Raw genomic sequence first — 57,671 nt, forward strand, 5'->3', positions numbered from 1 at the left:
AAAGCACTGTCCAGTGAATTGCTGGAGAAAGGCATCACACTGGTGACAAACGTGCGTAAGAATATGAAAGTAAAAGCGATGTCGTTGTGGGATAGAGCGATGCTGTCGAGACGTTTCATCATAGAAACCATCAACGACCAGTTAAAAAACATCTCTCAAATAGAGCACTCTAGACACCGCAGCGTACATGGTTTTATGCTCAACATGATTGCGGGACTCATCGCCTATCAATTGAAAGACAATAAGCCATAACTGAACATCACTAACGCAGAGTTTAATGCTATTACAGTTATGGCTTGTTAAACCGATCTCAGGTTGATTAACAAGGCACCAAAAGGAAAACCAAGCTAGTGGGCATTATCAGAAGTTTGACCGCGATGTATAAGTCGCATTTTTCGGGCATAGTAATGCCTCACTCAAAACGGAATCGATAACTGTAGTATGGGCATAGGCAATCTGGTTAAAAACATGAGCCGAAATCAATGGCTGTTAGGCGCTTTGTTGAGCACAGCCCTCTTCATGAGCGCCTGCCAGCCAGCATCAAACCCCAGTGAAATCACGGCTAGCCCAAATACCAGTGTCGCAGCAAAAGCCGCTGCAGAAGCAACAACGCTTCGAGCGCCACTTTCGCAGCAAGTCTATATCTGGCAGCGCCAATGGCGCCCCGCCAACCAAACGGCCTTAGTGCAAAGCCAAGACGCATTCCAAGGATTACGCATTTTAGCCCTGCAGGCACACCCCAAACCCAATGGTGCCGATATTTGGTTTGAGGTCGCCGTTAACCACACTTGGCTACAGGCCGATCCTAGACCCAAAATCGCTGTGGTTCGCTTAGATGGCCAACTTACTCGACTCAATGATGCTGAGATCATCAGTAAAATCAGCCAAGTACTTAACAGCTGGCAGGCTAAAGGCACTAAAATCGCTGGGGTGGAAATCGACCACGACAGTGCCAACAGTAAACTGCCAGCCTATCGGGATTTTCTTAAAAAGCTTAAAGCGCAGTTACCCGCAGAACTCAAACTCAGCATTACTGCACTGCCCGCTTGGCTCAGTAGCGCCGATTTTCCCGTGTTACTCACCAGTATTGATGAACTGGTGCTACAAATTCACAGCGTAAGCGATCCACGCCTCGGACTATTCGATGCGACTCAAGGTTGGCAGTGGGTGCAGCAACTCTCAAATATCAGCACTGTGCCTTACCTTATTGCGCTCCCCGCCTATGGTTCGGCGGTCATCAGTACAGCTTCAGGTTATAAAGTTGAAAGTGAAACACCGCTGCGCGATCAACTCAAATCAGCCAATGCAGTACAGGAACTGATGGCCGATCCTCTAGTATTACAAGCCTTTGTGCAAAAACTACACACTCAAAAAGATGCCAAACTCAGAGGCATTGTCTGGTTTCGGCTGCCGCTGGAAGGGGATAAAAGGGTTTGGCTACTCAACACCTTAATCGCCGTTGCACAGCAAGGTGAACTTGCCGCCAAGATTGAATTAGTGATCTCAAGCGATAACAAGGCCACAACCCAAACGACATTAGCCGCTGAAAATAAGCCAAAAAATCTGGAAATCCACAAGCCACAGCTATTCCAACTGAGCTTAATGAATCACGGTAATATTGCAGGTGAAATTCCTCCTCTTTTGTCGCTAGCGGGACAAGCTTGCAGCGGGTATGATGCGCAAAATGGCTATAGCGTAATACAAAAAGATGGGCTGTTAACGTGGCAATGGCGAGCTGAGAATACAGCAGCGTTGACACCAACCAAAACAGTTTCACGCACTGCAATCATGCCTATGCCGCAATCAAACAGAGACATTCAAACACACATGCTCAACCCTAGCGGCCAAAAAGTGATAGGCTGGGCACGTTGTGAGTCATTATATTTACAGGGAATTTATGCGCCATAAGCCAAAACTATCGTTTACCATGGCAACACCCAATCGGGCTTTTATGCTTAAAAAGACCACGCTCATTTGTTTAAGCTTATTTTCCCCTATGCTATTGGCCTGCGGCCCCGATTTTCCTTTGCAACTCACTCAGGATAGGCAGAGCAATCTCAGTTATTTACCGCAAACCTCTTTCAGCCAGCAGCTAACCGCCCTCGCCAAGCCTTTACCTTGGCAGTATCAAGATGCACCCGCTGCACAGGAATATCTCTGGGATGAAGTGCGTAGCCGTTATCTTTCACAAACTCGCGCCTTTGAAAACAGCGAGTTAAGTGATGCCCATTTGGCCTTAGTGAACACTTTGCGGGATGCAACGGGTCCCATTGAAGCCGAGCAAATGGCCGCTAAATTAGACAAAGATCTACCACAAGCGCTAACTTGGTACACCTTAGGTGCCGTAGCGTTTGAAGCAAAAGATTATGAGAGGGCGAGTAACTATTTCAGCAAAATCATTAAATTACCACAAAACGAACGCGCATCTCGTAGCCTGTGGGCACTCTATTCGCTGTCGCGTATTGAGCTTATCTTAAGCAAGACTTCGGCTGATCCTGAACATTTTAATCGTGCCAATACTTACCTAACACAATTACAAACCGAAGTCGCACAAGGCGTCGCCGATCCCCTGCGTTTGAGTTTAGCGAGCTTAGGTGAGCAAGCCTATATCCTGCTACACCAAGGCCAGCCGCTCCCGCAATTGACCAATCAAGGGGCAGGTGAAACTGAGTCAGAGCTGCAAATGACTCTCACCCCTGATGCACTGAATAAAGCTATTGAGCTCTATGCCACCCAATCGGTACAGGGCGATAGCGGCGGTTATGATTCCTTATTGATGTTAAGCCGCACTTTGATGGGTAAAGAGATTGCTGAACTTAAGCCGCTGCTGCAACAGGCGAGCGTGCAGCAGTTATTGATTGCCTATTGGCAAAGCAGCACTAATGAATTCGCCTACAATGGCCAGCTTTCAGAAATGGGATTAAAGGTTGCTGAGCTCCTTAAAGTATTTCCAACCGATGGCTTACAGCTCAACCATGGCGATAAATTAGCGGCGATTTATTACCAGTTAGGGGATTATGCCAGTGCTGAGCGCCTATTAACGCTAGCGAAACCGAGCGGCCTCACTTGGTGGCTCAACGCAAAATTAATGCTACAAAAGGGCGATCAAGCAGAAGCGGCCAAGGCCTATGCTCAGGCGGCGCGTCACTTCCCCAAACAATCCGATGAAGCATTGGCTACAGTTGATGCCGAAGAGACTCAGCAGCAAGCCATTAATGCCGATGAAGATAAAGCCACTTACTGCCGTATTCGCGCCGAGCAAGGGGTGTTATCCCTAGAGCGCGGCGAATATGTCGATGCGCTCAATCACTTACTCGCCAGCGGCGACGAATACTGGCAAGACATAGCCTATGTGGCGGAGCGCGTGCTCACCACGGCTGAACTTAAGTTATTTATCGACGAACATGTGCCATTTATCGCCTTCGAATACCCTAAAGATAGCGACTGGTACGATAATATAGAGCCGATTAACAATCGCTTACGCTACTTGCTAGGTCGCAGGCTATTACGCGAAGGCGCGATAGCTGAAGCGCCAGTTTACTTCCCTAATCCTAAACTGAATGCCAGCGCCCTTGCCTACGGCACAGAGTTGAATGCCGCGAAAAAAACAAAAGGCATTGATAGCGCGAAAGCCTATTGGGCTGTTGCCGAACTTGCCCGCCACCAAGGCATGGAACTCTTAGGGTTTGAATTAGCCCCAGATTACACTATTTACCAAGGTGTCTTCGATCTAAGTGATTGGAATGAACCGAGCAAACTGGCTGAGAAAGAACAGCTGCGGATCAGTGCCAGCCAAGCAATCCCCGATAAACGCTTCCATTATCGCTACACGGCAGCAGAACTAGCCAACAAGGCATCGGATCATGTACCCCACAACAGCCAAGCCTATGCAGCGCTACTCTGCCAAGCCACAGGTTGGGTCTTGTATCGAGATCAAGAACTTGCCCTACGTTACTACAAAAAATACGTCGCCAACGGCCCCTTTGTGCCTTGGGCCGAGAACTTTGGTTTGCAGTGTGAAGCGCCCGATTTTGACGGTGCAGTAAAACGAGCGCAGGCGAATGAAATGGCAGAATGGAACGCCCTGTACCACAAGCTGAAAAAGCCCGTCGTATTTGGCGTATTAGCCCTCACAGGCTTATTGGGTGTGTGGTGGATGCGTAGAAGAAAAACTCAATAATAAATAACCATTTACGTCTTTCTCTCTCAACATCGACATGATGAAAAGAGAGAAAGACGCATACCGCTTTACTTGTTCACGCAGTTAATCACTTCACCCTGTAAATAACCGTGCACATTCGCCACTGCGATATTGAGTAGACTTTGTCTTGCTTCCTTCGTCGCCCACGCATTATGCGGGCTGATGCTGATATTAGGCGCATGCAGTAAGGGATTATCTGCAGTGGGCGGCTCGGTCGATAACACATCCACGCCGGCAAATAACTTGCCTTGAGCCAGCGCAGCAGCAAGCGCGGCTTCATCAATTAATCCACCGCGCGCTGTATTAATCAGCAGCGCATTAGGCTTCATCAAGGCGAGGGTTTGTTGATTGATAAATTGCTCAGTTTCTGGTGTTAGCGGGCAATGGAGCGAAATAATATCTGATTCGCTAAGCACAGTATCACGTTGCGCCCACATCACGCCTTGGGGTAAATCCTTGATGATTGAACGAGTATTGACAAGAACTTTCATCCCGAATGCGAGGGCGAGCGTTCCCACCTGCTGACCGATATCGCCATAACCTATTAAGCCTAAAGTCTTGCCTTTTAAAGATTGCAACGGCATTAAAGTAAAACAAAAATCTTGGCAGTTCACCCACTGGCCATCGACCACAGCTTGATGATGGGCGGCCACGGCTTGGGTGTGATGCAGAATATGGGCAAACACCATTTGCGCAACGGCATCAGGCGCATAAGCGGGCACATTAGTGACCACTATACCTTGCGCTTTAGCTGCCGCGATATCGACAACGTTCGTGCCCGTGGCTAATACGCCTATGTATTTGAGACTAGGAAGTTGCGCTAGCGTCTTTGCATTCAAGGGCGTTTTATTGGTGAGAATGACTTCAGCACCTTGGGCTCGCGCGACAATATCAGCGCCACTTGTGCGGGGAAAACACGCAAACTCGCCTAATTCATTTAAGGATTGCCAGCTGAGATCGCCAGGATTTAAGGTTTCACCATCAAGTACGACTATTTTCATGCCACTAAATCTCCTTTTAAGACGATGCGTTAAATCTAAAAACTGACTTTGAGCCCAAGGTTAGCCTGAGCCTGCCACATCACATCCGACGTAATGTGCCATAGGCATTCATCTTCATTGCAAAACAGCGAAGTGTCACTGTTGATAAAAGTCGCATAACCCCGAATATCCGCAAACAGGCCAAAGTGTGGCGTCACTTGATACTCTACCCCGCCACCAATCCCCATGGAGAAACGCGTTTCGCTCGACCAACCGCTAGGCAGCATGCGGGTGATCCCCGCGCTGGCGGTGACATAGGGCTGGATATCGCCACGGGGGAAATATAAAGTGCCACCCAAGTGGATGTAATCTAAATCTAACGAGGTAAGAAAGTCTGGCGTAAACAAGCCGCCACTTTTCAGTTCAGAGGCTTGATGACTATATAAAAGATAAATATTACCGGGATCATTGGTGCCAATACCCACCATCAAACCGTAATGGCTCGACTCCTCGACCTTCACATCGGCCTTATCACCAGTTTGATCTGTGTTGACCTCATATTGATTCACATCAAATTGACCGCCCCCCAGACTATAACCACCAAAAGGAGCGATAAACACCTCGGCCTGTGTAGACATAGCCACAGGTAACAAACTCGCCAACAGCAACAAACGGTAAGTGTTTTTCATAATGAATTCCTTATCTTTTACAAAAACCAATTTTATCAAGGCTAACGCATACCGCGCTCAGACTTGACTCTGTCATAGGCTGCTTGAATATCCTGAGCCTTACGATTAGCGAGCTCCATCATTTCCGGTGGCAACCCTTTCGCCACTAACTTATCGGGATGATGTTCATTCATCAATTTACGGTAAGCCCGTTTAACTTCTTGGTCGCTAGCTTCGTTCGTAATGCCAAGTAAACTGTAGGCATCAGTAATCGATGTTTTATTGCCACTCGATGTTTGATGGAAACGAAACTCCGCCTGCCAGCGTTTAAGTAATTCATCTAACTGCGCTCGACCATAACCTAACTCTTGAGCAATCGTCATCAAGATAGCGTGCTCAGCGGGATCCAATTCACCATCAGACAGTGCTGTTTGGATCTGGATTTCGATGAACATCTGCACTAACTCTTTGCGTCCCATCGTAATAACACGGAAAGCTTGTAAGCTGCTGCGCAGATCAAAATCCGCCGATTTACCCTCACGAAATGCCTGTTGCGCCTCTTTACGGGCTTCCCCCGTTAAACGCATTTGATCCATTAATAAGGTCGCAATGCGAATATCGGTTTCGGTAACATGTCCTGATGCTTTCGCCACATGCCCCATTACTGCAAATGTGGTATTAAAGAAAATGGCTTGGCGATTCTTAGCCTGCCCTAGAATCTGTCGAAAACCCACGCCCGATGCTGCACGCTTATCGTAAAGATGACCGAGCCACAAACCTAGCAGTGCACCAAAAATACGGCCGAACATAAAGCCAATGACAAATCCAAAAAACTTACCCCAAAGCCGCATCTTATTTCCTGATTTCTATTATGTATTTGATGCACTAGCTTAATCCTATGGATATGCCAGCACCGAAATTTACTTGTTACTTTGTAACCTTAGTTCAAGCGCTTGCAATCGTGCAATGGTACCGACATCACACCAAAATCCATTAAACAAGGCACCACTAACTCTGTTTTGAGCCATTTGCGATCTCAACAACGGACCCAGTGCAAAGGCGCCCTGCGGCGTGTCATGAAATAGCGCAGGGTGATAAATGCCCATGCCCGAAAACGTGTACTTAACATCGCCACGCTCCTGCACTTGATGACCATTCAAAGCAAAATCGCCATTTGGATGCTGCTCAGGATTAGGCACTAACCATAAGTGAGCGAGCCTATCCGCTGCCAGTTGCGTGATTGGCGGTAAAGCATCAATAAACACATCACCATTAATCACTAAAAAAGGTTCGTCGCTTCCGTCCTCACACAATAAAAACAAAGCGCGTTTAATACCGCCGCCGGTTTCTAACGCACTCTCTTCAGCGCTATACCGAATGCGCACCCCAAAAGTGCTGCCATCGCCCAGAGCTTCGACTAACTTATGCCCTAGCCAAGCATGGTTGATGACGATATCGACTATGCCTATCGCGGCAAGTTTTTCAATATGATAAACAATCAGTGGCTTACCTAACACTGGCACCATAGGTTTAGGCAAACTGTCCGTTAACGGCCGTAACCTTTCCCCTCGTCCAGCGGCCAAGATCATGGCTTTCATTGCTTAACCTCAGATGAAGACTGACTCACAGTAAACGCAGGTAACACACGACGAGTTAACCAGTGTGCAAATGGCACGAGTTCGGGATACTGCAGCGAGATGTCGACAATATACGTTAATGTCAGTGGAATATCCGCCATATACGCAGGTTTACTATCGCGATAATTTAACCGTGCAAAAATCCCCACAGCCTTAATGTGGCGCTGTAAGCCCATGAGATCAAACCAAGTTTGATATTGCTCAAAAGGAGTCTGTGCGGGAATAAAACTAAGCGCTAATGCTTGCTGATAATGATACCGCATCAAGTCTGCGACTAAAGGCTGCGGCCAACGAATATAACAATCGCGTAGTAGTGATACCGCATCGTAAGTCACGGGACCAACGACAGCATCCTGAAAATCAATCACGCACAGCTTGTCCGCTTGCAGCATAAGATTACGGCTATGGAAATCCCTATGCATTCCCACACTAGGTTGAGATAGCGCATTGCCGACGAGGCGATCAAAAGTATCATTCAGCAATTGCAACTCAGCAGCGTCCAAAGACAAATTAAGATGTGTTCCTAACAGCCACTCAGTAAAGATGTGTAATTCACGGCGCACAAAGGCTTCATCGTAGTTAGGTAATGCCTGAACTAAACCGCTATCAAGATTCTTGCACTCAATCACAGCGGCCACTTGCGGTAATAAATCGAGCGCCTGACGGTAAAACCCTTCCACATTTTGTACCGTCAATACAGATAAGAGTTGGGTATCGCCCAAATCACTCATCAACATAAAACCCAAATCGGCATCGGCGTGGATTACTTTTGGAACTGTCAGTCCCACGGCTGAATAAGCATTCGACAGTGCAATAAAGGGGGCGATAGGCACTAACTGAGGCGGTGAATCGGCGGCGATAAAGGTGGCATCGGGCATCGAAATCCGAAAGTAACGCCTAAAACTTGCGTCTCCGGAAATCAACACAGGCATCACCTCACAGGAAAAATAAGCATTCAGCCACTGATTAAGGGAAAGAAATCTCGGATCGGATAAAGTCATTTCATGGCTCTTAAAGAAAAATTGCTTTATTATAGCTGGCATAGAATTTGGAAACAGCTAAGAAATTGAGAGATTTATTAAGCGATGTTGCGTTTGTCAATTGCAACTTTCCCCATCCATACTTGTCCAGAATAAGAAATCATAATTACTGACCTAAAGATGCAGATCCGATACCTTCTGGCCCTGAGCCTGTTACCGCAATTAGTCCTGGCAGACGACTCTCTAACCGCTTCGGCATCCCAATGCTTAATCGAACCGCCAGTACCCCGTATCGTATCTCAAACCCAAGGGATGAGTGCGGCTGAACTCAACAAAATTCGTATTGCGTCTGATAACACCAATGCCGAAATGGGGAAGCAGGCGATTTTCCGTGGCGATGTGGTTTTTAGCCAAGGCGATAGGCACATAGCAGCCGATGAGGCGATTTTAGATCAAGCTACTGAACAGTTTGATGCCAATGGTAATTTAGTCTTTCAAGACAGTAACTTCACCGTTACAGCCGAATCCTTACAAGCTCAAATGCGGACAAACCGTGCCACCCTTAAAGGCGCACAATATTGGATCCATGGCCAACAAGTTCACGGTGATGCCGAAAAACTGCAAATTACTATCAATAACAATTTAATTTTAACGAATACCAACTTCACTACTTGCCCTCCTGACAATGTGTCTTGGCTACTCGAGGCCGAAAAGATCAAGATCAACAGTGAAGAAGAATGGGGCGAAATTTGGAATGCCAAACTAAGAATTGGCGGTGTACCTGTATTCTATATTCCCTACATGACAGTCCCCGTTTCAGACAAACGTAAATCTGGCTTTCTCTACCCTAGTTTTAGCACTAGTACTACTGATGGTGTCGAAATTTCCGCACCCTATTATTGGAATATTGCCCCAGAGTACGATTTAACATTTACACCTAGCTATATGTCAAACCGTGGTTTATTCACTAAAACAGAGTTTGGTTATCTGGCGGGTGAGGCCCAAAATGGCCGAGTCAATTTAGAATATCTAGGCAATGACCAATTGATCGATGGTAGCCCGAATCGCTACTTATATAACTGGCAGCATCAAGGGGCGATCGACAAAAATTGGCGTGTATTAGCGAATTTTACCGATGTATCAGATAACAACTATTTCAATGACTTAAAGTCAGATGTTAACCGTGCAACCGATAACCAGTTATCACGCATAGGTGAAATCAGCTACTTCGAAAGTAACTGGGATCTAAGCACCCGAGTACAAGATATTAAAGTACTGGGTGAGGATGAAAAACCATATCAAGTCATGCCTCAGGTTAACTTTAACTATCGCGCTGCTGATTTTTGGAACAATTTAGATTTTGGTTTCAATTCGGAGCTAACGAATTTTGCCCATCAGGACAACAATGTTAATACGGCGACTCGTTTGTACATGTCACCAAGCGTAACTCTGCCAATACATGGGCCTTCAGGCTCGCTCACCAGTCAAGTTAAGTTGATGCAGACCAATTATTGGCAGCATAACGAAGATCCAGACATAGTTGTTGACGACACAGTGAATCGCACCATCCCGCAGGTACGGATTAATGGTCAAATCAACTTCGAACGTTTTACTGAGCTTTTCGATCAAAACTACCGCCAAACGCTCGAGCCACAATTTCAATATCTTTATGTCGGCTACGAAGATCAACGCAACATAGGCATTTATGATACGGCTCAATTACAGGACGACTACTTTGGTCTATTCCGTGATCGTCGCTTCTCGGGTCTGGATAGGATTTCCGATGCAAATCAAGTCACTCTAGGTGTTACTACACGCCTGTTTGATAGTCACAACCAAGAAGCCACTAAATTCAGTCTAGGACAAATTTTTTATCTGCAAGACAGTAAAGTCGGTTACGAAGACAGTATTTTTGAGTCAAATCAATCAACTTCAGTACTTGCTGCAGAGTTAGATACCCGCTTGTCCCATGATTGGTATATGGGGGCTGCGATTCAGTACGATACCAACACCAGTGACAATAAAAAATCTGAAGTCACCTTAGATTTCAGACCTGAAGCGAATAAATTGCTGCAATTTAGCTATCGCTATGTCCCAGATTTATTGAACTCAAATACCAATGATACAGTGAACATCTCCCAAGCGGGCGTTCGTGGCGCTTGGCCAATCAATGACGACCTCTACTTTGTTGGTAATTGGTATTATGACCTTAACGAAAGCCGCAGTATTGAAACTTACACAGGTATCCAGTACGAATCATGCTGTTACGCAGTAAGACTTAGTTATCATTACCGCATTAAAACCAACTATGACGACAACATAGGTTCTGCCACAATTGATCCTCGTGAGCAGTTTGATAGTGGTGTCTACCTGAACTTAATCATTAAGGGACTCGGTGGTTCTGGCCCATTAGGCGTATCCGATATGCTCAATGACGGCCTGTTTAACTACAGAAAACCGCTTTATCTGAGGAATTAGCAAAGAATTGTGATAGATTGCTGAACCTCAACAAGGACTCAGAGTCCAAACAGATTAATGAGTGCTTTACCGTTCACCTTTTGCTAAAGCGAATAAAAACGGATCTTAAGGTCTAACCTTGCACTCAAATGCGTCGCCAAAAAATTACATTAGGGCAACTCACTGTAATTTCGATATAAATGGTAAAGTTATTTCAATTAAGCCGTCGAACCTGACCTTAGAACGTGCCAAGGATTTTGTGGATGAAACCCAGTAAACATCTGATTTTTGCTTTATTTGCACTCGCGATCAGCCAACCTACATTGGCCGCCCCCCAGCCGCTAGACCGCGTTGCAGTCCAAATTAACGATGGCATAGTGCTCGAAAGTGAAATCACTAACATGATTGACACTGTTAAAGCGAATGCCAAAGCAGCAAACCAATCGTTACCTTCTGACAGTGCCCTGCGCACTCAGGTGATTGAGCGTTTAATCTTAACTCGCCTACAATTGCAAATGGCCAGTCGTATAGGGCTGAATATTGGAGACTTACAACTAGACCAAGCGATTGAAAACATCGCACGCGAACAAAAAATGTCTGTCGCACAGATGCAACAAAAAATTGAAAGCGAAGGTTTAAGTTTCAGCCAATACCGAGAACAATTGCGCGAAGAAATCACTCTAGGTGAAATTCAACGTATTCAAGTACAACGCCGCATTCAAGTATCACCACAGGAAATTACTAGCCTAGTCAAACTCATCCAAGAACAAGGGATGAAAGATGTGGAATACCAAATTGGCCATATCCTGATTGACGTGCCTAATAACCCCACCAGTGAACAACTCGAAGCATCAAGCAAACGCGCCAATATCGTATTAGAACGTTTGAAGAGTGGTGAGGATTTCCGTCGTACCGCTATCGCTTCTTCTTCAGGTCCTAAGGCACTCGAAGGCGGTATTTGGGATTATATGAACATCAACGAAATGCCAACTCTGTTCGCCGAAGTGATTAACGGTGCGAAAATGGGTGACATTATCGGCCCGATTAAGAGTGGTGCAGGTTTCCATATTATTAAGATCATGGATGCTCGCGGCCTACAAACCAAAGAAATTGAAGAAGTTAGAGCGCGCCACATTTTGCTCAAGCCATCGCCGATCCTGTCAGAAGACCGCGCTAAAGCCATGCTTGAGCAATTCCTGAAACAAATCCGCTCAGGTGAAGCTAAGTTTGAAGACCTAGCGCGTCAGTACTCAGAAGATCCTGGTTCGGCCACAAAAGGTGGTGAATTAGGTTGGGCAGAACCAAGCATTTACGTACCTGAGTTTGCTCAAACGCTCAATAGTTTGAAAAACGACCAAATTAGTGAGCCATTCCGTACGACTCACGGTTGGCATATCACTCAATTAGAAGAACGCAGAAAAACCGACGCCACAGATCAGTTCAATAGCAACCGTGCGCACCAGTTGATCTTCCGTCGCAAATTTAACGAAGAACTGCAAAACTGGCTAGACGAAATGCGTTCAGACGCATACATTGAAATCTTCCAGCCAGAGACCAATCGAGGTTAATTCTAATTGAGCACTAAACGTATTGCCGTTACCCCAGGCGAACCCGCAGGTATTGGCCCCGATTTAGTCGTACAACTCGCTCAGCAGGCTTGGCCTGCTGAGTTAGTCGTTTGTGCGGATCCAGAATTACTTGCGAGCCGCGCGAAACGACTCGGTTTGCAAGTGACTTTCCGCCCTTACCAGCCAAATCAAGCTCCTAAACCGCAAGAAGCGGGCACATTAACCATAGCGCCCTTTAAGTTAGTGAGCGAATCGATTTGTGGTCAGCTCGATGAGCAAAACAGCACTTATGTAGTTGAAACCTTGCGTTATGCGGGCGAAAAAAACATGAGCGGCGAGTTTGATGCTGTCGTGACAGGCCCCGTGCATAAAGGCATTATCAATCAAGCAGGTATTTCCTTTAGTGGCCATACTGAGTTTTTTGCCCATCAAGCAAATTGCCCCGATGTAGTGATGATGCTGGCAACGCCGGGTTTGCAAGTGGCACTCGTGACCACCCATATTCCTCTGGCCTATGTTGCAAAAGCCATAACACGCCAACGCTTACAGCATATTATCAAGATTCTACATGCCGATCTCATCAGCAAATTTGGCATAGTTTCACCGAAAATTTATGTCTGTGGTCTCAATCCACACGCAGGTGAAGACGGCCATTTAGGGCGTGAAGAAATCGACGTGATTATTCCTGCACTCAACGAGTTGCGAGAAGAGTTCCAGATGAATATTGTCGGCCCATTACCGGCCGATACTCTGTTCCAACCTAAATATTTACAGGACGCCGATGTCGTCTTGGCCATGTACCATGACCAAGGACTTCCCGTTCTCAAGTCACAAGGATTTGGCAAATCGGTAAACATCACCTTAGGTTTACCTTATATTCGTACCTCGGTTGACCACGGTACGGCGCTCGATCTCGCGGGTACAGGCAAGGCCGATATTGGCAGTTTTGTCTGTGCTCTGAATAAAGCCATTGAGTTATCCTCAAAGAACTAAACGATTACATTATTAATGAGCAACAAAGTACATTTAGGCCACACGGCCAGAAAGCGTTTCGGACAAAACTTCCTTACCGACGGCAATGTGATTGACCGCATTGTGGGTGCAATTGCACCCGATAATCACCATGTGATGGTCGAAATCGGCCCTGGCCTTGGTGCCTTAACTGAACCTGTAGCCGATGCTGTGGATAATCTGACTGTTGTCGAACTCGACCGCGATCTAGTTGAACGCTTACATCATCACCCAGTCCTTAAAGATAAACTGACCATTCACCAAGGTGATGCACTGCAGTTTGATTTTGGCCAACTGAGTGTGCCAGGCAAAAAGATGAAAGTGTTTGGTAACTTACCTTACAACATTTCAACGCCGCTGATGTTCCACCTGTTCGAATTTGCCGAACAGATTGAAACCATGCACTTTATGCTACAAAAAGAAGTAGTCCTGCGTCTATCGGCAAGCCCAGGCTGTAAAGCTTATGGCCGTTTAACGGTCATGGCACAATACTTCTGCCAAGTGGTTCCGGTTCTCGAAGTGCCGCCCCACAGCTTTACCCCTGCGCCTAAAGTAGACTCAGCAGTCGTACGCTTATTGCCATACGCCGTAAAGCCGTTCCCTTGTAAAGATGTGACCGTACTACGCCACCTTTGTACTACCGCATTCAACATGCGTCGTAAGACTCTGCGTAATAACTTAAAGCACATGTTATCTGACGATGAGTTCGAGCAGTTAGGGATTGACTCAAGTCAACGCCCAGAACAGATTAGCGTGCAGCAGTATGTTGCTATGGCTAACATGGTTTGCGATAAGAAAGCATAAATATGTCTGGGCACTTAGGTGCCCTTATACCAGAGCCTAGGAACAAGAATGAGCGCATTGGACACCTCCATTCGGGTCGAAGTCAAAACTGAGTATATAGAGCAGCAGTCCTCGCCCGAGGATGAAAAGTACCTCTTCAGTTACACCATCACTATCATCAATTTAGGTGAGCAAGCGGCTAAACTTGAAACTCGTCACTGGATAATCACTGATGCCAATGGCAACACCAGTGAAGTCCAAGGTGCCGGTGTTGTCGGTGAAACGCCAACCATTGCGCCGAATACTGCCTATCAATACACCAGTGGTACTGTGCTCGATACGCCACTTGGCATAATGCACGGCACTTATGGTATGGTCAGCGAATCGGGTGAGCGTTTCCAGGCGACAATCCGTCCCTTCCGTTTAGCGACCCCAGGCTTACTACATTAATATCGTTAGGAAAGGGGTACTGTGGCGCATTATTTTGTTGGTGATATTCAAGGCTGTTTCGCTGAGTTACAAAAATTACTCGCTAAGGTCGATTTTAATCCTTCCCGCGATGAACTCTGGGCTGTAGGTGATCTTGTTGCACGTGGACCTGACTCCTTAGCTACGCTACGTTTTTTTCGCTCCTTAGGTGATTCCGCTAAAACGGTTTTAGGTAACCACGATCTCCATCTAATGGCATTACACGGTAAGCTCAAGCGCGCTAAACCCAGCGATAATCTCACTGAAATTCTAGAATCCCCCGATATCTCAGCCTCAATTGACTGGCTGAGACAACAACCTCTTATGCGTGAATTACCTGAACACCAACTCATTATGAGTCATGCGGGTGTACCACCTCAGTGGTCGCTGGAGGTATTAAGAGAAGAATCCGCACTCGTCAGTCGCGCCCTCAAGCACGATGATTATCTTGAGACATTAATAAGCCAAATGTATTCAGATACCGCAGAGCAATGGGATCCAAGTGCAATTGGCATAGAACGCTTACGTTATTGCATCAATGCATTAACACGCATGCGCTATCTTTATGTCGATGGCCGACTTGATTTTGATTGCAAACAACCTCCTGAAAACTGTACTAATCCACAACTCAAACCTTGGTTTGAGTTTGCTTCGCCGCTGCGCCAGAGTCATACCTTAGTATTTGGCCATTGGGCTGCGTTGATGGGCAAGGTCGACGATACTAAATTAAAGGCTTTAGATACAGGCTGTTGCTGGGGTGAACACTTAACCTTATGGCATCTTGAAAAAGACCAAAAAATTACGCAAAAAAAGTTAAAAAAGAGTTAAACTAAAACAGCTTAAAGTCGATAACAGACTGAGCCGCCTAACCCTGAATATCACCCTGTTTTCATTTGGAAAAATATAATAAAAATCGGAGTATCCTATGAAATTTAATGTAGCCACCAGAGTGATTGGCGGATTTGGTATTGTCACACTTTTACTCGTGTTGCTAGGATTTACATCTTATTTAACCAACAATAGCCTAAAAGCCAGCTCTGCTATGATGCAAGAATTAAGCTTGCCCGCGCTAAAATCGACAAACCACCTTAGTGAAGCATTGAGTGAGCAACAAAGACAAATCCTGATTGCCTATAACACTCCTAGATCGGCAAATATCCCGAATATTCGTAAAGTGTTTGAAGACCACGGGACTCAGTTCAAAAACGAAATTGCCACCCTCACTCAGTTAGTCAAGAGCCAGCAGAATCTATCTTCTTTAATTGCCCAATTAAGCGGCAGCTTTGCTACCTTTGAGCGAGATAGTATTGCCATGATCGCCGAACGTGAGGCCTCATTGAGCAAGCAAGAACAGCTAGTTGAACTAAAGAAAAAGCTCGAAAATGCCGCCGATGATGCCTCATCAGAACTGCTCGATATTGTTGATTTAGAAAGCAGTCAGAATCCCGATGAGCAGAGTCTTGCTGCATCAGCCAGCGCTATTGATACTAGTCTCGGAAATATCATCACTACTATTGCAGATTTAGTAACGAATGACGAAGACAGTAAGCACGAACTGATCTCAAAGGAACTTGACTACATTATCAGCGAAACCAAGAACAAACTTGAATATGTGAATCGTCACGGTCAAGGTATTGTCGAAGCGGATACCTTAAGCTCGGTCACTAAAGATATCGAAAAAGTATTAGCGCTCGTCACCGGTCCGCAATCTATGTTGCTGCTAAAATCGAGTCAGCTCTCCCACTCCAAAGAAGCTGTGATAAAACTAGGCATTATCGAAAATGATGTGAAAGTCATCAATTCCAACATGAATGATGTCAGCGATAACATCGAACTTGTTGCCGCGAACATGAGCAATGACACTATAGCCAAGATTGACTCTGCCAGCATACAAACCATGATTGTCGTGTTAATAGCAATCGTTGTCGCTGTGATTGTGAGTTTTGCTGTGGTGAATCCGTTAAAACGCTCACTCAGCCAAGTGAACAATGCCCTGAACGTCTTAGCCTCAGGCAACCTTACCCATAAACTAGATGACTCTGGACACGATGAATTTGCCGAACTAGCAAAAAACTGTAATCGTCTAGTCGATAGCTTACGCAGTTTAATCATAGGTATTTTAGATAGGTCAAATCAACTTGCCGCGGCAGCCGAACAAACATCAGCAATCACAGCACAAACCACCTCAGGCATACAAGAACAAAAAAGCCAAGTTGACCAAGTGGCTACTGCAACAACTGAACTTAGCTCTAGTGCTCAGCAGGTGTCTTTAAGTGCCAATCAAGCCCTTGAGCAAATCAAACAGGCTGATCAAGAAACTCAGCATATGCGTGCCATTGCGCAAGAGAACAAACTGACTATTTTGGCTTTAGCCGATGAAGTGGCCAAAGCGGGTGTTGTGATCAATAAAGTGCAGTCGGACAGCGCCTCTATTGGCTCAATTTTGGATGTAATCCGTGGTATTGCAGAACAGACTAACCTACTCGCCCTTAACGCCGCTATTGAAGCCGCCCGTGCGGGTGAACAAGGTCGTGGTTTTGCGGTAGTTGCCGATGAAGTGCGTAGTTTAGCCTCACGCACTCAAGTGTCGACACGAGAGATCCAACAGATGATCGAAGTGTTGCAGCAAGGTGCAGAGCAAGCCGTTGCCGCCATGGATATGGGGCGTGCTCAAGCAAACGCCTGCGTTGAAAAAACGGAGCAAGCCAACATTGCCCTCGAGACCATCAGCCAATCTGTGCATAAAGCCTATGATTCTGGCACCCATATCGCCCATGCTGCGCAGGAACAGAATTTAGTAAGCCAGCAAGTTTCTGAAAAACTAGAGCATATTGCAGCAATTTCAGAAGAAACCGCTATTGGTGCAGATCAAACGGCTCAGTCTAGCCATCAAGTCGCCAAATTAGCCGAAGAACTCCAAGCTTCGGTCGGTGAATTTAGAGTCTAATGTTTATCACCACTAAAACCTAGGGTCGCTTAGCGGCCCTTTCTTTTGAGACGAATTCACTTGCCTATCTTACTGACGACTCGAACTGTCCGGCCTTTGCACAAATTAAGGCCATAAAAAATGCCAAACTTAAGTTTGGCATTTTTATCTAGCTTAATGCTAGATACTTGATATTAGACGCTTAATATAACGTAGCAGCAAATAGAGCTAAAGTGCCGCTAAGTTCAAATCCGCATTACTCTTCTTCACCGCCCGCAGCAGCGCCAAGACGCTCTTTCACTGCAGCGGTAATTGGGCTAGCACCATGACCGTTTGCTTCAGCCCAAGCTTGGATAGTCATCCCATCAGCTTCAGCAACACTCAATTCAGTCGCCGACAAACGCTTAGCCACAAACTCACCGGTATCGTTCGCACTCGCACCGTAAGCGGTGCGCAATAGACTTGCACCATCGCAACTGATACCACTGTAAATCTGACGTAACTTAACGCGGCTTTCTTTTAACTTTTTACGTAAGCGGTTTTTGTCGTTAGCTTTTACATAATCACAAAGACTCGCTACGAGTGGATCTTCCCCCGCAACAGCAGAGGTTGGTACAGCAATAGAACTAAATCCAATTAACGCAGCCAAGGCCACAGGCATAAGACGCATCCGATACTCCTTAATACTTTCTTATAGTTTTATTATCAATTCTGTATGGGCTGCATCTATTGTCTAAATGATATTGACCTCTTGGCTTTAGCTCTCGTTCGAAATCTAGGATAACGAAATAGGCTATCTCTTTCCGTGAAAACTAAATGTCCGATATGATGCAATACGTTAGATAAACTGACGCCCCATACACACAGGGTACACAACAGAAGCTGCAATTTAACATTTTTTTACCAAATTGATAAAGCGATATTCCAAACCAGCCGCATTTATACTCGCCAAAGATTCAGTTTCCTTCCAAGTCCCATCGTCCCAGTGGGGGAAAAATGTATCGCCTTCCACCTCAAGATTGATTTGCGTCAAATATAAGATATCGGCGCAGGGCAATAACTCGGCATAAAGCTGGCCACCACCTATAACCACTAACTCTTCACATTCACCAGCAGCTTGTTTGGCTGCATCAAATGAGGTCACACAGGTCACGCCCTCAATCACAAGATCCGTTTGGCGTGAAATCACTATGTTATGTCGACCAGGAAGAGGCCTACCGATTGACTCAAAGGTCTTACGCCCCATCACAACAGGCTTGCCTAGGGTCATCGCTTTAAAGTGACGTAGATCTTCTGGAAGATGCCATGGCATTTTATTATCTTTTCCGATGACTCGATTGTTTGCCATCGCGGCTATCATAGCAATGCGCATGCTCACTCCTGTTTTATAGAAATAGAATTATTGAATGACGGGGCGGGTCCTGAAATACAGCAAACTCGGCATGGCCAAACCCACAGCTAACGCCCCTAGAATAAAGACAGTTTTGAGGCCATTACTAATCACTTGCCCCGTCAGTTCAGGACTGACTTGAGATTGAGCGGTCAATTGCACTAAGGCAATCACAGTATTAAATGCATAAGTGCCTGGGATCATAGGAATAATCGCGGCGACAGCATACATTAAAGGTGGCGCTAAATGGCGCTTACCAAACCCTATGGTAATAATCCCTACTAATGCCGCTGCGGCGAAGGTTGCCCACTCGATTGGCAGACCAAACTGTAACATTAAAGTACGGGAACTATGGCCAATAGCTCCCGCTAAAGCGCAGTAAGGAAGAAATCGTTTAGGAACATTAAATACCATAGCAAATCCTACGGCGGGAATTGCTGAGAAAAAAGCATCGTGCAAAAGAGCTATCAATAATTCCATCATAGGAAAATTCCGCCGATCTGCATCGCAATCGTAATGCCAATCACAGAAGAAACGGTCAGCAAAGTAGCATGACCCCAGCGGGATATACCGACATTCATGTGCCCTTTTACCATGTCGGAAATCGCATTAATCATCGGAAAACCCGGCACTAACATCAGCACACTCGCGGCCATAGCAGCCTTAGGAGTTTCACTTAACTCAAACAAATAACCCGTTTGAGCCAGCATACTGGTGACGAAAGCAGTGATGGCAAAATTGACTAATAAATTAAAATGCCGCTTAGCAATTGCTAAACGAACCGACATACCCACTGCCGCGGCAAAAAAAGTAATCACGCATGCAGTGAGATCGCCATTAAATAAATGACAGAAGCTAGCGCACGACAGGCCAATCATGAATACCACTAAGCTAGGAGGATAGGTTTTAGGTTCAATCCGCGCCAAGCGTTTACGCACTTCATTTGGGCCATACAACCCCTTTTCAGCGAGTAAACAGATACGTTGTAATTCACAGACGACTGTCATGTTAATGCCATGCTCACGAATACGACGAGTAGTTGTGATACAGCGACCATGAACCAAACTGGTTAACACGAGGGAATTAGAGGAAATAGAGAGTTCTACGCTGGCAAGACCTAAAGCCTGACCTAGACGCTGGCTGATTTCTTCAACTAAATCAGATTCCGCGCCGTAGGCCAGTAGCAATTGTGCAGCACGCACAACTTGCCGAGTAATATCATTTTGAGTATCAGCGTACACAGAACTCTCAAAACTCAAAGATTACTATTATCTTTGGTAAATAACTTCTACGTCGTAGTCGTCATCATCAAAGTCGTCGTCATCATCTTCATCAACATAGTCTTCATTCAATGAATCAAGGTTTGCTTGATGATAATTATCCCACTTGAACTCAACTTCACTATCTGGGTCGACTTCATTGTCTTCAGGTGGAAGACTCGCAATGTAATCGAGGAGTTTTAATGCCAACTCACTGGTACCGTCGCGGTTATAGGCGGAGATAGTATAGACATCACCTTCCCAACCCATTTCTTTAACGATACGATCAACCTTCTCTTGCAGCTCTTCTTCAAGCAGCAGATCGGTTTTGTTAAAGACTAACCAACGTGGCTTACTCGCCAACTTTGGAGAGTATTTTTCAAGCTCACCTACGATAGCGCGCGCAGACTCAACCGGATCGGTTCCGTCAATCGGCTCAATATCTATGATGTGCAGCAGAATACGACAACGCTCAAGATGCTTTAAGAAGCGAATACCTAAACCCGCACCATCGGCAGCGCCTTCGATGAGACCAGGAATATCCGCAATCACAAAGCTTTGTCCAGGACGTGGATTAACCACACCTAAGTTAGGCACCAGTGTTGTAAACGGATAATCAGCCACTTTCGGCGTTGCACGGGAAACCGCACGAATGAATGTCGACTTACCCGCGTTAGGCATGCCAAGCAAACCAACGTCAGCCAGCAGTAACAACTCTAATTTAAGGCTACGAACTTCACCGGGTGTGCCTAACGTCTTTTGACGTGGGGCACGGTTAGTACTGCTCTTAAAACGAGTGTTACCTAAACCATGGAAACCACCTTTGGCAACCAATAGCTTTTGACCGTGGGTTGTTAAATCCCCAAGGACTTCTTCAGTATCATGATCGACCGCGCGAGTACCAACAGGAACTTTTAAGATCAGATCTTTACCGCTATGACCAGTACAATCACGGCCACGACCATTTTCGCCACGTTCAGCCATGTGAAAACGTTCAAAACGGAACTCGATCAAAGTGTTGAAGTTTTCGTCAGCTTGCAGGAAAACACTGCCACCGTCGCCACCATCACCACCATCAGGACCACCATCAGGTACATACTTTTCGCGCCTAAAGCTAACACAACCGCTACCGCCGTCGCCTGCTTCGACCCTAATTACTGCCTCATCGACAAACTTCATACTTACTCCTGGCACCACTGAATGAAGCAATTATACCGTCTAACTTCATTGGTCGCCAAAAAACTCGAGATACTTTGCTCCCAATCTTACCTGTCAATGCTCATTCTTGGTAATCATTTACCAACTCAAGCATCTACACGGCGTAAATAGAAGCACAAAAAACAGAAAGCCCCACCAATGGCGGGGCTTTAACAGTATAAGCTAGGTTCGAAAGTTAAGCTTCGATGCTAATAAACTTACGGTTATTAGCGCCTTTAACTTCGAATTTAACTTTACCGTCAGTCAGAGCAAACAGAGTATGGTCACGACCAATACCTACGTTTACACCAGCGTGGAATTTAGTACCACGTTGACGAACAATAATGTTACCAGCTAGAACTGATTCACCGCCAAAGCGCTTAACACCTAGACGTTTACTTTCTGAATCGCGGCCGTTACGAGTAGAACCGCCAGCTTTTTTATGTGCCATGAGTTAGACTCCTATTATGCGTTGATAGCAGTAATTTTAACTTCAGTGAACCACTGACGGTGGCCCATTTTCTTGTCGTGGTGCTTACGACGACGGAACTTAACGATAGTAACTTTATCGCCACGACCGTGACTTACAACTTCAGCAACGACTTTACCGCCAGCCACTAAAGGAGCACCAACATGCACTGTTTCGCCATCAGCGATCAAAAGAACTTGATCGAACTCGATAGTTTCGCCAGTTGCAACTTCTAACTTTTCTAAACGTACTGTGTGGCCTTCAGCTACACGGTGTTGTTTACCACCACTTTGAAAAACAGCGTACATAGCTATTTTACTCCAATTCCTAACACGCGGGCTCATTCTTGGATGAGGCAGGGTGCTACAAAAACTTTATTGACAATGGGCGCGGATTTTACGCGAAGAATCTAACTCTGGCAAGCCCTAATTAGGAAAGAATAAAAAAAGACCGGATTAACTCTCACATTAGTTGAGCTAGTGCTGTCATATGTCAGAATTTTAGGTAAAATTCATTTCATTATAACACGTGAGCCTAAACAGGGGCCGGGTACGTAATGACCCCACAACCAGAGTCTATTATGGATTTAAACGCTATTCGTCAACTGGCTGACACTGATATGCAAGCAGTCAATCAGCTGATATATAAACAGCTTGAATCAGATGTCGCCCTAATTAATCAATTAGGTTTTTACATTATTAATGGTGGTGGTAAACGTCTTCGTCCTCTGCTGTCGGTTTTAGCCGCACGTGCGGTGAGCTACGAAGGCGAAGCACATCTTAAGCTAGCGGCGATTATTGAGTTTATCCATACAGCCTCATTGCTCCATGATGATGTCGTTGATGAATCGACGTTACGCCGCGGACGAGAAACCGCCAATGCACTGTTTGGCAATAGTGCCAGTGTGCTAGTCGGGGATTTCCTTTATACCCGCTCATTCCAGATGATGACCGAACTTGACAACATGAAAGTGCTCAGAGTGTTAGCTGATACGACTAACGTGTTGGCCGAGGGTGAAGTCTTACAGCTGATGAATTGTAATGACCCAGACACCACTGAAGAAAGCTATATGCGGGTCATTTATTGCAAAACAGCCAAGTTATTTGAAGCCGCTACGCTACTTGCGGGCGTGCTAGCAGGTGCAACGCCTGAGCAAGAAACCGCCTTAGGCAACTATGGTAAATATCTCGGCACCGCCTTTCAGCTCACCGACGACTTACTCGACTATACCGCCGACAGTGACGAGCTAGGTAAGAATATTGGCGATGACCTTGCCGAAGGTAAACCGACTCTGCCACTCATCTATGCCATTGCCCATGGCACAGACGAAGAGAAACAGCTCATACGTCAAGCAATTGAGCAAGGTGATGGTACTCAGGCCATAGATAAAATCGTAGCAGCACTGCACCATTGCGGCGCGTTAAACTACACCCAACAAAAAGCAATTGAAGAATCAGAGAAAGCGATCGCGGCATTATCTGCTTTACCCGATAGCGACTATAAGCAAGCCTTAGTAACACTAGCTAAGATTTCGGTCGACAGAAACCACTGATTGCTAACTAATGTAGTTTCGCCCCAAAAATAAGGTCTTACTCAGTAAGACCTTTTTTATTGCTTTAACCGCAATCCTAAAATCAAACCTGCCAAAGGATCGGCGTTTCGCCTCGCTCAAGCAATAATTGATTAACTTGAGAGAAATGCCCACAACCAAAAAAACCGCGATAAGCCGATAAAGGTGAAGGATGCGGTCCTGTGAGCACTTGATGTTGCGGTGCGTTAATGACTTGACCCTTTTTAATGGCATGACTGCCCCAAAGCACGAAAATAATCGGCTGAGTCTGCCGATTTAATAATTCCAGCACCGCAGTCGTAAAGACTTCCCACCCGGCTTTGGCATGGGAATGCGCCTTGCCTTGCTCAACGGTCAGCACCGTATTGAGCATCAGTATCCCCTGCTCCGCCCATGCGGATAAATCACCATGGGATGGCACAACAAAACCTTCAATATCCGTCGCTAACTCTTTGTACATATTGGCTAAAGATGGCGGTGGTTTTATCCCGCGTTTAACCGAAAAACATAAACCATGGGCTTGATCTGGGCCGTGATAGGGATCTTGGCCAATCAAAACCACTTTGACTTGTTCAAGGGGCGTCATACTAAAAGCATTGAAAACATCAACTTCGGGGGGATAAACCACTTTCCCAGCCCTGCGTTCATTATCAACAAATGCGCTTAGTTGCTGAAAATAAGGCAAAGCTCTTTGCTCATCAATAAATGTTTGCCATGTCACCTGAGTCACTATTTTACTTCCTCAATTCTATAATCGGGTTAGCTTAAAAGTCCTGTAGTGGTATGGCAAGTTTGCAGACCTTACTTGCCGCTAAGTAATACCCCTAAACCCGCTAGGTCTCACGTTAAGACTTTCAATTTAAAACATTCGAAATTAAGTGATATAGTGCGCCCATTCTCGCACACTTTGATACGTAATGATGATCCAACATTCTGATAAATCAATTCAAAGACATCAAACGGGTTTCACCTTAATTGAACTTGTGGTGGTCATCATAGTGCTCGGTATTTTAGCCGTAGTGGCCCTGCCAAAATTTATCAATGTGCAACAAGATGCGCAAATTGCAACCGTTAAAGCGGCAGGCGGAGGCTTTAAATCAGCTATCAATCTGGCACGTTCCGTATGGGCTGTAAAAGTGGGCTCAGGTCCAAAAGAGGATTTACCCGTATTTGGTACGGCACAATCCGAACAAATAGATTTCAACGCCTTCGGTTGGCCAGCACAACACTATATCCATGGTAATGAGGCCTCTCCGGCACTCGATAATGTCGAAGACTGTATATCGGTATGGGAAGTATTATTTCAAAATGCCCAGCCAAGTGTCTCGCGCTTGAATATTGATGCGACTGAAACCGACTATAAAGCCAGTTATACCGATCCTGGCCAGTGCACTTATTTGTATCGAACAAACGATAAACTGTCGATTAATTATGACTCCCATACAGGAGTCGTCATTACCGACACAGATCCCAATAGTTAATGCCTGACGATTCCTTCTTACACCAATTAAGTTAGAATCGAACTTTAATTTGTTACTTTTTTAGAGTGAACGCCATGACCGACACGAGCAGCACCACCATTTACGAACTTGCCGATCAGTTTATTGCCTTAGCCAATCAGCTAAGCCAACAAGAAGCAGATGTAGGTAAAGTTGGCACAGCACTCCGTTTTGCCGCAGCACGTTTTAATGCCTTCGAAGCCGCGATTAAATCAGCGGATCTCGGTGCAGAAAAAGAGAGCGCATTAGAATGGTTTAGCAGTGAATTCAAAGAAATGCTGAGTGACAACTTAGACGACCACATTGCCAATCCACCCATTATCCAAGAAAGTGTGGCAGAAGAAGCTGATAATTCTGTGCAAATGTTTAAAGGCTAATCACGCCTTGATTTAAATGCATAGCCATAAACAAACACGCCATCGATTGATGGCGTGTTTGTTATTTAAAACCAATGATTTTAGATAGATCACTAAAGCGTGTACACCACACGGATCGCCAGCAATATCAATACTACGCCGGACAACTTATCAATTAACCCCGCTTTTTCTCTCAACTTAGGCAACACACTCGAGTGGGATAGCAATAAGGCTATCAAAGTGTACCAAAGACCATCGACTACTAACGGTGTAAAAACAATTAATGCTTTAGCCGTCATGCTGTCGGCGACCATCACAAATTGGCTGAATAACGCAAGAAAAAATAGCATTATCTTAGGGTTGAATAAAGAAATAGCAATACCATCACGGGCTGCGGTTAAGGTATCTGTCGCCTCCCCTGCAGCCAATTTAGCTTGCATACCGCCATTGGAACGCAGCGCTTGAACTCCCATCCAAGCAAGGTATAAGGCACCGAGAATCGCAATGCCATTAAAGACTAAGGGCGCCTTTTTAAGGACTACGGCTAAGCCCAGTAACGTCACCAGCGCATAGATCCCAATCCCTATCGAGTGTGCCCAAGCACAGACGATCCCCTTTCCCCGCCCACCACCTAAAGTATGACGTACTACCATAGTCAAACTTGGGCCCGGCGACATAGCCCCCAAACAACAAATAGCCAATAAACCTAACCAAGTACTCCAACTCATTGATGACACCTTTCGCCGAATAAAAATGCCCACTGCAGGGCCTTAAACTTGCTTGCCATTCTAGCATCGCGCCATCAAGGCGTTAACGCTAATAAATCCATTTTCAATAAATGAACAGTCATTTAAGAGAACCCAAAACGCGATAATCCCATAAATTCACACTGATTTAAGCCGTTAACCGCTAAGATTAGCGCTAACCTAAGTCTTTATAGCCAAACCTTAATACCTAAGCCTTCATCGCTATTATCACAAAGGCGATTCTCAATCAGGAAATTTTATGAACACTATAACGCTGACCAGTATTTTTATTCTTTGCCTATTAATAGGTGCGATCTTATTGCTGCTTTGGCAAAGACAAAAAGGTAAAACCATACCACTGACGGTGATTTTTGTGCTGGGATTTTTCGCCTTAGGACTCAGTGCTATTATTGGATTTGTGCACAAAAGCGAGGATTACCAAGCCTATCAAAAACTACAATGGCACACCTTAGCCCCAGAGAAAATCGCGCCTCTGGTTGCCCAAGGCTATACCGTCTTTGTCGATATTACCTCTGATTGGTGCACCATCTGCCAAACGAATAAAGCGGAAGTCACCCACAGGGAGCAAATTGTAAATGCCTTGATGGCCGACAATATCATTCTGATGCAAGGAAACTGGAGTGAGGCGAATAAAACGATTGAAACCTATATGCGCCACGAAGGAGTCCCCGGCACGCCCTACAATAAAATTTATGGTCCAAGCGCCCCCAATGGAATTCTCTTGCCGTCAAAACTCAGTATGAGTGATGTGTTAAATGGTTTAGTTGCCGCGCAAACGAATCGTAACTAAGCACTAAACCATATTTAGGACGAGTCAAATACGAATAAAAAAGGCTGCATTGCAGCCTTTTTGCTTACTTCACTTCTATTTATAAAAGCCAAATTTCTTGAAAGGTGGGTTAGAAATCGCTTCTATAAATTGGCTTACTCATTAAAAACGGTAATTCACTCGACCATAGTAGAAACCGCCGTTGTAATCGAATGGCCCACTTTCATAATAAACGCCACCGAGTTCACCCAAGGTCCCTTCTTTCAGCTTTTGCGCTTCTTGATCAAATAGATTATTAGCCCCCACCGCCAGCGTTAAACCATCAAGTAATTGATAGCTCATTTCAAGATCGACGGTCACCGCAGCATCAGCCATTTCAGAGCCCCAATCAGAGGTATCGTCAGCATGAGTCGCATAGTACTCGCCAAAATAGTTACCACGCAGTAACAGGGTTAACTTGTCCCATGACTGTGCCCAAGTTAAGGTGGCACGATGTGCGGGGATACCATCTTCTAAACGGCGAACCTTGCCTTCATCAGTGGTTTCGGGATCGTATTTATCAACGCTGGTATCGGTCCAACCATAAGCAAGACTGAACTTAGCATTACCCGATAGGATTTCCGCATCATAGGAAGCGACGATATCGATACCTTGAGTCGTAGTATCAAAGTCATTGGTGTAATAGCTCACGCCTTGGATCAACTCAGGGAACTCAACGCCAGCTGCACGTAGCGCATCATAATCTTTAGCTTCAACATCAATCTTACTCGACTGCGCAATACGGTCCTCTACGCCAATGTTGTAGTAATCGACAGTTAAGAAGAAGCTTTCGTACTCATATACAGCCCCAATCGCATAACTAATCGACTCTTCTGGCTTTAACACTTCACCACCGTAAAATGCCGCAAGCGGATCGGTTGGAGGGGCGATAAAGGTCTGGATCAATTCACCATCGATGATCGATGTCTGGGTATTCACCACGTTTTCTTGGCCAACCGTTGGCGCACGAAAGCCAGTGCTGTGTGAGGCGCGGAACGACAATTCATCCGTTGCAGAATACTGCAACGTCAATTTGTAATTTAACGTATCACCAAAGGTTGAGAAGTCTTCGTAACGCAGTGCTAAACCGAGTAACCAGTCATCACTTAAATAAGCTTCTAAATCCGTATAAATACCGATATTGTGGCGAGAGTTTTTACCCGCAGATTCTGGGCCAAAGCCTTTAAAACCGTGCGCACCAATGTTGAAACCTTGGTTAGCATAAGGGCCAGCAATCCACGAGGCTTCATCACCTTGAGAAATCTCAAACGACTCATTTCGCCATTCAAAACCAGAAGCAAAACTAATGTCTTCAATGCCTCCTAAGGTTATGAAGCGCGAGAAATCGAGGTTAACGGTAGTTTCAACTTGCTCATAAGCTCCCGTATCAAAATCCGTCGGGGTATCTAATCCCAGTGATGGATTCAACGAATTTTTAAGACCAAAACTGGCTTTGTTCGCCCCCGTACCAGCACTGAAATCATAATTCCATTCACCGATATCGCCTTTTACACCTGCGAAGAAGGACATATCTTCAATGGTGCCAGTGAACTGCGGCGTATAGCCACCTGGAAATATCTGGTTCATAGCAAAGCAATTTGGGTCGGCAACCATCGCCTTGTATGCATCAGTGTCGAGTACGTTGCCGTCACTTCCATCAGCATTTTTAGGGATAGGTACGAGTCCACATGTTGATGGATCACCATTTACAGCGCCCACAAGTAAATTCTGGCCACCATCATTGGAATACACGTTGCTACGATTTTGTGGGTAACGATAATAGAAGCCCCCCACGGCATCACGGGAAGACAGATTACCAAAGGCATAGGCGTGCATGTTGGCATTAATGTCTAAACCTGAGTTGATGAACACTGAATAGTCATCATTAATCTCAGGATTACCCCACACTTGTGCGGGGTCATTAATCGCGGTATTACCCTGCTCGGCTAAGTTAGCCGCATCAGGACGCTGCACACTACGGCTAGTGGAGTCAGCATTTTTATACTGGAAGCTCAAATTGACGAAGCCATTTTCAGTCACAGGTAAACCGACATCACCTTCGACCGTAGTTGTAGCACCATCACCCTCGTAATATTCTCCTTGGGTCACAGTGATGGAACCACCCTCGGAATTATCTTTTAAAACAAAGTTCATGACTCCGGCAATCGCATCCGATCCATACTGCGCAGCAGCACCGTCGCGCAACACTTCAACTTGCTTTAATGCAGAACCAGGAATAACTGAGATATCAGGACCTTGAGCGCCATCGTTAATACCACCACCTTGGAACGCAATCACAGATGCACGGTGACGACGCTTACCGTTGACTAGCACTAGCGTACTGTCTGATGGCAAACCCCGTAAATTAACGGGACGAACTAAGGTTGCTGCATCACTGATCGGTTGAGCGCGTGAGTTAAACGATGGCACCGAAGTCACTAACATATCAATCATGTCAGTCGAACCATTCTTTTTAAGGTCGTCACTACTAATAATATCAATAGGAACGGGGGAATCGCCGATTGAGCGTGGCGCAGCACGGGACCCTACAACTGCAATTTTTTCAACGTTCTCATTTTTAACAGCCGTCTCATCTTCTTCTGCTATTGCCTGCGGACTGATTAAACTACCAGACAAGGCTAGAGTAATCGCCAAACTCACTGCACTTAATCCAAACTTCTGCTTCTTTGAGGTCATCATATTCATCCCAACTGCTTATTATTTTTAGAATACCTGACCTGCTTTGTGCGATTCTCGTCCCTAAACCTTGCTACCACGGCCAACACAAATTACATTGCGCAAACATTTTTATAACATAAATTAAACAATATCCAATGTTAAATCAGACTTTTGAATGAATATTAGTCATTTATCTTTTATATCAATTTCTTAGATGAAAATATTTTTTAGAGTATGGCACCAAGTAAAATGTACTCGAACGGCAAAAAGTGTGAGCAGAAAAATCACCAAAGAAAAAATGCTTAAAGGGCATAATAAAAAACACGATATATCGCGTCACAGTACTTAAGGTATACTCAGAAAATACCGCCAAAACCAGAGTAAGACAGATGACCAATAAGATTTCAGTCAATAATGAAAAATCGATAGATAAGCATTTCTTACCGGAAAACCAGTTACTGCTCAACGCTGTCGGCGAAGGTATTTATGGATTTGATTTAAGCGGTAATGCGGTGTTTATCAATCCGGCAGCCGAACGCATGACGGGTTGGAAGAATGAAGAGCTACTCGGTAAAAACATCCATAACTGCCATCATCACAGTCATGCAGATGGCAGTCATTATCCCCAAGAGGATTGTCCAATTTACAACACCTTAAAGGATGGGATCACCCGAGAAATCACCCACGATGTATTTTGGCGTAAAGATGGCAGTAGCTTCCCCGTTCATTACAGTTCCACCCCTGTTTACCGTGACAATCAACTGATTGGCGTAGTCGCGATATTTCGCGACATTAGTATTCAAAAACAAACAGAGCAGTCATTACGCCAAGCACTAGCCCAAGTACAAGCGCTCTCGGAGCGACTCGCCTCTGAAAATCATTATCTACAGGCAGAGCTGGCAGATAAAACGGGTGATGTGGATATTTCGGGTGCTAGTACAGTGATCCGCCATATGATCCAGCAATTGCACATGGTGGCCAATACCGACAGTACTGTGCTCATTTGTGGTGAAAATGGCACAGGAAAAGAACTCGTTGCCCGTAACTTACATCAGCTCAGTCGCCGCAAAGATAAACCCATGATCAGTGTCAACTGTGCCGCCTTTTCGGCATCTTTACTAGAAAGTGAACTCTTTGGCCACGAGAAGGGGGCATTTACTGGCGCCACAAGCCGCCGTAAAGGTCGCTTCGAACTTGCTCATCAAGGCACACTGTTCCTCGACGAAGTCGCTGAACTCAGTTTAGAAGCCCAATCAAAACTACTGCGAGTCATCCAAGAACAATCCTTTGAACGTCTCGGTGGCAGCGAAACCATTCAAGTGGATATTCGCTTAGTCGCCGCCAGTCACCACGATTTACTCAAGCGAGTCGAACAGGGATTATTTAGGATGGATCTCTATTACCGTTTGAATGTATTCCCTATTCAAGTACCACCACTGCGCGCAAGAATCGAAGATATTCCCGAACTCGTCAGCCATATTCTGCACAACTTGAATCGTAAGCTAGGTAAAAAAATCCGTGGAGTGAGCCAAAAGGGGCTACAAAAACTCATGGCTTATACTTGGCCCGGCAATGTGCGCGAACTGCAAAATATCCTCGAACGCGAAGCCATTCTATCCCAAGGAGATATTCTGCAGATCCACGCTATGCCGAGCAATAATCCCTTAGCTCAAACCCAAGGGCAAACCTTAGCAGAAGCGGAAGCGCTGCATATAGAACAAACCCTTAAGCGCTTAAACTGGCGCATATCCGGCCCACTCGGCGCAGCGAATGTCCTCGGTGTGCCCGCAAGTACACTGAGATCGCGAATGAAAAAACTGGGGATCCAGCGTCAATCGAGTGAAATCTAATTCAAAACGAGCACACTAAAAACGCGATATATCGCCAATGTGTGATATATCGTGATCTTTATCTGGCTTTAATCACAAAATAACCATATATATCATAAGGTTGAATCATTCAAAACTTGGCCTAGCGCTTGCTATAGGGAGGCGAATCTTATTTAAGCCGTTAGGACCCTTTATGCCCAAGAGCGAAGTTACCCCAAATTCTCCAAGTGTAAATAAGAGTGTGGGCGCGAAACCTGCCTCAGTAGAGCTACACATTCCGGTTAAAAACCTCTCTACTGAAACCGCAGCAAAGAGTAGTCTCCCCTCTGGCAATATCCATTTCCGTGAGCAAAAAGGTGATTTTCAGCGCCTGCGAACCATGATGAATAGCCTATTGATCGTGATGTTTTTCGCCCTGCCGTTTATCTCTATTGATGGCCGCCAAGCAATACTGTTAGATATCAGCCAACAACAGTTTTTTTTCTTTGGTATCACGCTCTGGCCACAGGACTTTACCTTGCTGGCATGGATTTTTATCGCTGCCGCCTTCGGTCTGTTTTTCATTACCGTATTTTGGGGCCGTGTTTGGTGCGGTTACCTTTGCCCACAAACGGCGTGGACCTTTATCTATGTGTGGATAGAAACGCGCATCGAAGGCAGCAGTAATAAACGTAAGCAGCTCGATAAAGCCCCTTGGACTAGCAGTAAAATCGGTAAAAGAAGTGCAAAACACCTACTTTGGGGTCTAACAGCTCTGCTCACTGGCTGTGGTTTTATCGGTTATTTTATTCCCGCCCGTGAACTTTATGTGGACATCTTGACGGGTAATGCCAGCTTCTGGGTGACAAGCTGGGTGTGGTTTTTCGCCATTTGTACTTATCTCAATGCAGGCTGGATGCGCGAGCAAATGTGCTTACATTGCTGCCCCTATTCACGTTTCCAAGCTGTGATGTTCGATGCCAACACTAAAACCGTGACCTATGATGCACAGCGCGGTGAAGCCCGTGGCCCTCGCAAACGTAAACAAGAGAACAATCAAGATAACCATACTTTAGGTGACTGTGTTGACTGTAATTTATGTGTCGAAGTGTGCCCAACAGGGATAGATATTCGTAACGGCTTGCAATATGAGTGCATTAACTGTGGCGCCTGTGTCGATGCCTGTAATGAGACTATGTTGAAGTTCGATTACAAGCAGAATCTTATCGGTTATATGAGTGAAAATGATCTTAAGGGAGTAAATTACTCCTATTGGCGCTCGCCGCGTTTCTTAGGCTACGGTGCAGCGGTCATTATCATGTTTATCGTCATAGGGTTAGACTTAAATAGCCGCAGCGAGATCCAGCTTAACGTGATCCGTGATCGTCAAAGCTTGTACCGTGAAACCTCGGATAATAAAGTTGAAAATACCTATCAGTTGAAGATCCGCAACAAGACGCAAGATACTAAGCAGTATCAACTCGCCGTCGACAGTGAAATGCCCTTTAGCTTGATTGCCGATCCTATTATTACCTTGGCAGCGGGTGAACAAGTCGACTATCCCGTCACTGTATTAGCCGATAAGGATGCTATCCCCTCGGGGCGCAAAATGATCCAATTCTCGGTGACGGATGTTAAACAGCCAACACAACAAGTAAGCCAAGAAACCGGATTCTTCAGTCCTTAGCACTAAGCTTTTAGCGCTTAATATGAGTTACCGTAACATTGGTTATCATCAAATTAACTACCCAATCGGCGCTTGAGGAATCAACTCAAGCGCCGGTTAAAGGCAGAAATTCATCCCCAAATGACAACCTGATCTTTAACGTCTCATACATCGGAATCAAACCTTAAACACCTACAAAGCTGAAAATTTCCCCGTTAAACGGCGCATAGACAAAGCAAATTGAGCACATTCAATCTTAATCCTTAGAAACATAACGGTTACAAATTTTAAATTGTCTTTCCTTCAACTCTTATTTAGGTTTTGTGGTTCATTAGATAACTAAGCTTCTAAGATAACTAAGCTATAGTTAAGCACTCAGCTTTAGAGTAAAAATACTATTTGTTACATAAAGATACCGTTATTGGCATAAAGATGTTTTTCGCGATAAGCATTGACCTCTGGTGCTAACACCCTCTAATCTAAACACCTGTTTAACTCCAAAATAATAACAACTAATAAACATCATCTTTGAGGTAGTTCAGCATGGCATACGATCAAGACTCTCAACTCAAACTAAACTACTCATCACTGGTCGATCTGATCGAGAAAACCAGCTTGCGTTACGGTGATAAACCCGCCTATGCCTGTCTCGGTAAAACCAGCAGTTTTAACGAGATAGAACGCGATTCTCGTTACTTTGCCGCCTATTTACAAAATAAGACCACACTCAAACCTGGCGATCGCATCGCCATTCAATTGCCTAATATCACCCAATTTGTCATCGCGGCCTACGGCGCAATCAGGGCTGGGCTTATTTTAGTTAACACTAATCCCCTATATACCGAGCGTGAGCTCATCCATCAGTTCAATGATTCTGGTGCCAAAGCGATCGTGGTTTTATCCGATCTATTACCGACCTTAGCCAAAGTCATCGACAGCACCAAAATAGAATATGTCATTTCAACCCACCCATTAGATTTGATCGATCCGCACGTACAGCCTAAGACAGGCCTGAAGAATGTGGAGTTTTGCCAAATTTTAAAACAAGGCGCAGAACTCCCCTTTAGCCGATTTATCTCAAATCTCGACGACCTCTCGGCGTTGCAATATACGGGCGGCACCACTGGATTATCTAAAGGTGCCATGTTGACCCACGGCAATATGCTCGCTAATGCGGCGCAGGTAAAATCCCGCATCGCGAGCGTGATCACCGAAGGGGAAGATATCTTCGTTGCACCGCTACCGATTTACCATATTTATGCGTTTATGGTGAACTTAGTGCTGTATTTCGAGTGTGGCGGCTGCTCGGTATTAATTCCAAATCCACGGGATATTAGCGGCTTAATTAAGACACTCGCCAAATATCCCTTCACTGGATTTGCAGGACTCAATACTCTGTTTGTCGCCCTATGCCATCAACCTGAGTTTAAAGCACTCGACTTTAGCCATTTAAAAATCACTATCTCGGGCGGCACAGCACTGACGGCCGCGGCGGCCAACATTTGGCAACAGACGACAGGCAACATGATCAGTGAAGGTTATGGGCTATCTGAAACTTCGCCGGTGATTTCACTCAATGCACCCGGTTATCAAAAACTAGGCACAATTGGTAAACCTGTGATTGGCACTGAGGTTAAACTCTTAGATGAAAACGACATTGAAGTGCCCTTAGGTACGGCCGGAGAATTAGCCGCACGCGGCCCACAAGTCATGCGGGGATATTGGAATAATCCGCAGGAAACCGCCAATGCTATGACTCAAGATGGCTTCTTCAAAACTGGGGATATTGCCATAGCAACAGCGGAAGGTTTCCACCAAATAGTTGATCGTAAAAAAGATATGATCATAGTCTCAGGTTTTAATGTCTATCCCAACGAAGTGGAAAACGTCCTAGCGAGCCACCCTAATGTGATCGAATGCGCCGTGGTGGGAGTAAAAGATGAGCACTCGGGCGAAGCGGTTAAAGCCTTTATCGTGCTTAAGGATGATAGCCAAGATCATCAACAGGCTAAAGAGGCCATTCTAACCTATTGCCGCGAGCAGTTAACCGCCTATAAATTGCCAAAAGTGATTGAATTTATGGCGCAATTACCTAAAAGTACCGTAGGCAAAATTCTGCGCCGCGAGCTAAAAGATAAAGCTTAGAGACCGCACTTAAAGTGCCGTACTTAAAGACAAAGCTGAGTAACAGAGCTTAGCAACAAAAGCACAATAAAAGACCCAGTGACCGAGCTTAAGTGTTTAAGCTAGCAACTGGGTTTTATTTTACCTAAATGGTCTCATTCAAGGCGCTGGCATTGGCCTCTTCGGTTAACAATTGCAGACTGGCAAATTCACGATATAACGCATTGGATTGCATCAACTCTTGGTGGCGACCGCAGGCAACAATCTCACCCTTATCAAACACAAAAATCCTATCGGCATTGATTACTGTCGATAGACGGTGAGCAATAATCAAAGTCGTTTTACCCGCCATCAATACATCCAGCGCTTGCTTCACTTTCTGCTCGCTCACCGCATCTAAGGCACTGGTCGCTTCATCGAGTAGCAATATCGGTCTGTCGGCTAAAATCGCCCGCGCAATGGCAATACGTTGTTTTTGTCCACCAGAAAGCCGCACGCCACGCTCGCCTAAATAGGTTTGATAACCTTCAGTAAACTCGCTAATAAACTCGTGGGCACGTGCTGCAATACAGGCATCTATCACTTCTTGTTCGGTGGCATCGACTCGACCATAACGCACGTTTTCAAGTACGCTAGTCGCAAAAATCACCGAGTCCTGCGGCACTAGAGCAAACTGCGACCGCAACTCCTGTGGCAGAAGATTGGCAATATCAATACCTTCCAGTCGAATACTGCCAGCGCTAGGCACATAAAAGCGTTGCAACAACTGGAACAAGGTACTTTTACCTGCGCCACTTGGCCCCACTAAGGCGACCCGCTCACCCGCAGCAATGCTCATATTGAGCTGTTTTAGCACTAAGGCATCATGCTCTGGATAGGCAAAATTGAGCCCTTCAATCATTAACTCGCCACTGACCTTGGCGGGCAAACTCACAGGATGAGTTGCAACGGGAATATCCACTTGTGTTTCAGCCAGTTCGATTAAACGTTCGGCGGCGCCAGAAGCCCGCTGAATTTCGCCTATCACTTCGCTAATGGTCGCCACTGCGCCCGCAACCATCACAGCGTAAAACATAAAGGCAGATAACTCACCGCCCGTCATCTTACCCGCCATCACATCGTGGGCACCGACCCAAGTCACCATAGCAATTGCGGCGATACTTAAAAACATCACGGTTGAGATCAATAAGGCACGGTAACGGATCCGGCCACTGGCCGCAGACATGACATCTTCGACGCGGCGATTGAACAAGCTACGGTCTTTATCTTCATGCCCATAGGCTTGTACCGTATGAATTTCATGAAGTGTTTCATCAACATAAGCGCCGAGATCAGCAACCCTATCTTGGCTTTCCCGTGCTAACACACGTACTTTGCGACCAAAAAAGATCACCGGCCCTAACACTAAGGGCACCGCCAACAACACCAGCAATGTCATCTTAACGCTAGTGATACCCATCATGACTAAACCACCAAGAACAGTTACGCTAGAGCGCAGCGCCATGGAAAGACTTGAACCCACCACAGTTTGTAGCAAAGTAGAATCGGCGGTAAAACGGGAGATCACTTCGCCGGTGCGTACCTTAGCATAAAAGGCGGGAGAGAGTTTAAGCAGTTGATTGTAAACCGTTAGACGAATATCGGCGCTGACCCGCTCGCCAAGCCAAGTCATCAAATAGAAGCGGCAAAACACCGCTGTGCCACTGACGGCGGTAATTCCGAGCACTAACAGTATGATTTCATTCAGCCGCTGCGCATTATCCCTTACAAAGCCTTCATCGACCATCAAGCGCACACCTTGGCCCAATGATAACCAAGCGAGCGACCCTATCATCAAGCAGATAATCGCCGCGACAACTTTCAGTTTGTAGGGTTTAAGAAAACCCATAATCCAAGGCAATACCGATCTTTGCTGCGCCGAGGTCAGTTTGGCCTTTGATGTATCAGCGCTTGATGTGGGCGTGACTGGAATTAACTTTTCGGGCAATGGCTCAGCCCCCGCTTTAATGGGTTCAGATGATTTGGCTAGTTCGGCTGTCGGCTCGGTCACGGGTGGCATCCTTGAGGTAGGTAGGGCAATTCAAATATAACATCAGCATGAATGGGATCATCTGCAGCCGTTAACCGCGCAGCATGACTTAAAGCATATAAGTGAGATGCTAACTCTTGCAGTAGAATTCAAGGGCTGTGTGGTTTTACTCAAAAGAAAAGCATAAAAGAAACCCGCAGCGAGTGCGGGTTTGTTTTATTACAATAGCTTGACGCGGCTTAAGCGACTTGCTTGTTTTCCGGCGTTTTTGGCGTTCCGTGGTGGCCATCGCGCTTCCAATCCACATCTAACAACTCTGCGCCGCTCAGGCTAAATGCTTGGCCAAAACCTTTCACATAAAGACCCTGATGGGGCGCGAGCTTGTATAAGTTAAAATCGGTTAACGCCGCAAGGTTATCGGACATTTCGCCAAAACGTGCCGATAATACACTAACACCTTTGCTGAAGGCGGGCGTATCGCGGGGCACTGCCTCGGCAATCGCATCGAAGGTTAAACGCTTGCGGGCAAAAACCGATTTGGCCGCAGTTTCATCTTCAACTAACATCACAGAGACCTTAGATGAGTGCTTTAAATTATGACCGTGACGGGCTAAGTCACTTACCAAAATATAAAAACCATCATCTGCCAGTGCGAAGGGCGCATAGCTCGCATTCGGCTGGCCATCTGTACCAATGGTGGCTAGTTGTAAGGTCTCGCGCTGCTGTTTAAAGGCTTCGATTTCGGGTAAGAGTTTGTCTCTTAAACGTTGTTCTTGTTCGGTAATTTCAGGCTTCATTTGCTGTTTTCCTTAATACTTTTGTTAATGCTGCAATTCAGAGGTGTGATTGCACCGAGGCAAAGGCTGTCGCGAGCGCTTTAAATTGGCGAACTTGCTCAGGAAACAGTGATCTTTGTTTATCACGGCCTAAATACACTTTGAACACCACCTCACCTTCACTGCCGAAAAAGTTAATCGAATGGCTCTCGCTGCCTCTAAAAGGTCTGCTGATCAAGGCGATACCACTCATGTCATCTAATTTGAGATGACCATGCAAACCGTCCCCCTTGCTGTAGAGGTTGTAATAACCGTGGGCGTATTTTCCCTCGGGGAAATCCCCTTTAAATTCAAATACGCTGCCAGATAACATCACAATAGTGGTTAACTTTCCCCATTTGGGTAAGGCTTGCAGTAAGGTATCGAGCTGAGTTAACGGAACAAACACCACTTGTTCGGGCGGCAGCGCTGCAACCACTTCAAGCTCGGCAATGCCTAATTCACTGGCGAGCTGTGCTGGCATTAAATCAGCTTGTTGTTCAAATCGTTGTCGCAATTGCGCCTGTAGCTCACTTAGCTGACGTTGCTCAGAGCTTAAATCTGGCGCGACATCGAGCTCGGTATCGAGTGTCATCTTCATTTTACTGTCTCCAGCGGTAGTGACTATTGAGTGGCTTAGAACATATATCGCGCCGATAACTTCATATTACGACCCGGTTGATACAAGGTTTGCCACGCCTGTTGGTACTTCTCATCACCGATATTTTCGATTGCGAAATCCACTCTCACACCCGCCATCGCGCCCATAGTCGGCTCCCACGCAACATACACATCCCATAGGGTGTAATCGTCGTATTTCGCCACTTTAAAGCCGTCAGGTGTATTCGACTGAGTCGCCACATAAGTGACGCGAGTACCGAGTTTCATGTCGCCTTCCATAATGCCTTGGGATAAATCGACATTGAACTTATTGGCGGGTATATTTTCTATATCATCGCCCGTTTGACGATCTTCGCCATGGGTTTGGCCGTAATTCATCGCTAAACGAGTTTGGCCAATACGGTAACGACCGCTAATTTCAAAACCTGTTAAACGTGCATCTTCAACGTTATTCCATGAGGTCGTTTGCTCGAATCCAGGAATGCCACGCCAAGGATTAGACACTTGCTGCACGATAAAATCGTCCACATCGTTACGGAAAACGTTAAACGTTAGCGCCAGTTCATCATCACCCGCTAACTCACTGAAACGTAAGTCCGCTTTGATTTCTTTATTGCGCGCAGTCTCTGCTTTTAGATCCGAATTCACCGCGAAGGTGTTACATAAACCTTGGGGTAAAAATCCGGGGATTGGCGGGATGCAATAGTGGGTACCGCTGGAGAACATTTCCTCTACCGTAGGTGCGCGGAAGGCTTGATCGTAACGGGCGCTTAAGGTCAGCCAAGGCTGAGTCTGCCACACCAAGCCAAGCGATGGTGATAACTCATTGTCATCTGAGGATAAGTTGAGATTATGGCTGTCATTTTTAAAGCTGTCATAACGCAGACCCGCATCAAGATTTAACGTCTTAGTCAACTCAATATCTGCCCGCGTAAAAGCGCCCCATACTGTGGTTTCGCCATCGATATTCTCTGGACGCTGGCCCACTTGGCCTGAATCATCACGCGTCGTTTCTATGGTATCGCGAAAACCATCGACCCCGTAGGTCAACAGAGTATTGCCTAAACGCGAACTGTTATTAAGGTTAATCCCCACAGTGCGGAACTCAGTACTGTCTTGCTGACCTTTCGTAATACGGTCTTCATCGTAGTCGGTACTGTTCCAATACACTTGCATCTTAGTATCCAGATACGGGTTATTAGCAGGATTGAGACTGTAGTTTAGGGTGAGGTTTTTATCGTCAGTCTTGCGGCGCACCAAAGGCACTGAACTACTCACAGCAGCAGAAGGATTACTCGGTACTAATTCATTGTTTTTGCTGGCTCTTGCTGATAACTCTAACCGTGATGCCTCGTCGGCTTGCCAACCGAATTTAGCTAAACCACTGCTGCCTTGGGATGCACTGTTGTTTAGAGTTTCGTCATTACCGGTTTTTATATTGTTTGAATCGTAATAGGAACCATTGAGTAACCAATCGATGCTGTCTTGTTGACCATAAATAGCGCCACTAGTTTTAGTGCGGGAGCCATTGGTCTCATAACCTTGTTTGAAATAGCCACCAAAGGTCTCGTCTGGTGCTAAAAAATCTTGTGCCGACTTAGTATTCTGCGCTACGACGCCACCGAGGGCACCACTGCCCCACAAGCTACTGGCAGGGCCGCGCAGCACTTCGATGGATTTGAGCAACTCTGGGTCCATAAAGTAGGTACCTCTGTGACCAGAGCTGGTATTTTGTCTTGCGCCGTCAATTGTTTGCAACACACGATCGCCACTTAAACCACGTATTTCAACCCCTTGAGATGAAGCTCTTGGGCCATTGGTCAGCGTAATATTCGCCTCATTTTTAAGGGCATTGGCAACTGATGATGCTTGAGCGACCGTAAGTTGCTCTTCATCAACCACTGCCACGCTACGGCTGGTTTCGGAGGCTTTTTCACTGATGCGTGTTGCACTCACCAATACTTCATCAAATTCAGTCGTGACCAGTTTTTTATTCGCATCCTGTTGAACAACGGGCTTAACACTTTCCTCTGCCGCTAACGTAAAACTTAGGGCCGTACCACTCAGTGCTATCGCCATGGCGATCACTAACGGCTTTTTTTTCATCTCTTCATCCTCAAGTGATATTCAGCTGTTTCCGTACAATTTATTACTGAGCCTAGACTCTCTTTCCAGACGCCAATCCTTTCGAGATTGAGTCTGTTCCAGATCGAGCCCAAGGCAATCAGTACCCATAAAGTAGGATAAATCGTCGGTTTAGCTGCTTTTTTAAGCGCTCATTCGAGCTATTGCAGGCACTCTACCTGAGATAATAAAATAGATCAAATGCAAATCATTATCATTTGCGATCTTGTTTATATTGATATATCTTAATTAGGAAAATGGCTTTCATTGGAAAAAAAGAGGTTGCTGTGACACCAAAACGATATCTTGCCTTTGGCGCGTTAACGGTTGCCATCCAGACGGGTGTTATCGCCTCCCAACCCGCTATGACTATGCAGCCAAGCGCCCAAACATCGAGCGTAAATCAAACATCACTCACTCCCAGCGCGAATACTGTCACCCTTAATTTTTCTACCGCAACTAGCGCTACAAGCAACACGAGTGCAGAGCCCATCAAGCAAACAGACACCAAAGTAGCCACTGTGAGCAGTACAGTGCAAAAAAACAGTACAGCGCAAAAAGTATCAACTGTAGGATCTGTCGATAAGGTGGTTATCCCGAAAACTAAAGCTGATCAACGAATTGACAGCCAAATCGCCAAAAAATCTTCAGCAACAAAACCCACGGCTAACAATCATCCGAATACGGACCCTTTAGTGACGAACGCTTTAGAACCAATTGCTTTAAATCCAAGCGTTTTAGCACATAAGCGACTCGAACAAGTTGAACAACAAACAGAACCCAAAACTGCACAAATGGATTTAATCACTAACGCCGCCGAAGTTGATGCAAAAGCGACCCCAAATGTGGCCAGTGCAACAGCTGACAGTGCCCAAACTAACATAGTGGAATTAGCCAAACCGCTGTTCGCTGCAGCGCCACCGCAACCGACTTATCCAAAGATAGCGCGTAAAAAAGGGCTAGAAGGCACTGCAACCATAGAAGTGATGTTTAACGAACTTGGTGAGCAACTGGCACTGACGTTAGTAAAAAGCTCAGGGTTCAGTCTGTTAGATCAAGCCGCGTTAGATGCAGTTGAAAACTGGCAATTTGCGGCGCCAGCGCAAAGGCTAGCGAGTCATTATAAGGTCAGAGTGCCTATTCGCTTCGCGCTCAACTAACAGGCCCAATGTTGCCACTGAAAAGTTAGCTCGTGGGAAGTTAGCTCGTGGAATGTTAGCCACCGCACAACTAGCCTGATTTTTGTTTTACTAACTTACATATAAAACTACTTTTTTCAATAGATTGGAGAGGCTTAATGCCCGTAACTGATTTTTCAACCCTACAGACTCAGCTTGGCGTGCTGACTTGGCCCTTGTTGTTATGTGCTTTTTTAGCTTTGATGATCTGCCTTGAACGTAGCGCCTTGTTTTTGCATCAAACTTTGCTATCAATCTGGCCCAAAAAACAGGCCTGGGTAAAAGCATTGCGTCAATCAAGCTCAGCGGCAACCACTGAAAACGTCAGCGCGCTGCTAGCGCAAACCAGCGCACAGCAAGATTTACTCGCCCGTGGCGCGACCTTGTTACTCAAACAAGTCCACCAGCCAAAAGTGCTAAGGGAAGAATTACTCAGTCTGTGGCTCAATAAGCAACAACGCGACTTGCAAGCCGGACTCAAGGTTTTACAAGTGATTGGCATCATTAGTCCACTACTCGGTTTGCTCGGCACAGTATTGGGACTCATCGAAATGTTTGCCCAACTCGGGCAATCACAAGGCCCCGTCACTCCAGCACAACTCAGTGCTGGACTGGGCCTTGCGATGAACACCACTGCTGCCGGACTCATGATCGCCGTGCCAGCCATTACCGCCGCCCATCTTTTTGGGATCTGGGCTCAAGGCCAATGCCTGCGCGCTGGGCATGTGCTCAATCAACTCAATCTCTGGTTAGCGGGTATCGAAGATATTTCAATTGATGCCAATCATTACCATGCATTCACCCGAGTCAGTAAAACCAGCGTCGAGCAAAAATTGGCATCCAAGCCCCATTCTCAAATTGAGCCACAGACATGATAAGTGCAGATAAATCATTCTTATCGCAGGCTGGCATTGCTTCGCCTGAGCAACTTCCGAGCCTAGATTTAACCGCGTTAATCGACATTATTTTTATCGTGCTGGTGTTTTTACTACTGACGGCAAATAGCCAATTATTGAGTTTGCCGGTAGATGTGCCACAAAGCCCAAGCTCAGCTATCACGGCAATCGACAACAAACAAACAATTGCCATCAATATCATGGCAACAGCGCCTTATTGGGCTATTGATGGCAAAGAGTTTGATGACTTAGCCACTTTTACCACTGAATTTACTGCACATTTTCAGACTATGCCGAAGGCGACGGTTGTCATTGCCGCCGACAAAGCCGCGCCAGTGGAACCTTTGATGCAACTGCTTGCACTGTTGCAGACGCAGTCCATCAGTCAGACACAAATTTTGATGGAGCATTAGCGTATCCGAACCAGCCATTTAAATGAGAAAGCAAAAGTCTGATATCAAAAAACGGCATCTAAGCCTGTCGCGAACAAGTTGTATTAGGAGTTTAACCATGTTGTTTCAAGCAACTAAAATACCAGTAAAAAAAGGTTCCAGAGTTCAGCGTTATCAACATAAGCGCACATATAAGACATTAAAAAATTTGATGTTTTTCACATCAGCACTTACGGCCTTACTATCCTCAAGCGTTTTTAGCGCTGAACTGAGTGCCGAGCCAGAGATAAGACTCGTGAGTGCGGGTACAGGAGTCACAGAGCTCGTGCTCGCCCTCGACGCAGGCAATGAGCTAGTTGCCATCGACTCCACCAGCTATGTGCCTGAAAGTTTGAGCCATGTGGCTAAGCTTGGTTATCACAGAATGCTCTCCGCCGAAGGCATTATTGCCCTCTCCCCTACGCTGGTTGTCGGTTCAGATGTGATGGGACCTGAAACCACACTAAAGGTATTAAAACAGGCGAATATCCAAGTCGTGCAATTACCCGCAACAAATGATGAACCACAACTGATGAACAATGTGGATACCTTAGGTCACTTACTCAATCGCCAAGAACATGCGGTTAAATTAAAACAAGATTTACATCAACAACTGCAAAGCTTAGCGGGTAAAAAACAACAAGTGCGCGATGCGGGCTCTCTGCCAAAAATTCTCTTCATGCTATTACAAGAAGGCCGCGGTGCACGGGTTGGCGGTAAAGGCACAGCCGCTGATACTATTATCGAGCTGTCTGGGGCACAAAATATCGCCGAGTTTGATGGCTACAAAAGCATGTCTCAAGAAGGGATTCTGTCCTTGCAGCCCGACATTATTTTGCTGTCAAAGCGTAGCGATAAACCCACAGATCAAACTAATACACAAATTGCTCAAGAACTGTTGAAAGAGATGCCACTACTCGCCCATACCCCAGCAGGTGAAAACGGCCATATTCAAACACTAGCACCGCAAGCCCTTCTCGGTGGTTTAGGTATCAGTGCCATAGGCGCCGCGGATACGCTCGCCAGCACATTGCTCAAGCAAAACCATTCACAATGAGTACAGTTAGCACTAATTAACCTCATATAAAAATAGAAAGGATATTTGAGATGTTCCTCAACCGCTGGCTCTGGCCGAGTCTAGTCACACTGTTAGCCCTAAGCGGCTTACTATCGGTCAGCACTGGCCCCGTTAGCATCAGCTTTATCGACGCCCTAAATGCAGTGTTCAATTGGGCTACCCAGCAAAATATCGGCAATATTGCGCCCCACGAGCAACTGGTAATCAACAATGTGCGCTTACCACGGACATTACTGGCGTTAGCAGTAGGCGCTACGCTCGCACAGTGCGGCGCGGTAATGCAGGGGCTTTTTCGCAATCCCTTAGCGGATCCCGGTATTATCGGAGTGTCATCCGGCGCTGCACTTGGCGCAGCCATCTGTATCGTGCTGTTACCCAACGCGAATCCGTTGATGATCCCCATCAGTGCGTTTGCATCGGGATTAGTGACCACCCTTATCGTCTACCGACTCGCCAGCAGCCCAACAGGTACATCGGTCGTATTATTACTTTTGTCGGGTGTTGCCATAGCTGCGCTGGCAGGCGCAGGAATAGGTGTTCTCACGTATCTTGCCAACGACATGGCGCTACGTGACTTAACCCTATGGCAAATGGGATCGATTGCAGGTGCGCAGTGGCTATATGTCAGCCTTTGTCTTGTGACCTTAGCGCTACTGAGTTGGCGATTTCACCAAGATGCGGCGGCACTCAATGCCTTGCTGCTTGGCGAATCCGAAGCACGCCACTTAGGGATAGATGTCGATAGGCTCAAACTTAGGCTTATTTTGCTTTGCGCCTTAGGGGTTGGCGTAAGTGTAGCTGCAACAGGAATTATCGGCTTTATCGGCCTCGTCGTACCGCATTTAGTACGCATGATGTTAGGGCCAGATCATCGCCAACTGCTGCCCATCAGCGCACTTTTAGGTGCAGCCCTATTGGCATTGGCCGATATCGGCGCGCGCGCTTTTTTACCGCCTGCCGAGTTACCCGTTGGACTCGTCACCGCGCTCATCGGTGCGCCTTTCTTCATCTTTTTACTACTGCAACAGCGCAGTAAGCTAATCTAAGCGAGTTTTTATGGCTGCAACATCCTTTGCAAATCAACCATCACAATCGACAACTTATTCAGCTAAGGCGCAATTTGATCGCACCGAGCTCAGTATTTGTCAGCTCGATGTCAGCATCGGCCCAAAAACCGTGCTCAGTGATATTAATGTACAGTTTCAATCGGGTGCAGTAACCGCCCTACTCGGCCCAAATGGTGCGGGTAAATCCACCTTGCTTAAAGCCCTTTGCCAAGAAATCAGCACACCAAGGCAAAGTATACGGCTAGGCCATAGCCAGCTGGCGGATTGGCCTAGGAGCGAGCTGGCAAAATCCTTAGCCGTACTGCCGCAACACGCCAGCCTCACCTTTCCCTTCACTGTGTCAGAAGTCGTAGCAATGGGTTTATATCCCTTAACCATCAGTAAGATAGAAGGTGATGCGTTAGTTGCCGAGCAACTGGCGCAAGTGGGCTTAACCCATCTGGCTAAGCGCAGCTATCCAACCCTCTCTGGCGGCGAGAAACAGCGAGTCCAACTCGCCAGAGTCTTAACTCAACTCAGGCAATCGCCGTTTCCGCCCGTACTATTACTGGATGAACCAACATCGGCGTTGGATCTTGCCCAGCAGCACAGAGTACTTGAGTTAGCCCAAAACTTAGCTCACCAACAAGGCTACACTGTAATAGTAGTACTGCATGACTTGAACCAAGCCGCGCGCTATAGCGATCAATTAATTGTGTTAAAACAAGGGCGAATCGTCAGTGAAGGCACGCCATCCGATGCTCTGTCGGTTGATACCATTAGGGAAGTATGGGACTACGAGCCCGTATATATCCCCTCCCCTCAGAGTGGACACCCACTGATTTTTTAATGGAAAGAAGGTATTCATCTTACGTTTTTGAGGTCTAATGTGGGTATAATCGCTGCGTTTACACTTTAGCTATCACCTTTTAGCCACAGCCGCATTAATTTAGGCAGAGCCCAGATGAAACCCACTATCTCGACAGAAACTCAACAAGAAGCACTGGTCGCAGCCAAAGCCACCCAAAAGCCGGGCCAAACCAAAGAGCAAACTAAACTCATTGCCCAAGGGATAGAAAAAGGCATAGCTGAATATAAAAAGCTGCAAAAAGCCAAAGCTCGCGAACGGGATAAAGCACGTAAACAACAGTTGAGAGCAAAATCTCGCACAGTTAATGACACTGATGAACTAGAGGATTCAGACGAGTTATTCGAATCTCAACGTCAGTTCACCACCGCGACTTGGATTGCCATAACGCTTTTACTACTAAGTTGGGTAGGGTTTGCCGCATATATCTTTGCAGATTAAAGGCTATGATTTATATATAAAAATTAAGAAATCCATATATCACTTGTTAGGCAATATCCTCTAATACCTTACACACATCATTAATTGAAAAAATATTACCGTTAAGGCTTGCTCGGTCTTTTGATATATTCAGAACGAGCCTAAATACGTTGTTCGCATCAGGATAACGGACAAGCTTTAAAATGATGTCATCACCACTTTCTTCTGCAGACCGAAAATCCCAGCCCTTCCCTGATAAATCAAAAATCACTTCCGCCGTTTCAGTATTGATTAACACTGGCGCATAAACCCAATGCGACATTCGCATCTCACTGGGGTTGATATCCAGTGCTAACTTACCATTTTGAAAAAACAGCTTAGTGTCCATAAACAGTCCCTGAGTAACAAGTTTCACAAGCGATAGGCCGATAGCTTGTATATTGAACCCCATATCCATTTGTTGTCCATACCGCATCACTTCTAAAACGAACCGTTTACGCTCATTGCCATCAGGCAAAACCGTTAAATTCTTAAGCGAAAAAAAGACAAAAAAAAGCCTGCTCAATGAGCAGGCAAAGACATATTTCAAGCGTCCCTTTCGGGGAAGTACATTACCGCGCTAGCGGGAAAAACCTGGCATATCCATGCAAAAACATCAATATGCTACTTGAGTCTAAACACGCCAAAAAAGGCGATACAAAGGTTGATGGATGATGGAAACTCAAACTTTAAGGAGGGTTAGGCCTTAAAGCTCATGGCGAATAAACCGCCACGCAAAACATCAGTTTTAAACCAAGTGTTTTGCCAATAAATATGGTTGTTGCCTGTATAAGACATAGTCAATACTCCTAAATTAGTTGTGATTAAGTACTCTAGTGAAGCTTGGCTCGGTTCCTTGGAACTAGAGATTCTCATATCCGTTGAGACGACTTGTCACTCAGGTCCTTGGAGAAAAATATCCATCCTGGATAGACTAGAGAGGAAAGGCGTAGTGCCTAATCCACGAAAGCAATTATATGGATTTGTAGTTTTATTACAACCTTTATTTGTATTTTTTTTGATTAAGGCTTTTTAATGTAATTAAATTACACAATTATAGTGAGGTTAATGGCGACCTGCTTCACAGAAAAACAGAAATAACCCTGTAATTATCTAATAAATAAGATATTACAGAATTATTTCTATTTGTTACTAGGGCGTGTTGACGTTTCGAGATTAAATTTTGTTCGCTCTGGCAAGCTCGTGATCGCGAAACGAGGAGTGACGTGTAGTTACTCTACTCAAATGACGAGTGACAAAGAGCAAGTGCTTGCCAGACGAACCCTTCGGGCAGCGTTTGGCTGGCATTTCTGCTGCGTTATCGCCCGTTTATGTAGAATAACTACACCGCACGGGCTTTACCTTGCATAAAAGCCAGCCAACTCGCTGCAAAAATAACCCTGAAACGTCAACACGCCCTACCCGTTAGCGATTGATCAGATATTGATACAAGCCCACCAGCGGACTCGCTGTAGGTTTGCCGTAGAGCGGATCACCTTCTGTTGCACTGCCTGCAATATCTAAGTGTGTGTAAGCCAAGGGAATAGGGGCATTAACCCCATGGTCAAATAGCCCCGATGCTTTCAGTAAAAATGCCGCGGGATATTGATGTCCACGGGCGGTAATCGATGATGGTGCATTATTGGAAGATAATATTTCAGCAGCGCCTGACACATCGCGGATCTTAGCGAAGTCTTCAGGGCGTAATGTAGACACTTCAAAGGGTTCGCCCCATTGAGTCGCCTGCTGCTGTAAAGTGACAGCGCATTGCTGTGAACTCGCTACTGAGTTTTCCACCGCCGCAGGATAACTGCCATAACAACGCACGACATGACCTGTGAGTGTTGCTACCGAAAACATCTCAGGCTTCACCGCCGACACGGCTTTGATACGTAAATGGCTCAGTAAATCCGCCAGCACTAAGCGCCCTTCGGCATCCGTATTACCAATTCGTACCCGCACACCCGCATGGCTCGTAATAATTTCATCGGTCACGTAGGCTTCACTGCCTATGCTGTTACGCACTAAACCTAACTCGGCAATCACTCGAATACCTTTAGGCTTTAGCATTGACAGAGTTTTAAATAGCCCCGCCACGGCAGAAGCGCCGCCTTTATCACGACTCATACCCGCCATAGCGCCGCCGACTTTCAGATCGGCGCCGCCGGTATCGTAAATTACGCCCTTACCCGCAAACAGGAAAGTGCGAGTCACTTGACCCTCTGGCAGATACTCTAGTTTCACCACGCGAGGCTGATGACGACCGACGGCAAAAGAAGAACGCGCCACGGCGCTGAGTAGCGGATAATCACGCTCTAAAATATCTCTGTCTTCTACCACTGCGGTTTTGATCACGCTGCCCGCTAAGGATTGTAAACAATAGTCCGCAAAGGCTTTAGCCGACATACGCTCGGGTTCAGTACCACATAAATCCCGCGCTAATACGCGGCCCGCTTCTAAGGCATTGAGCAAATTGCTGTTATGGGTTGATGAAGATAATATCCCTATGGACTCAAATGCAGGCGTTAAGCCAGTCGCTTCACGCAACTCTAAGGTTTGCCACAGTTCTTGACCGCAAGCTAATGCTGCGACTTCAGAGGCAAAACTAAAACGTGAGTCCTTCGATGGCACTACATATAACAACGGACGTTTTGCGCCTGCGTCTTTTGCAATGGCAATCGCCGCCCTTGCAGCATTGGCATAGACTCGCACGTCCACATACTCGTCATTCACTTGGGTGACAGGGGCAATGATCAAACGCCCTCCCGCAAGCCCTGGCGCAAACAGTAATGTTGGGCTCTTACCCACGCGCTTATCCACGTGGGCACCGTGCTGAGCCAATAAACCTATCTCATCAAAACCGATAGAATCCAGATCGGGCGTCACCACCACAACCGCATCCCAACCTTCACCATCAAAAATGGCATTTTCTGCTTTTACATCAACGAAGTTAACTTGAAACATGACCCATCCTTTTTCATTATTGTGCCTGCATTATTCCCGCTCTATCGCTTAATTACCAATCTAAAAGTGCTACCGACACTCCCAGAAAAAATCGAACTGGAAACTTTGGCTGCCAGCTCACCAAAAGCCTGTGACGCTGAGATTATTTGGCTGCACAGAATGTGGTAGAATGGCCGCAAATTTGCCCTATACCCACAAGACCTTATGAGGGACACTCAAGTGACAGCCTTAAGTCAGTTATACCCGCAGCCATTATGGCAATGGTTCGAACAAATTTGCGCGATTCCCCATCCATCTAAACATGAGCAAGCCTTAAGCCAGCACATTCAAGCGTGGGCTAAAAGCAAACAACTTGCCGTCGTTGAGGATGCCGTTGGCAACGTGATCATCCGTAAACCTGCGACGCCGGGTATGGAAGATCGTAAAATCGTGGTTATTCAAGCCCATATCGATATGGTGCCACAAAAAAATGCCGATAAAGTGCATGATTTTACTAAAGATCCTATCGAAGCTTATGTCGATGGCGATTGGGTTAAAGCCAAGGGCACAACCTTAGGTTCAGATAACGGTATTGGCATGGCATCGGCTTTAGCCATTTTAGGCTCTGATGATATCAAGCACGGCCCATTAGAAGTGCTGCTGACGATAGATGAAGAAGCGGGCATGACAGGTGCTTTTGGTTTACAGGCGGGCATGTTAGACGCTGACATTCTGATCAATACCGACTCAGAGCAAGAAGGTGAAATCTACATGGGCTGCGCCGGCGGCGTCGATGCTCAAATCACCCTGCCTATGGTGTGGCAAGCCTCTGAGCAAAGTTACTCAGCCTTTAGCCTGCACTTATCTGGCTTAAAAGGGGGTCACTCTGGGGTGAACATTCACTTAGGTCGTGGCAATGCCAACAAGCTATTGGCGCGTTTCCTCTTTGAAAACGCAGATGATTTAGCGTTAGAGCTGACCCAATTTAGCGGCGGTTCACTGCGTAATGCGATCCCACGTGAAGCCAACATCAGCTTTATGTTGCCAGAAGAAAACGTCAGCGCCTTAAACGAAAAAGTCGCTGAGTTTGAAGCGCTTATCCGCACCGAACTCGCCATTGCCGATCCCGATATGCGTTTAGTGTTAAACACTATCCCCACGCCAAAACGTGTGATGAGCGAAAACAGCCAAAATACCCTGATCGATTTGCTGCATGTGTGCCCGAACGGCGTGATCCGCATGAGTGATGAAGTCGAAGGTGTGACTGAAACCTCGCTCAACGTTGGCGTTATCAGCACTAACGATGAAGAAGTCACTATCCTGTGCCTTATCCGCTCGCTGATCGATTCTGGCCGTACTCAAGTCGAAGGCATGTTAACTGCGCTGACCAACTTAGCCGGAGCCGATATCGATTTAAGCGGTGCTTACCCAGGCTGGAAGCCAGATAACAGCTCACCTGTAATGGCGATAGTGCGCGAAACCTATCAAGACATTTACCACAAAGAGCCAGTGATCATGGTGATCCATGCGGGTCTCGAGTGCGGCCTATTCAAGAAACCCTATCCAGACATGGACATGGTCTCGATTGGTCCCACCATTCGCTATCCACACGGTCCAGACGAAATGGTAAACATCACCACAGTCGGCCAATATTGGACATTATTATTAGCCGTACTCGAGCGCATTCCAGTCAAGGCTTAATGTTCTAACCTTACCCTAGCTCACTCAATTCAAGGCCATATCTGCTCAAGTCAGATGTGGCCTTATTTTTTACCGCGGATTCTATTTGTGTAGAAATGCCATCGATAAAATTTTTATGAAAGAACTGAATAACTTGAATTTTCTACTATAGTTGTTCTGTCTTACCCTAACGTATTTTTGCTTATCGCGCTTTAGAGATAACCGCTTTCCCCTTCAATACTGTGACCTTAAGGAATAGAGATCATGAAATTTGGTAAAATCTTGTCTGCCGCCGCACTACTGCTCAGCAGTAACCTCAGTTTCGCCGAAGAAGTCCCCAAAGCCGTTATCGACCTAGCCGATTCACTGATGCCATTAGGCAGAGAAGTGGTACTGGTGAATGCTGTTAAAGCGCAAAACGCCCAAGGCAAAAGCTTAGATTCAATCAAAACATTAGATGAAAAATGGATTGCCACCGCAGGTATTGATGACTTTATGTCATCCCTGATGAACAACGAAGCGGCTAAGTTTCTCACGACCTTCGAAGCCAGCAAACCTTACTACCAAGAAATTTTCCTCATGGACAATCAAGGCGCGAACGTCGCCATGATCAGTAAAACTTCAGATTATTGGCAGGGTGATGAAGATAAATGGCAAAAATCCTTCGCCAATGGCAAAGGCGATAAACACATAGGTCCGGTCAAATTTGACGAGAGCTCCCAAGCCTATCTAGTACAAATTTCTATTCCAGTGATGGATGGCGATGCTGCAATTGGTGCAATCACGATTGGGATCAACCTAGATCAATTTGGACTCTAATTACCAGAGAACGCCAGTGATGGGCTGCATCCTCTTACCACAGAGGTTATTGCGGCTCTCACCTTTTCAGTGCATCAATCAAGGAGGGCGTGACTATGGAATGGTATAAAGATCTATCCGTTAATCAGAAACTGACTTATCCGAGTCTGCTACTCGCTGGCGTAGTCATCTTCGCCTCTTCAACTGGTATTTTAGGACTCAAAGCCTTAAATCACAGCGCGAATACACTCGCGCTTGAATACTTACCTAGCCAATCTGAACTCCTACAGGCCGATAAAGAGCTTTATCAAGCTCAAGTGGCCGAGCGCAGCCTGATGTTTGTTAACGTGGGCACAGACTCTTACAACGACCTTTTAAAGCAGCACACTAATAGTATCTCTCTGGTTAAAGAACATATTGATAAGTTTGCCGATGTGACCACAAGTCCCCTCGCTAAAGATAAGCTCAATGAATTGAATCACAGTTTCGATACTTGGCGAGCGACAACCACAGAAATCAGTAATCAACGCACCCAAAATGGCCGTAACGGTAGAACGACGGCGATTGATCTTAGTTTCGGTCAAGCAGCAACGCAATTCGAGCAACTACACCAGAACATTAATCATTTAATCAATGATTTAAATAGTAATACTACCGCAGCGATAGCCCAAGTAGATGATGATGCCAATCATGGACAACAGATGCAGTTAATTGCCTTAGCCATCAGTCTCTTGATCTGTATACTCTTTATCGTTGCACTGCCTAAACTCATCAGCAAACCGCTGGCGGTTTTACTCGCAAAAATCCACGACATTACCGATGGTGATGGCGATTTGACCGAACGAGTCCACTTAACCTCTAAGGACGAGCTTGGTGATCTCGCCAAGGCATTCAATCATTTTCTCGATAACTTACATGGCATTATCTCGCAATTTAAACAGTCTACATCAGAGCTCAACACCGCTGCCGAAGGTCTAGCCAAAACCAGCGCATCAGCAAAACATACCTTGATGGATCAACAAGCTGCCACCCACAGAATCGCCGATGCCAGCGATCATATTGCCGCATCCGTGCAAGAAGTATCAGTCAGTGCCAGTCATGCCGCCGATGCCGCTAAACAAGCCGACGTATTTACCGCCGACGGTCAGGCAAGAGTGAAAAAAACCATCAATGTGATTCGTGAACTTGCGGGAGATGTAGGCACGGCAGAAATGCAGATCAATAAACTCGAACAGGAAGGCCAACATATCGGCCGCGTGCTTGAGGTGATTCAAGCCATTGCCGAACAGACGAATCTATTAGCTCTTAACGCCGCAATTGAAGCGGCGCGAGCAGGCGAACAAGGACGCGGGTTTGCAGTGGTTGCCGATGAAGTGCGATCCCTTGCCTCTAAGACTCACCAATCAACCGAAGAAATTAAATTGATGATCGCCAATGTGCAAAATGGCACTCAAAGCGCTGTGGCAGCGATTAATATCGGTAATGAAAAGGCTATCTCAAGCGTAGAAGCCGCCAGTAATGCCGGTGAAGCCTTAGCGCATATTGCAGAAATGGTCAGCCAAATTAGTGAGATGAACAATCAAATCGCCCTCGCGGCTAAAGCGCAAACCACTATGGCCAACGAGAGTCATCAAAATATTCAACACATTGCCGAACAGTCGGAGGAAAGTCTACGAACCACTGATGAAATCTACGCAGCAAGCGTACAACTCTCGTCAATGGCGAGTAATCTCACGGCGCTGGTCAGCCGCTTTAAACTGTAATTTTTGAGGGTGAAAGCTTTTATATAAGTTACCTTTTGTAAATCAGTGATGTTTGAAAAGTCCCCTCTAACGAATAAGGGAGCATAAACCTGTCGCAGTGATTATCTGAATTCAGGTACTCCCTTATATTTAAACAGCAAAGCTAGCACTGATTAGCAGCGCTTAACCACTAAGCCTCTTGCCGCGCGTAAGTTGACTAACATAGGTAACATCAACGCAAGGATCACTATCAGCATCCCTACCAATTGAATTTCCGTCACCGCCTGCCCCATGGCTAACGCCGTTAATGCTGCAAAAACGGGCACGAGATTAAAAAAAATCGATGCCTTAGCGGGGCCAAGCGCCTTAACACCGTTAATCCAAAACAGATAACCGAGCACAGTGGCGAACAAACCTATGTAGAGCACGCTAGAAAAAGCCGTTGCCGACAGTTCCATCAACTCCAGCCAAGGGTGAAACTCACCTCGGCCAAGCCCAACCACGGACATAGACACACTGGCAGCTATCATACTCAGCAAGGTAAATGGCAATACAGGCAACCAATGGCCGACCCGTTGCGAACAAATGGTATAACCACTCCACGCCAACATGCCGGCGGCAATCATCACATCACCTTGGTTAAAACTAAAATTGAGCAACTGCTGCACACTGCCGTTAGTGATCACTAACAGTACGCCCGCCAAACCGCCCACTAAGCTGAACACTTGTTGTCTGCTGAGCCATTCACGCTGTAATAGCGCGTTGACGATTGAAGTCACCAGCGGACTGAGCGCCATAATCAAGGCGCCATTGGCGGCAGAGGTGTGCTGCAGGCCATTAAATAACGCCAAATTTAAGCCGCCAACACCAATCACGCCTACTAGCGCTATGACAGCGTATTGCGCCAAACTCAATTTAGGCCAAGCCTGACGAGTAAAAACGATATATAACGCTAGAGTTACAGCCGCAATGGTAAAACGCCAGAATACGAGAGATTCCCCTGACATCTCCTCCAGCACTCGCTTAGCAATCGGAAACACACTGCCCCAGCTAAAAACGCAAATAAGTAGACAAACGAATGTCATGTAAGGTGTATGGGATTTCATATCGTCCTCTAGGGAGGTAATTGGGATTGAGCTTAGTTTATAAGTTTCATATATTATTAAAACTAACAAGATTGAGAGTTTAAATTCCAAATATGAAACTTAATTATTCCTTAGACGATATGCGCTTATTTTGGGTGGTGGCACAGCAAGGGAGTTTTAAGCTCGCGGCGCAGCATTTAGGCATTCCACCTTCAACCTTAAGCCGTCGAATCAATCTGTTAGAACAATCCTTAGGTCTGCGTTTACTGCACAGAGACGCCCATAGAGTCAATCTGACCGCCACAGGTCAGCGGTATCTCGAACGCTGCGGTCCGCTATTTATCGAGTTAAACCAGGTATCTGGTGAGTTGCATGCGGATAAACATCAAGCGGTTGGCAAATTGCGGATCTCGGCACCCATCAATACAACCTATCGCTGGCTAGGTGAATCACTCAACGCCTTCCAACGGCATTATCCCAATATTGATATCGATTTAAGTCTGTCGAACATGAATATCGATGTCAGTGAAAACGCCATCGATATCGCCTTTCGAGTGGGCGAACCTAAAGATCCCGATTGGATTGCAAGGCCACTTACCACAATTAGCTTTGTACTTTGCGCCAGCACATCGGCAACGCAGTGGCATGCGCTGCAATCCATTGAAGAGCTGGATCAGCATCCGGTTATCATCGCCAAGCCCACAAAAACGTGGCGTTTACAGCACAACAGCACAGGGCAAAATGTCGAGTTTGAACCAAGGGGGAATATCAAATTAGCCGTCGATGATATGGCGATTGCCTGTCAGGCCGTGGTGGCGGGGCTTGGGATTGGACTCATACCCATCAGCATGGCGAGTGAACAGATACGAAGTGGCAAACTCATTCAAATACTGCCCGAGTGGCAAGGTATTCCGCGCACCGCCTACTTAATGTATCGCGATCGAGACAACCTGCCCTTACGGGTCAGACTGTTAATTGATTTTATGTTGGCGAATCCACCCGAGGCTTATTGAGCCAATGCAGGCATGAGTCTGCGGCTTATCGACTCAATAAACGGCTAGAGTGCTAAATCCAGCTGAGTCTGGCCGTTTAAGCTTGTGGCGACGACAAGAGTAGAATCGGTAAGGCCTACTGAAATCCCTAATAGACGAATGCCACGGCCTTCTTGCCTTTCCATAGCCTGCGCGAGTAGCTCATAGAACATTACAATCGAGACTTCATCGCTGCGGTGCTCAATTGTAGTCTGCTTGAAATCGTTAAACTTAAGTTTGACCACCTGTTTATGTATTTTGCGTTCCTTAGCACTACGACTTAAACGCAACGACAGTTCTTGAATCAAACTCGGCATCACCTGCTGGCACTGCTCTAAGCTATAAATATCCTTTGCTAACGTGGTTTCAACACCCACTGATTTGCGCTCTCTGTCGGCAGAAATACCCCGTTCATCTATGCCTTGGGAACGCTCAATCAACACGCCACCAAACTTACCGAATCGCGCTAAGAGCTCAGGTTTAGAATAAGCTTGCACATCACCACAGGTATTGAGCCCGAGCGAAGAGAGCTTTTCGGCGGTGACTTTACCAACACCGGGAATTTTACGCAGCGATAAGGTCTTAACAAACTCAGAAAGCGTCTCTGGTGTAATGACATATTGGCCGTTTGGCTTGTTCAGATCCGAGGCGACCTTAGCTAAAAATTTTACTGGCGCGATACCAGCCGATGCGGTTAAACCCGTTTCGGCTAAGATATCGCGACGAATCGCTTGGGCAATCAAGGTCGCAGAGCCCTTATATTGTTGGCACTCACTCACATCCAAATAAGCTTCATCTAAGGAAAGCGGCTCAATTAATTGGGTATAGCGGGAAAATATTTCACGAATTTGTAGCGACACTTCTTTGTAAACCTGCATCCGACCCGGAACTAAAATCAGCTCAGGGCACAACTTAAAGGCATAAGCCGTTGCCATTGCTGAACGTACACCGAATTTACGTGCCTCGTAACTGCAAGTACTGATAACACCGCGACGGTCGCTACTGCCGCCTACGGCTAAAGGCTTGCCACGGTACTCAGGAAAGTCGCGCATTTCCACTGCAGCAAAATAGCAGTCCATATCGATATGAATAATTTTTCGCACGTTGAATTCCTCCAACGCCAAAATACTGTATATAAAAACAGTAATCAAGTATTCCTGATAGATTTGGGCCAATAAGATGTGGCCTAGCGCTGGAAAAGAGAACAAGACAAGTGTGAGGAACAACAGACATGCTTAATAACTGAGTTTCCTAGGCCATTACACTCAGTGGCCTAGGTATTTACTCAACCTAAGGCTCACATCTTAGTTTGCAGGTAGTTTTGCAGCCCAACACGGTCGATAAGCCCAAGTTGTTTTTCGAGCCAATACATATGGTCAGACTCTGTATCGTCGAGTAATACTTCAAGGATTTCGCGGGTCTGGTAATCTTGCTTCTGCTCACACAGTGCAATCACTTTGCGCAAATCGTCCGCGACCTTGTATTCGTAGGCGAGATCATTACGTAGCATCTCTTCTACATCTTTACCTATGTTCAATGCCTCACGGGCGGCAACATTGGGTGTACCTTCGAGGAA

At 46.1% G+C, this 57,671-nt stretch carries 52 protein-coding genes (1 of these 52 running past the window's edge); 28 read left to right on the top strand and 24 right to left on the bottom strand.

Going from position 1 to position 57,671, the window contains the following annotated elements; all coding sequences use genetic code 11:
* The 3 genes from L5M17_RS14955 to L5M17_RS14965 form a co-directional block, all read left to right on the top strand.
* Positions 1 to 252: transposase (locus tag L5M17_RS14955; protein ID WP_263148328.1), on the top strand; the 252-nt coding region annotated here is incomplete at its 5' end.
* Positions 253 to 441: 189 nt separating this feature from the next.
* Complete coding sequence (locus L5M17_RS14960) at positions 442 to 1,908, top strand: DUF3142 domain-containing protein (RefSeq protein WP_263148329.1); 1,467 nt, start codon at positions 442 to 444, stop codon at positions 1,906 to 1,908.
* Positions 1,898 to 4,180, top strand: coding sequence for a hypothetical protein (locus L5M17_RS14965; RefSeq protein ID WP_263148331.1), 2,283 nt, complete (start codon positions 1,898 to 1,900; stop codon positions 4,178 to 4,180). Before L5M17_RS14960 ends, L5M17_RS14965 begins: the two co-directional genes overlap by 11 nt.
* A 68-nt stretch (positions 4,181 to 4,248) precedes the next feature.
* Here the strand turns inward: L5M17_RS14965 and L5M17_RS14970 are convergent, their stop codons facing one another.
* The 5 genes from L5M17_RS14970 to L5M17_RS14990 form a co-directional block, all read right to left on the bottom strand.
* Positions 4,249 to 5,202, bottom strand: coding sequence for a D-2-hydroxyacid dehydrogenase (locus L5M17_RS14970; RefSeq protein ID WP_263148333.1), 954 nt, complete (start codon positions 5,200 to 5,202; stop codon positions 4,249 to 4,251).
* A gap of 35 nt (positions 5,203 to 5,237) precedes the next feature.
* Positions 5,238 to 5,870: an outer membrane beta-barrel protein gene (locus tag L5M17_RS14975; protein ID WP_028761520.1), complete on the bottom strand. Its 633-nt coding sequence runs from the start codon at positions 5,868 to 5,870 to the stop codon at positions 5,238 to 5,240.
* Positions 5,871 to 5,911: 41 nt separating this feature from the next.
* Positions 5,912 to 6,700: a co-chaperone DjlA gene (gene djlA / locus L5M17_RS14980; protein WP_113939902.1), complete on the bottom strand. Its 789-nt coding sequence runs from the start codon at positions 6,698 to 6,700 to the stop codon at positions 5,912 to 5,914.
* A gap of 69 nt (positions 6,701 to 6,769) precedes the next feature.
* Positions 6,770 to 7,447, bottom strand: coding sequence for an N-acetylmuramate alpha-1-phosphate uridylyltransferase MurU (gene murU / locus L5M17_RS14985; RefSeq protein ID WP_263148335.1), 678 nt, complete (start codon positions 7,445 to 7,447; stop codon positions 6,770 to 6,772).
* Complete coding sequence (locus tag L5M17_RS14990) at positions 7,444 to 8,487, bottom strand: aminoglycoside phosphotransferase family protein (protein ID WP_263148336.1); 1,044 nt, start codon at positions 8,485 to 8,487, stop codon at positions 7,444 to 7,446. The genes murU and L5M17_RS14990 overlap by 4 nt, the downstream gene beginning before the upstream one ends.
* A 159-nt stretch (positions 8,488 to 8,646) precedes the next feature.
* On the opposite strand from L5M17_RS14990, the gene lptD reads away from it, so the two are divergent.
* The 7 genes from lptD to L5M17_RS15025 all read left to right on the top strand — a co-directional run bounded on the left by lptD (position 8,647) and on the right by L5M17_RS15025 (position 17,700).
* Entirely contained in the window at positions 8,647 to 10,944 is a 2,298-nt protein-coding gene (gene lptD, locus L5M17_RS14995) for an LPS assembly protein LptD (protein WP_263148337.1), read from the top strand.
* A 242-nt stretch (positions 10,945 to 11,186) separates the two neighbouring features.
* Positions 11,187 to 12,491 carry a peptidylprolyl isomerase SurA gene (gene surA / locus L5M17_RS15000; protein ID WP_105249993.1) on the top strand — a complete coding sequence of 435 codons (1,305 nt, stop codon included), beginning with the start codon at positions 11,187 to 11,189 and terminating at the stop codon, positions 12,489 to 12,491.
* 6 nt (positions 12,492 to 12,497) lie between these two features.
* Positions 12,498 to 13,484 carry a 4-hydroxythreonine-4-phosphate dehydrogenase PdxA gene (gene pdxA / locus L5M17_RS15005; protein WP_105249994.1) on the top strand — a complete coding sequence of 329 codons (987 nt, stop codon included), beginning with the start codon at positions 12,498 to 12,500 and terminating at the stop codon, positions 13,482 to 13,484.
* Between the two features lie 15 nt (positions 13,485 to 13,499).
* Entirely contained in the window at positions 13,500 to 14,306 is an 807-nt protein-coding gene (gene rsmA / locus L5M17_RS15010; RefSeq protein ID WP_263148338.1) for a 16S rRNA (adenine(1518)-N(6)/adenine(1519)-N(6))-dimethyltransferase RsmA, read from the top strand.
* A 48-nt stretch (positions 14,307 to 14,354) separates the two neighbouring features.
* Positions 14,355 to 14,735 carry a Co2+/Mg2+ efflux protein ApaG gene (gene apaG, locus L5M17_RS15015; protein WP_028761528.1) on the top strand — a complete coding sequence of 127 codons (381 nt, stop codon included), beginning with the start codon at positions 14,355 to 14,357 and terminating at the stop codon, positions 14,733 to 14,735.
* A gap of 21 nt (positions 14,736 to 14,756) precedes the next feature.
* A complete protein-coding gene (locus tag L5M17_RS15020) occupies positions 14,757 to 15,581 on the top strand; it encodes a symmetrical bis(5'-nucleosyl)-tetraphosphatase (RefSeq protein WP_113939897.1) in 825 nt (274 codons plus the stop codon).
* 97 nt (positions 15,582 to 15,678) lie between these two features.
* A complete protein-coding gene (locus L5M17_RS15025; RefSeq protein ID WP_198572988.1) occupies positions 15,679 to 17,700 on the top strand; it encodes a methyl-accepting chemotaxis protein in 2,022 nt (673 codons plus the stop codon).
* A 235-nt stretch (positions 17,701 to 17,935) separates the two neighbouring features.
* On the opposite strand, the gene L5M17_RS15030 is transcribed toward L5M17_RS15025, so the two are convergent.
* The 7 genes from L5M17_RS15030 to rplU all read right to left on the bottom strand — a co-directional run bounded on the left by L5M17_RS15030 (position 17,936) and on the right by rplU (position 22,302).
* Positions 17,936 to 18,349, bottom strand: a complete 414-nt coding sequence (locus L5M17_RS15030) for a DUF3718 domain-containing protein (protein ID WP_105249997.1) — start codon at positions 18,347 to 18,349, stop codon at positions 17,936 to 17,938.
* Between the two features lie 219 nt (positions 18,350 to 18,568).
* Positions 18,569 to 19,051, bottom strand: coding sequence for a type 3 dihydrofolate reductase (gene folA / locus L5M17_RS15035; protein WP_028761532.1), 483 nt, complete (start codon positions 19,049 to 19,051; stop codon positions 18,569 to 18,571).
* A 27-nt stretch (positions 19,052 to 19,078) separates the two neighbouring features.
* Positions 19,079 to 19,552, bottom strand: coding sequence for a threonine/serine exporter family protein (locus L5M17_RS15040; protein ID WP_028761533.1), 474 nt, complete (start codon positions 19,550 to 19,552; stop codon positions 19,079 to 19,081).
* Positions 19,549 to 20,310, bottom strand: coding sequence for a threonine/serine exporter family protein (locus tag L5M17_RS15045; protein ID WP_113939893.1), 762 nt, complete (start codon positions 20,308 to 20,310; stop codon positions 19,549 to 19,551). Before L5M17_RS15045 ends, L5M17_RS15040 begins: the two co-directional genes overlap by 4 nt.
* Before the next feature lie 27 nt (positions 20,311 to 20,337).
* Positions 20,338 to 21,507, bottom strand: coding sequence for an Obg family GTPase CgtA (gene cgtA, locus L5M17_RS15050; RefSeq protein ID WP_105250000.1), 1,170 nt, complete (start codon positions 21,505 to 21,507; stop codon positions 20,338 to 20,340).
* 214 nt (positions 21,508 to 21,721) lie between these two features.
* A complete protein-coding gene (gene rpmA, locus L5M17_RS15055) occupies positions 21,722 to 21,976 on the bottom strand; it encodes a 50S ribosomal protein L27 (protein ID WP_006080527.1) in 255 nt (84 codons plus the stop codon).
* Positions 21,977 to 21,990: 14 nt separating this feature from the next.
* Positions 21,991 to 22,302 carry a 50S ribosomal protein L21 gene (rplU, locus tag L5M17_RS15060; protein ID WP_006080526.1) on the bottom strand — a complete coding sequence of 104 codons (312 nt, stop codon included), beginning with the start codon at positions 22,300 to 22,302 and terminating at the stop codon, positions 21,991 to 21,993.
* Between the two features lie 272 nt (positions 22,303 to 22,574).
* On the opposite strand from rplU, the gene ispB reads away from it, so the two are divergent.
* On the top strand, positions 22,575 to 23,546 hold the full coding sequence (gene ispB, locus L5M17_RS15065; RefSeq protein ID WP_049821790.1) for an octaprenyl diphosphate synthase: 972 nt from the start codon (positions 22,575 to 22,577) through the stop codon (positions 23,544 to 23,546).
* 82 nt (positions 23,547 to 23,628) lie between these two features.
* Here ispB and ung read toward each other — a convergent pair whose 3' ends face one another.
* Positions 23,629 to 24,294 (bottom strand): uracil-DNA glycosylase, encoded by a 666-nt coding sequence (gene ung, locus L5M17_RS15070; protein ID WP_181800850.1) that lies wholly within the window; start codon positions 24,292 to 24,294, stop codon positions 23,629 to 23,631.
* A 187-nt stretch (positions 24,295 to 24,481) separates the two neighbouring features.
* Here ung and L5M17_RS15075 point away from each other — a divergent pair, with 187 nt between their 5' ends.
* Together L5M17_RS15075 and L5M17_RS15080 are read left to right on the top strand one after the other, a co-directional pair.
* Positions 24,482 to 25,045, top strand: coding sequence for a Tfp pilus assembly protein FimT/FimU (locus L5M17_RS15075; RefSeq protein WP_028761538.1), 564 nt, complete (start codon positions 24,482 to 24,484; stop codon positions 25,043 to 25,045).
* A gap of 74 nt (positions 25,046 to 25,119) precedes the next feature.
* A complete protein-coding gene (locus L5M17_RS15080) occupies positions 25,120 to 25,440 on the top strand; it encodes a DUF3144 domain-containing protein (RefSeq protein WP_105250001.1) in 321 nt (106 codons plus the stop codon).
* A 92-nt stretch (positions 25,441 to 25,532) separates the two neighbouring features.
* On the opposite strand, the gene L5M17_RS15085 is transcribed toward L5M17_RS15080, so the two are convergent.
* Complete coding sequence (locus L5M17_RS15085; protein ID WP_105250002.1) at positions 25,533 to 26,147, bottom strand: LysE family translocator; 615 nt, start codon at positions 26,145 to 26,147, stop codon at positions 25,533 to 25,535.
* A 277-nt stretch (positions 26,148 to 26,424) separates the two neighbouring features.
* Between L5M17_RS15085 and L5M17_RS15090 the strand changes: the two genes are divergently transcribed.
* A complete protein-coding gene (locus tag L5M17_RS15090) occupies positions 26,425 to 26,976 on the top strand; it encodes a thioredoxin family protein (protein WP_219255264.1) in 552 nt (183 codons plus the stop codon).
* A 141-nt stretch (positions 26,977 to 27,117) separates the two neighbouring features.
* On the opposite strand, the gene L5M17_RS15095 is transcribed toward L5M17_RS15090, so the two are convergent.
* Positions 27,118 to 29,694, bottom strand: coding sequence for a TonB-dependent receptor plug domain-containing protein (locus L5M17_RS15095; RefSeq protein WP_263148391.1), 2,577 nt, complete (start codon positions 29,692 to 29,694; stop codon positions 27,118 to 27,120).
* A gap of 368 nt (positions 29,695 to 30,062) precedes the next feature.
* On the opposite strand from L5M17_RS15095, the gene L5M17_RS15100 reads away from it, so the two are divergent.
* From L5M17_RS15100 to L5M17_RS15110, 3 genes are all read left to right on the top strand, one after another.
* Entirely contained in the window at positions 30,063 to 31,523 is a 1,461-nt protein-coding gene (locus L5M17_RS15100; protein ID WP_105250005.1) for a sigma-54 interaction domain-containing protein, read from the top strand.
* Between the two features lie 172 nt (positions 31,524 to 31,695).
* The gene (gene ccoG, locus L5M17_RS15105) at positions 31,696 to 33,168 is read left to right on the top strand and encodes a cytochrome c oxidase accessory protein CcoG (protein WP_263148343.1); all 1,473 of its coding nucleotides are present in this window, start codon (positions 31,696 to 31,698) and stop codon (positions 33,166 to 33,168) included.
* Positions 33,169 to 33,690: 522 nt separating this feature from the next.
* Positions 33,691 to 35,292 (top strand): AMP-binding protein, encoded by a 1,602-nt coding sequence (locus L5M17_RS15110; RefSeq protein WP_263148345.1) that lies wholly within the window; start codon positions 33,691 to 33,693, stop codon positions 35,290 to 35,292.
* A 124-nt stretch (positions 35,293 to 35,416) separates the two neighbouring features.
* On the opposite strand, the gene L5M17_RS15115 is transcribed toward L5M17_RS15110, so the two are convergent.
* The 4 genes from L5M17_RS15115 to L5M17_RS15130 form a co-directional block, all read right to left on the bottom strand.
* On the bottom strand, positions 35,417 to 37,321 hold the full coding sequence (locus tag L5M17_RS15115) for an ABC transporter transmembrane domain-containing protein (RefSeq protein WP_263148347.1): 1,905 nt from the start codon (positions 37,319 to 37,321) through the stop codon (positions 35,417 to 35,419).
* Positions 37,322 to 37,539: 218 nt separating this feature from the next.
* On the bottom strand, positions 37,540 to 38,097 hold the full coding sequence (hutZ, locus tag L5M17_RS15120) for a heme utilization protein HutZ (RefSeq protein ID WP_263148349.1): 558 nt from the start codon (positions 38,095 to 38,097) through the stop codon (positions 37,540 to 37,542).
* Positions 38,098 to 38,134: 37 nt separating this feature from the next.
* Positions 38,135 to 38,716, bottom strand: a complete 582-nt coding sequence (hutX, locus tag L5M17_RS15125; protein WP_263148351.1) for a heme utilization cystosolic carrier protein HutX — start codon at positions 38,714 to 38,716, stop codon at positions 38,135 to 38,137.
* Positions 38,717 to 38,751: 35 nt separating this feature from the next.
* On the bottom strand, positions 38,752 to 40,842 hold the full coding sequence (locus tag L5M17_RS15130; protein ID WP_263148352.1) for a TonB-dependent hemoglobin/transferrin/lactoferrin family receptor: 2,091 nt from the start codon (positions 40,840 to 40,842) through the stop codon (positions 38,752 to 38,754).
* Positions 40,843 to 41,147: 305 nt separating this feature from the next.
* Here L5M17_RS15130 and L5M17_RS15135 point away from each other — a divergent pair, with 305 nt between their 5' ends.
* From L5M17_RS15135 to L5M17_RS15165, 7 genes are all read left to right on the top strand, one after another.
* Positions 41,148 to 42,020 carry an energy transducer TonB gene (locus L5M17_RS15135; protein ID WP_263148353.1) on the top strand — a complete coding sequence of 291 codons (873 nt, stop codon included), beginning with the start codon at positions 41,148 to 41,150 and terminating at the stop codon, positions 42,018 to 42,020.
* Between the two features lie 137 nt (positions 42,021 to 42,157).
* Positions 42,158 to 42,913 carry a MotA/TolQ/ExbB proton channel family protein gene (locus L5M17_RS15140; RefSeq protein ID WP_106649665.1) on the top strand — a complete coding sequence of 252 codons (756 nt, stop codon included), beginning with the start codon at positions 42,158 to 42,160 and terminating at the stop codon, positions 42,911 to 42,913.
* On the top strand, positions 42,910 to 43,347 hold the full coding sequence (locus tag L5M17_RS15145; RefSeq protein ID WP_168824988.1) for an ExbD/TolR family protein: 438 nt from the start codon (positions 42,910 to 42,912) through the stop codon (positions 43,345 to 43,347). The genes L5M17_RS15140 and L5M17_RS15145 overlap by 4 nt, the downstream gene beginning before the upstream one ends.
* Before the next feature lie 190 nt (positions 43,348 to 43,537).
* Positions 43,538 to 44,422: an ABC transporter substrate-binding protein gene (locus tag L5M17_RS15150; RefSeq protein WP_411568943.1), complete on the top strand. Its 885-nt coding sequence runs from the start codon at positions 43,538 to 43,540 to the stop codon at positions 44,420 to 44,422.
* A 50-nt stretch (positions 44,423 to 44,472) separates the two neighbouring features.
* Positions 44,473 to 45,489: a FecCD family ABC transporter permease gene (locus L5M17_RS15155; protein WP_219235177.1), complete on the top strand. Its 1,017-nt coding sequence runs from the start codon at positions 44,473 to 44,475 to the stop codon at positions 45,487 to 45,489.
* Between the two features lie 10 nt (positions 45,490 to 45,499).
* Positions 45,500 to 46,339 carry a heme ABC transporter ATP-binding protein gene (locus tag L5M17_RS15160; protein ID WP_263148355.1) on the top strand — a complete coding sequence of 280 codons (840 nt, stop codon included), beginning with the start codon at positions 45,500 to 45,502 and terminating at the stop codon, positions 46,337 to 46,339.
* Positions 46,340 to 46,453: 114 nt separating this feature from the next.
* Positions 46,454 to 46,798 (top strand): DUF2956 domain-containing protein, encoded by a 345-nt coding sequence (locus tag L5M17_RS15165; RefSeq protein WP_028761554.1) that lies wholly within the window; start codon positions 46,454 to 46,456, stop codon positions 46,796 to 46,798.
* Between the two features lie 46 nt (positions 46,799 to 46,844).
* Here the strand turns inward: L5M17_RS15165 and L5M17_RS15170 are convergent, their stop codons facing one another.
* Together L5M17_RS15170 and L5M17_RS15175 are read right to left on the bottom strand one after the other, a co-directional pair.
* Positions 46,845 to 47,366 carry a hypothetical protein gene (locus L5M17_RS15170; protein ID WP_263148356.1) on the bottom strand — a complete coding sequence of 174 codons (522 nt, stop codon included), beginning with the start codon at positions 47,364 to 47,366 and terminating at the stop codon, positions 46,845 to 46,847.
* An 875-nt stretch (positions 47,367 to 48,241) separates the two neighbouring features.
* Positions 48,242 to 49,780 carry a leucyl aminopeptidase family protein gene (locus L5M17_RS15175; protein WP_263148357.1) on the bottom strand — a complete coding sequence of 513 codons (1,539 nt, stop codon included), beginning with the start codon at positions 49,778 to 49,780 and terminating at the stop codon, positions 48,242 to 48,244.
* 219 nt (positions 49,781 to 49,999) lie between these two features.
* Here L5M17_RS15175 and L5M17_RS15180 point away from each other — a divergent pair, with 219 nt between their 5' ends.
* The 3 genes from L5M17_RS15180 (at position 50,000) to L5M17_RS15190 (ending at position 54,000) form a co-directional block, all read left to right on the top strand.
* Positions 50,000 to 51,460: an aminoacyl-histidine dipeptidase gene (locus tag L5M17_RS15180; protein ID WP_131523865.1), complete on the top strand. Its 1,461-nt coding sequence runs from the start codon at positions 50,000 to 50,002 to the stop codon at positions 51,458 to 51,460.
* A gap of 243 nt (positions 51,461 to 51,703) precedes the next feature.
* Positions 51,704 to 52,258 carry a cache domain-containing protein gene (locus tag L5M17_RS15185; RefSeq protein WP_028761558.1) on the top strand — a complete coding sequence of 185 codons (555 nt, stop codon included), beginning with the start codon at positions 51,704 to 51,706 and terminating at the stop codon, positions 52,256 to 52,258.
* A gap of 95 nt (positions 52,259 to 52,353) precedes the next feature.
* On the top strand, positions 52,354 to 54,000 hold the full coding sequence (locus L5M17_RS15190) for a methyl-accepting chemotaxis protein (RefSeq protein ID WP_263141647.1): 1,647 nt from the start codon (positions 52,354 to 52,356) through the stop codon (positions 53,998 to 54,000).
* Positions 54,001 to 54,152: 152 nt separating this feature from the next.
* Here L5M17_RS15190 and L5M17_RS15195 read toward each other — a convergent pair whose 3' ends face one another.
* Positions 54,153 to 55,085, bottom strand: a complete 933-nt coding sequence (locus L5M17_RS15195; protein WP_263148358.1) for a DMT family transporter — start codon at positions 55,083 to 55,085, stop codon at positions 54,153 to 54,155.
* A 92-nt stretch (positions 55,086 to 55,177) separates the two neighbouring features.
* On the opposite strand from L5M17_RS15195, the gene L5M17_RS15200 reads away from it, so the two are divergent.
* Positions 55,178 to 56,077, top strand: coding sequence for a LysR family transcriptional regulator (locus L5M17_RS15200; protein ID WP_263148359.1), 900 nt, complete (start codon positions 55,178 to 55,180; stop codon positions 56,075 to 56,077).
* Between the two features lie 44 nt (positions 56,078 to 56,121).
* Here the strand turns inward: L5M17_RS15200 and dinB are convergent, their stop codons facing one another.
* Positions 56,122 to 57,198 carry a DNA polymerase IV gene (gene dinB / locus L5M17_RS15205; protein ID WP_219255278.1) on the bottom strand — a complete coding sequence of 359 codons (1,077 nt, stop codon included), beginning with the start codon at positions 57,196 to 57,198 and terminating at the stop codon, positions 56,122 to 56,124.
* A gap of 194 nt (positions 57,199 to 57,392) precedes the next feature.
* Positions 57,393 to 57,671, bottom strand: the 3' portion of a protein-coding gene (gene bfr, locus L5M17_RS15210) for a bacterioferritin (RefSeq protein WP_011918791.1). 189 nt of this gene lie beyond the right edge of the window; only the last 279 of its 468 coding nucleotides appear in the window; the start codon falls outside the window, past its right edge — the gene reads right to left on this strand; it ends in the stop codon at positions 57,393 to 57,395.

This window comes from Shewanella sp. SW24 (genome assembly GCF_025653395.1).
Taxonomy (GTDB): Bacteria; Pseudomonadota; Gammaproteobacteria; order Enterobacterales; family Shewanellaceae; genus Shewanella; species Shewanella oncorhynchi.

Bases quoted from the DNA above. Each gene is read 5' to 3' on its own strand.
- L5M17_RS14960 (WP_263148329.1), top strand. From the start codon at position 442: ATGGGCATAGGCAATCTGGTTAAAAACATGAGCCGAAATCAATGGCTG.
- surA (WP_105249993.1), top strand. From the start codon at position 11,187: ATGAAACCCAGTAAACATCTGATTTTTGCTTTATTTGCACTCGCGATC.
- L5M17_RS15100 (WP_105250005.1), top strand. From the start codon at position 30,063: ATGACCAATAAGATTTCAGTCAATAATGAAAAATCGATAGATAAGCAT.
- ccoG (WP_263148343.1), top strand. From the start codon at position 31,696: ATGCCCAAGAGCGAAGTTACCCCAAATTCTCCAAGTGTAAATAAGAGT.
- rpmA (WP_006080527.1), bottom strand. From the start codon at position 21,976: ATGGCACATAAAAAAGCTGGCGGTTCTACTCGTAACGGCCGCGATTCA.
- L5M17_RS15165 (WP_028761554.1), top strand. From the start codon at position 46,454: ATGAAACCCACTATCTCGACAGAAACTCAACAAGAAGCACTGGTCGCA.
- rsmA (WP_263148338.1), top strand. From the start codon at position 13,500: ATGAGCAACAAAGTACATTTAGGCCACACGGCCAGAAAGCGTTTCGGA.
- L5M17_RS15160 (WP_263148355.1), top strand. From the start codon at position 45,500: ATGGCTGCAACATCCTTTGCAAATCAACCATCACAATCGACAACTTAT.
- L5M17_RS15175 (WP_263148357.1), bottom strand. From the start codon at position 49,780: ATGTTTCAAGTTAACTTCGTTGATGTAAAAGCAGAAAATGCCATTTTT.
- L5M17_RS15185 (WP_028761558.1), top strand. From the start codon at position 51,704: ATGAAATTTGGTAAAATCTTGTCTGCCGCCGCACTACTGCTCAGCAGT.
- hutZ (WP_263148349.1), bottom strand. From the start codon at position 38,097: ATGAAGCCTGAAATTACCGAACAAGAACAACGTTTAAGAGACAAACTC.
- L5M17_RS15155 (WP_219235177.1), top strand. From the start codon at position 44,473: ATGTTCCTCAACCGCTGGCTCTGGCCGAGTCTAGTCACACTGTTAGCC.
- L5M17_RS14975 (WP_028761520.1), bottom strand. From the start codon at position 5,870: ATGAAAAACACTTACCGTTTGTTGCTGTTGGCGAGTTTGTTACCTGTG.
- L5M17_RS15140 (WP_106649665.1), top strand. From the start codon at position 42,158: ATGCCCGTAACTGATTTTTCAACCCTACAGACTCAGCTTGGCGTGCTG.
- L5M17_RS15190 (WP_263141647.1), top strand. From the start codon at position 52,354: ATGGAATGGTATAAAGATCTATCCGTTAATCAGAAACTGACTTATCCG.
- murU (WP_263148335.1), bottom strand. From the start codon at position 7,447: ATGAAAGCCATGATCTTGGCCGCTGGACGAGGGGAAAGGTTACGGCCG.
- cgtA (WP_105250000.1), bottom strand. From the start codon at position 21,507: ATGAAGTTTGTCGATGAGGCAGTAATTAGGGTCGAAGCAGGCGACGGC.
- L5M17_RS14990 (WP_263148336.1), bottom strand. From the start codon at position 8,487: ATGACTTTATCCGATCCGAGATTTCTTTCCCTTAATCAGTGGCTGAAT.
- lptD (WP_263148337.1), top strand. From the start codon at position 8,647: ATGCAGATCCGATACCTTCTGGCCCTGAGCCTGTTACCGCAATTAGTC.
- L5M17_RS14965 (WP_263148331.1), top strand. From the start codon at position 1,898: ATGCGCCATAAGCCAAAACTATCGTTTACCATGGCAACACCCAATCGG.
- hutX (WP_263148351.1), bottom strand. From the start codon at position 38,716: ATGAAGATGACACTCGATACCGAGCTCGATGTCGCGCCAGATTTAAGC.
- rplU (WP_006080526.1), bottom strand. From the start codon at position 22,302: ATGTACGCTGTTTTTCAAAGTGGTGGTAAACAACACCGTGTAGCTGAA.
- L5M17_RS15195 (WP_263148358.1), bottom strand. From the start codon at position 55,085: ATGAAATCCCATACACCTTACATGACATTCGTTTGTCTACTTATTTGC.
- L5M17_RS15080 (WP_105250001.1), top strand. From the start codon at position 25,120: ATGACCGACACGAGCAGCACCACCATTTACGAACTTGCCGATCAGTTT.
- L5M17_RS15095 (WP_263148391.1), bottom strand. From the start codon at position 29,694: ATGATGACCTCAAAGAAGCAGAAGTTTGGATTAAGTGCAGTGAGTTTG.
- L5M17_RS15085 (WP_105250002.1), bottom strand. From the start codon at position 26,147: ATGAGTTGGAGTACTTGGTTAGGTTTATTGGCTATTTGTTGTTTGGGG.
- djlA (WP_113939902.1), bottom strand. From the start codon at position 6,700: ATGCGGCTTTGGGGTAAGTTTTTTGGATTTGTCATTGGCTTTATGTTC.
- L5M17_RS15075 (WP_028761538.1), top strand. From the start codon at position 24,482: ATGATGATCCAACATTCTGATAAATCAATTCAAAGACATCAAACGGGT.
- L5M17_RS15040 (WP_028761533.1), bottom strand. From the start codon at position 19,552: ATGATGGAATTATTGATAGCTCTTTTGCACGATGCTTTTTTCTCAGCA.
- L5M17_RS15150 (WP_411568943.1), top strand. From the start codon at position 43,538: ATGTTTTTCACATCAGCACTTACGGCCTTACTATCCTCAAGCGTTTTT.
- L5M17_RS15025 (WP_198572988.1), top strand. From the start codon at position 15,679: ATGAAATTTAATGTAGCCACCAGAGTGATTGGCGGATTTGGTATTGTC.
- L5M17_RS15110 (WP_263148345.1), top strand. From the start codon at position 33,691: ATGGCATACGATCAAGACTCTCAACTCAAACTAAACTACTCATCACTG.
- L5M17_RS15145 (WP_168824988.1), top strand. From the start codon at position 42,910: ATGATAAGTGCAGATAAATCATTCTTATCGCAGGCTGGCATTGCTTCG.
- ispB (WP_049821790.1), top strand. From the start codon at position 22,575: ATGGATTTAAACGCTATTCGTCAACTGGCTGACACTGATATGCAAGCA.
- L5M17_RS14970 (WP_263148333.1), bottom strand. From the start codon at position 5,202: ATGAAAATAGTCGTACTTGATGGTGAAACCTTAAATCCTGGCGATCTC.
- L5M17_RS15090 (WP_219255264.1), top strand. From the start codon at position 26,425: ATGAACACTATAACGCTGACCAGTATTTTTATTCTTTGCCTATTAATA.
- L5M17_RS15130 (WP_263148352.1), bottom strand. From the start codon at position 40,842: ATGAAAAAAAAGCCGTTAGTGATCGCCATGGCGATAGCACTGAGTGGT.
- L5M17_RS15030 (WP_105249997.1), bottom strand. From the start codon at position 18,349: ATGCGTCTTATGCCTGTGGCCTTGGCTGCGTTAATTGGATTTAGTTCT.
- apaG (WP_028761528.1), top strand. From the start codon at position 14,355: ATGAGCGCATTGGACACCTCCATTCGGGTCGAAGTCAAAACTGAGTAT.
- L5M17_RS15200 (WP_263148359.1), top strand. From the start codon at position 55,178: ATGAAACTTAATTATTCCTTAGACGATATGCGCTTATTTTGGGTGGTG.
- folA (WP_028761532.1), bottom strand. From the start codon at position 19,051: ATGCGCATTGCTATGATAGCCGCGATGGCAAACAATCGAGTCATCGGA.